This window comes from Saccharopolyspora griseoalba (assembly GCF_042665275.1).
Taxonomy (GTDB): domain Bacteria; phylum Actinomycetota; class Actinomycetes; order Mycobacteriales; family Pseudonocardiaceae; genus Saccharopolyspora; species Saccharopolyspora griseoalba.
The window spans coordinates 286,725-343,361 of sequence record NZ_JBHTCJ010000002.1 but is presented as its reverse complement, the minus strand read 5'-3'; the positions used below and the strand labels follow the sequence as shown (position 1 = coordinate 343,361).

Annotated in this window: 52 protein-coding genes and 3 tRNA genes (1 of these 55 cut by a window edge); 39 read left to right on the top strand and 16 right to left on the bottom strand. The window is 71.4% G+C overall.

Translation table 11 applies throughout. The features are described from left to right. The first annotated feature begins 223 nt into the window (after window positions 1–223). The 6 genes from ACFQRI_RS05730 (at window position 224) to ACFQRI_RS05705 (ending at window position 7,476) form a co-directional block, all read left to right on the top strand. Window positions 224–1,756: a fatty acyl-CoA synthetase gene (locus ACFQRI_RS05730; RefSeq protein WP_380665194.1), complete on the top strand. Its 1,533-nt coding sequence runs from the start codon at window positions 224–226 to the stop codon at window positions 1,754–1,756. A 152-nt stretch (window positions 1,757–1,908) separates the two neighbouring features. Continuing rightward, a complete protein-coding gene (locus ACFQRI_RS05725; protein ID WP_380665192.1) occupies window positions 1,909–2,934 on the top strand; it encodes a methionine synthase in 1,026 nt (341 codons plus the stop codon). Window positions 2,935–3,050: 116 nt separating this feature from the next. Then, entirely contained in the window at window positions 3,051–3,998 is a 948-nt protein-coding gene (locus tag ACFQRI_RS05720) for a DUF6461 domain-containing protein (protein ID WP_380665190.1), read from the top strand. A gap of 76 nt (window positions 3,999–4,074) precedes the next feature. Then, window positions 4,075–4,728 carry a hypothetical protein gene (locus tag ACFQRI_RS05715; RefSeq protein WP_380665188.1) on the top strand — a complete coding sequence of 218 codons (654 nt, stop codon included), beginning with the start codon at window positions 4,075–4,077 and terminating at the stop codon, window positions 4,726–4,728. Window positions 4,729–4,792: 64 nt separating this feature from the next. Further along, window positions 4,793–6,946: an NAD-dependent DNA ligase LigA gene (gene ligA / locus ACFQRI_RS05710; RefSeq protein WP_380665562.1), complete on the top strand. Its 2,154-nt coding sequence runs from the start codon at window positions 4,793–4,795 to the stop codon at window positions 6,944–6,946. 44 nt (window positions 6,947–6,990) lie between these two features. Then, window positions 6,991–7,476 (top strand): GNAT family N-acetyltransferase, encoded by a 486-nt coding sequence (locus ACFQRI_RS05705; protein ID WP_380665186.1) that lies wholly within the window; start codon window positions 6,991–6,993, stop codon window positions 7,474–7,476. Between the two features lie 57 nt (window positions 7,477–7,533). On the opposite strand, the gene ACFQRI_RS05700 is transcribed toward ACFQRI_RS05705, so the two are convergent. After that, entirely contained in the window at window positions 7,534–8,187 is a 654-nt protein-coding gene (locus tag ACFQRI_RS05700) for an ACT domain-containing protein (protein ID WP_380665560.1), read from the bottom strand. Between the two features lie 318 nt (window positions 8,188–8,505). Between ACFQRI_RS05700 and gatC the strand changes: the two genes are divergently transcribed. The 5 genes from gatC (at window position 8,506) to ACFQRI_RS05675 (ending at window position 12,700) form a co-directional block, all read left to right on the top strand. Then, complete coding sequence (gene gatC / locus ACFQRI_RS05695; RefSeq protein ID WP_380665184.1) at window positions 8,506–8,805, top strand: Asp-tRNA(Asn)/Glu-tRNA(Gln) amidotransferase subunit GatC; 300 nt, start codon at window positions 8,506–8,508, stop codon at window positions 8,803–8,805. Next, complete coding sequence (gene gatA / locus ACFQRI_RS05690; protein WP_380665181.1) at window positions 8,805–10,343, top strand: Asp-tRNA(Asn)/Glu-tRNA(Gln) amidotransferase subunit GatA; 1,539 nt, start codon at window positions 8,805–8,807, stop codon at window positions 10,341–10,343. The genes gatC and gatA overlap by 1 nt, the downstream gene beginning before the upstream one ends. After that, window positions 10,343–10,540 (top strand): hypothetical protein, encoded by a 198-nt coding sequence (locus ACFQRI_RS05685; protein ID WP_344130894.1) that lies wholly within the window; start codon window positions 10,343–10,345, stop codon window positions 10,538–10,540. The genes gatA and ACFQRI_RS05685 overlap by 1 nt, the downstream gene beginning before the upstream one ends. Further along, entirely contained in the window at window positions 10,537–12,042 is a 1,506-nt protein-coding gene (gene gatB, locus ACFQRI_RS05680) for an Asp-tRNA(Asn)/Glu-tRNA(Gln) amidotransferase subunit GatB (RefSeq protein ID WP_380665178.1), read from the top strand. Before ACFQRI_RS05685 ends, gatB begins: the two co-directional genes overlap by 4 nt. Window positions 12,043–12,259: 217 nt before the next feature. Continuing rightward, a complete protein-coding gene (locus ACFQRI_RS05675; RefSeq protein WP_380665176.1) occupies window positions 12,260–12,700 on the top strand; it encodes a hypothetical protein in 441 nt (146 codons plus the stop codon). A 41-nt stretch (window positions 12,701–12,741) separates the two neighbouring features. Here the strand turns inward: ACFQRI_RS05675 and ACFQRI_RS05670 are convergent, their stop codons facing one another. Then, the gene (locus ACFQRI_RS05670) at window positions 12,742–13,893 is read right to left on the bottom strand and encodes a PQQ-dependent sugar dehydrogenase (protein WP_380665558.1); all 1,152 of its coding nucleotides are present in this window, start codon (window positions 13,891–13,893) and stop codon (window positions 12,742–12,744) included. Window positions 13,894–13,955: 62 nt separating this feature from the next. Continuing rightward, complete coding sequence (locus ACFQRI_RS05665) at window positions 13,956–14,912, bottom strand: alpha/beta fold hydrolase (RefSeq protein ID WP_380665174.1); 957 nt, start codon at window positions 14,910–14,912, stop codon at window positions 13,956–13,958. A 110-nt stretch (window positions 14,913–15,022) separates the two neighbouring features. Between ACFQRI_RS05665 and ACFQRI_RS05660 the strand changes: the two genes are divergently transcribed. After that, window positions 15,023–15,778, top strand: a complete 756-nt coding sequence (locus tag ACFQRI_RS05660) for a DoxX family protein (protein ID WP_380665172.1) — start codon at window positions 15,023–15,025, stop codon at window positions 15,776–15,778. 135 nt (window positions 15,779–15,913) lie between these two features. Here ACFQRI_RS05660 and ilvD read toward each other — a convergent pair whose 3' ends face one another. Then, complete coding sequence (gene ilvD / locus ACFQRI_RS05655; protein ID WP_380665170.1) at window positions 15,914–17,758, bottom strand: dihydroxy-acid dehydratase; 1,845 nt, start codon at window positions 17,756–17,758, stop codon at window positions 15,914–15,916. Between the two features lie 279 nt (window positions 17,759–18,037). Further along, a complete protein-coding gene (locus ACFQRI_RS05650) occupies window positions 18,038–18,490 on the bottom strand; it encodes a PH domain-containing protein (protein WP_380665168.1) in 453 nt (150 codons plus the stop codon). A gap of 377 nt (window positions 18,491–18,867) precedes the next feature. Between ACFQRI_RS05650 and ACFQRI_RS05645 the strand changes: the two genes are divergently transcribed. The 8 genes from ACFQRI_RS05645 (at window position 18,868) to ACFQRI_RS05610 (ending at window position 28,755) form a co-directional block, all read left to right on the top strand. After that, on the top strand, window positions 18,868–20,700 hold the full coding sequence (locus tag ACFQRI_RS05645; RefSeq protein ID WP_380665166.1) for an acetolactate synthase large subunit: 1,833 nt from the start codon (window positions 18,868–18,870) through the stop codon (window positions 20,698–20,700). Window positions 20,701–20,708: 8 nt separating this feature from the next. Next, window positions 20,709–21,215: an acetolactate synthase small subunit gene (gene ilvN, locus ACFQRI_RS05640; RefSeq protein WP_380665164.1), complete on the top strand. Its 507-nt coding sequence runs from the start codon at window positions 20,709–20,711 to the stop codon at window positions 21,213–21,215. A gap of 130 nt (window positions 21,216–21,345) precedes the next feature. Further along, complete coding sequence (ilvC, locus tag ACFQRI_RS05635; protein WP_380665162.1) at window positions 21,346–22,341, top strand: ketol-acid reductoisomerase; 996 nt, start codon at window positions 21,346–21,348, stop codon at window positions 22,339–22,341. 159 nt (window positions 22,342–22,500) lie between these two features. After that, the gene (locus ACFQRI_RS05630; protein ID WP_380665160.1) at window positions 22,501–22,746 is read left to right on the top strand and encodes a DUF397 domain-containing protein; all 246 of its coding nucleotides are present in this window, start codon (window positions 22,501–22,503) and stop codon (window positions 22,744–22,746) included. Window positions 22,747–23,026: 280 nt separating this feature from the next. Further along, entirely contained in the window at window positions 23,027–24,619 is a 1,593-nt protein-coding gene (gene serA / locus ACFQRI_RS05625) for a phosphoglycerate dehydrogenase (RefSeq protein WP_380665158.1), read from the top strand. Between the two features lie 287 nt (window positions 24,620–24,906). Beyond that, window positions 24,907–25,950: a 3-isopropylmalate dehydrogenase gene (locus ACFQRI_RS05620; protein ID WP_380665156.1), complete on the top strand. Its 1,044-nt coding sequence runs from the start codon at window positions 24,907–24,909 to the stop codon at window positions 25,948–25,950. 303 nt (window positions 25,951–26,253) lie between these two features. After that, window positions 26,254–27,855 carry a citramalate synthase gene (gene cimA / locus ACFQRI_RS05615; RefSeq protein WP_380665154.1) on the top strand — a complete coding sequence of 534 codons (1,602 nt, stop codon included), beginning with the start codon at window positions 26,254–26,256 and terminating at the stop codon, window positions 27,853–27,855. Window positions 27,856–27,972: 117 nt separating this feature from the next. Continuing rightward, window positions 27,973–28,755 (top strand): fumarylacetoacetate hydrolase family protein, encoded by a 783-nt coding sequence (locus ACFQRI_RS05610; RefSeq protein WP_380665152.1) that lies wholly within the window; start codon window positions 27,973–27,975, stop codon window positions 28,753–28,755. A 64-nt stretch (window positions 28,756–28,819) separates the two neighbouring features. Here the strand turns inward: ACFQRI_RS05610 and ACFQRI_RS05605 are convergent, their stop codons facing one another. Next, window positions 28,820–30,049 (bottom strand): FAD-dependent oxidoreductase, encoded by a 1,230-nt coding sequence (locus ACFQRI_RS05605; protein WP_380665151.1) that lies wholly within the window; start codon window positions 30,047–30,049, stop codon window positions 28,820–28,822. Window positions 30,050–30,152: 103 nt separating this feature from the next. Here ACFQRI_RS05605 and gltX point away from each other — a divergent pair, with 103 nt between their 5' ends. From gltX to ACFQRI_RS05580, 5 genes are all read left to right on the top strand, one after another. Further along, window positions 30,153–31,658 carry a glutamate--tRNA ligase gene (gene gltX, locus ACFQRI_RS05600; RefSeq protein ID WP_380665149.1) on the top strand — a complete coding sequence of 502 codons (1,506 nt, stop codon included), beginning with the start codon at window positions 30,153–30,155 and terminating at the stop codon, window positions 31,656–31,658. A 129-nt stretch (window positions 31,659–31,787) separates the two neighbouring features. Then, the gene (locus ACFQRI_RS05595) at window positions 31,788–32,549 is read left to right on the top strand and encodes an HAD family hydrolase (RefSeq protein WP_380665147.1); all 762 of its coding nucleotides are present in this window, start codon (window positions 31,788–31,790) and stop codon (window positions 32,547–32,549) included. 150 nt (window positions 32,550–32,699) lie between these two features. Continuing rightward, window positions 32,700–32,771: transfer RNA gene (locus tag ACFQRI_RS05590), tRNA-Gln, on the top strand. A gap of 32 nt (window positions 32,772–32,803) precedes the next feature. Next, window positions 32,804–32,876, top strand: a tRNA-Glu gene (locus ACFQRI_RS05585). A gap of 598 nt (window positions 32,877–33,474) precedes the next feature. Continuing rightward, window positions 33,475–33,547: transfer RNA gene (locus tag ACFQRI_RS05580), tRNA-Glu, on the top strand. 131 nt (window positions 33,548–33,678) lie between these two features. On the opposite strand, the gene ACFQRI_RS05575 is transcribed toward ACFQRI_RS05580, so the two are convergent. Next, window positions 33,679–34,380, bottom strand: coding sequence for an IclR family transcriptional regulator (locus ACFQRI_RS05575; protein WP_380665145.1), 702 nt, complete (start codon window positions 34,378–34,380; stop codon window positions 33,679–33,681). Window positions 34,381–34,468: 88 nt separating this feature from the next. Between ACFQRI_RS05575 and leuC the strand changes: the two genes are divergently transcribed. The 3 genes from leuC to ACFQRI_RS05560 all read left to right on the top strand — a co-directional run bounded on the left by leuC (window position 34,469) and on the right by ACFQRI_RS05560 (window position 37,509). Continuing rightward, on the top strand, window positions 34,469–35,872 hold the full coding sequence (gene leuC / locus ACFQRI_RS05570; protein WP_380665143.1) for a 3-isopropylmalate dehydratase large subunit: 1,404 nt from the start codon (window positions 34,469–34,471) through the stop codon (window positions 35,870–35,872). A gap of 24 nt (window positions 35,873–35,896) precedes the next feature. After that, complete coding sequence (gene leuD, locus ACFQRI_RS05565) at window positions 35,897–36,499, top strand: 3-isopropylmalate dehydratase small subunit (protein WP_380665141.1); 603 nt, start codon at window positions 35,897–35,899, stop codon at window positions 36,497–36,499. Window positions 36,500–36,732: 233 nt separating this feature from the next. Next, on the top strand, window positions 36,733–37,509 hold the full coding sequence (locus ACFQRI_RS05560; RefSeq protein WP_380665139.1) for an HU family DNA-binding protein: 777 nt from the start codon (window positions 36,733–36,735) through the stop codon (window positions 37,507–37,509). A 256-nt stretch (window positions 37,510–37,765) separates the two neighbouring features. Here ACFQRI_RS05560 and ACFQRI_RS05555 read toward each other — a convergent pair whose 3' ends face one another. The 3 genes from ACFQRI_RS05555 to cofC all read right to left on the bottom strand — a co-directional run bounded on the left by ACFQRI_RS05555 (window position 37,766) and on the right by cofC (window position 41,999). Next, entirely contained in the window at window positions 37,766–38,686 is a 921-nt protein-coding gene (locus ACFQRI_RS05555) for an NUDIX hydrolase (RefSeq protein ID WP_380665556.1), read from the bottom strand. A gap of 101 nt (window positions 38,687–38,787) precedes the next feature. Beyond that, entirely contained in the window at window positions 38,788–41,202 is a 2,415-nt protein-coding gene (locus tag ACFQRI_RS05550; RefSeq protein ID WP_380665137.1) for an RNA degradosome polyphosphate kinase, read from the bottom strand. A 161-nt stretch (window positions 41,203–41,363) separates the two neighbouring features. Further along, window positions 41,364–41,999 (bottom strand): 2-phospho-L-lactate guanylyltransferase, encoded by a 636-nt coding sequence (cofC, locus tag ACFQRI_RS05545; protein ID WP_380665135.1) that lies wholly within the window; start codon window positions 41,997–41,999, stop codon window positions 41,364–41,366. Between the two features lie 88 nt (window positions 42,000–42,087). On the opposite strand from cofC, the gene ACFQRI_RS05540 reads away from it, so the two are divergent. The 5 genes from ACFQRI_RS05540 to ACFQRI_RS05520 all read left to right on the top strand — a co-directional run bounded on the left by ACFQRI_RS05540 (window position 42,088) and on the right by ACFQRI_RS05520 (window position 45,764). Further along, on the top strand, window positions 42,088–42,858 hold the full coding sequence (locus ACFQRI_RS05540; RefSeq protein WP_380665133.1) for a lysophospholipid acyltransferase family protein: 771 nt from the start codon (window positions 42,088–42,090) through the stop codon (window positions 42,856–42,858). Then, a complete protein-coding gene (locus ACFQRI_RS05535; protein WP_380665131.1) occupies window positions 42,845–43,852 on the top strand; it encodes an NAD(P)H-dependent glycerol-3-phosphate dehydrogenase in 1,008 nt (335 codons plus the stop codon). Before ACFQRI_RS05540 ends, ACFQRI_RS05535 begins: the two co-directional genes overlap by 14 nt. Before the next feature lie 64 nt (window positions 43,853–43,916). Next, a complete protein-coding gene (locus ACFQRI_RS05530; RefSeq protein WP_380665129.1) occupies window positions 43,917–45,026 on the top strand; it encodes a cystathionine gamma-lyase in 1,110 nt (369 codons plus the stop codon). A gap of 48 nt (window positions 45,027–45,074) precedes the next feature. Next, window positions 45,075–45,242 (top strand): putative leader peptide, encoded by a 168-nt coding sequence (locus ACFQRI_RS05525; protein ID WP_380665126.1) that lies wholly within the window; start codon window positions 45,075–45,077, stop codon window positions 45,240–45,242. Window positions 45,243–45,329: 87 nt separating this feature from the next. Continuing rightward, entirely contained in the window at window positions 45,330–45,764 is a 435-nt protein-coding gene (locus tag ACFQRI_RS05520) for a cysteine dioxygenase (RefSeq protein ID WP_380665124.1), read from the top strand. A 13-nt stretch (window positions 45,765–45,777) separates the two neighbouring features. Here the strand turns inward: ACFQRI_RS05520 and ACFQRI_RS05515 are convergent, their stop codons facing one another. Both ACFQRI_RS05515 and ACFQRI_RS05510 read right to left on the bottom strand, forming a co-directional pair. Next, a complete protein-coding gene (locus ACFQRI_RS05515) occupies window positions 45,778–46,401 on the bottom strand; it encodes an FMN-binding negative transcriptional regulator (RefSeq protein WP_380665122.1) in 624 nt (207 codons plus the stop codon). Next, window positions 46,398–47,051 (bottom strand): pyridoxamine 5'-phosphate oxidase family protein, encoded by a 654-nt coding sequence (locus ACFQRI_RS05510; RefSeq protein ID WP_380665120.1) that lies wholly within the window; start codon window positions 47,049–47,051, stop codon window positions 46,398–46,400. The genes ACFQRI_RS05515 and ACFQRI_RS05510 overlap by 4 nt, the downstream gene beginning before the upstream one ends. 59 nt (window positions 47,052–47,110) lie before the next feature. On the opposite strand from ACFQRI_RS05510, the gene pdxR reads away from it, so the two are divergent. Next, on the top strand, window positions 47,111–48,526 hold the full coding sequence (gene pdxR / locus ACFQRI_RS05505) for a MocR-like pyridoxine biosynthesis transcription factor PdxR (RefSeq protein ID WP_380665118.1): 1,416 nt from the start codon (window positions 47,111–47,113) through the stop codon (window positions 48,524–48,526). A 34-nt stretch (window positions 48,527–48,560) separates the two neighbouring features. Further along, window positions 48,561–49,652, top strand: a complete 1,092-nt coding sequence (locus ACFQRI_RS05500; protein ID WP_380665116.1) for a D-alanine--D-alanine ligase family protein — start codon at window positions 48,561–48,563, stop codon at window positions 49,650–49,652. A gap of 53 nt (window positions 49,653–49,705) precedes the next feature. On the opposite strand, the gene ACFQRI_RS05495 is transcribed toward ACFQRI_RS05500, so the two are convergent. Both ACFQRI_RS05495 and ACFQRI_RS05490 read right to left on the bottom strand, forming a co-directional pair. After that, window positions 49,706–50,281 carry a DUF3515 domain-containing protein gene (locus tag ACFQRI_RS05495; RefSeq protein ID WP_380665114.1) on the bottom strand — a complete coding sequence of 192 codons (576 nt, stop codon included), beginning with the start codon at window positions 50,279–50,281 and terminating at the stop codon, window positions 49,706–49,708. A gap of 102 nt (window positions 50,282–50,383) precedes the next feature. Then, entirely contained in the window at window positions 50,384–50,617 is a 234-nt protein-coding gene (locus ACFQRI_RS05490) for an Lrp/AsnC ligand binding domain-containing protein (RefSeq protein WP_380665554.1), read from the bottom strand. A 96-nt stretch (window positions 50,618–50,713) separates the two neighbouring features. On the opposite strand from ACFQRI_RS05490, the gene ACFQRI_RS05485 reads away from it, so the two are divergent. Beyond that, a complete protein-coding gene (locus ACFQRI_RS05485) occupies window positions 50,714–51,679 on the top strand; it encodes a thiamine-phosphate kinase (RefSeq protein ID WP_380665112.1) in 966 nt (321 codons plus the stop codon). Window positions 51,680–51,728: 49 nt separating this feature from the next. Here ACFQRI_RS05485 and ACFQRI_RS05480 read toward each other — a convergent pair whose 3' ends face one another. Next, window positions 51,729–53,063, bottom strand: a complete 1,335-nt coding sequence (locus ACFQRI_RS05480; protein WP_380665110.1) for an MFS transporter — start codon at window positions 53,061–53,063, stop codon at window positions 51,729–51,731. Between the two features lie 358 nt (window positions 53,064–53,421). On the opposite strand from ACFQRI_RS05480, the gene ACFQRI_RS05475 reads away from it, so the two are divergent. Further along, window positions 53,422–54,096, top strand: coding sequence for a uracil-DNA glycosylase (locus tag ACFQRI_RS05475; protein ID WP_380665108.1), 675 nt, complete (start codon window positions 53,422–53,424; stop codon window positions 54,094–54,096). A 120-nt stretch (window positions 54,097–54,216) separates the two neighbouring features. On the opposite strand, the gene rpmB is transcribed toward ACFQRI_RS05475, so the two are convergent. Next, window positions 54,217–54,408, bottom strand: coding sequence for a 50S ribosomal protein L28 (rpmB, locus tag ACFQRI_RS05470; RefSeq protein ID WP_344130786.1), 192 nt, complete (start codon window positions 54,406–54,408; stop codon window positions 54,217–54,219). A 312-nt stretch (window positions 54,409–54,720) separates the two neighbouring features. On the opposite strand from rpmB, the gene ACFQRI_RS05465 reads away from it, so the two are divergent. Further along, window positions 54,721–56,277 (top strand): DAK2 domain-containing protein, encoded by a 1,557-nt coding sequence (locus ACFQRI_RS05465; RefSeq protein ID WP_380665552.1) that lies wholly within the window; start codon window positions 54,721–54,723, stop codon window positions 56,275–56,277. 244 nt (window positions 56,278–56,521) lie between these two features. Then, window positions 56,522–56,637, top strand: partial view of a hypothetical protein gene (locus ACFQRI_RS05460; protein ID WP_380665106.1) — the 5' end (the start) only. Its footprint extends 331 nt past the window's final position; the window shows 116 of its 447 coding nt (coding positions 1–116); the start codon lies at window positions 56,522–56,524; its stop codon lies off the right edge, out of view.

The window sequence follows — 56,637 nt, the reverse complement described above, 5'->3', positions numbered from 1 at the left end:
CGGACGCGCCAGGTTCTCGGGCGGTTTCCGCTGGCGGGGAAACCCGTTCCGCTTCCCGACCCGCCAGCGTGAAGGTGGAGGGGGCCGATTCCTGCAGCGGCGGTGACTGAGGACGGTCGCGTGATCACTGGTCGAGCGACGGGTAGCCCTTCTCGCGCAGCGCTAGTGCCGACGTGCTCGTCGGGTTAGTGTCTGGCCCCACACGACGGAGTGGGAGGTCCCGATGGTGGAGCTTCGGGGGAGCACGGTCGCTGACGTGGTGCGGCGCAGCGCGGGGCGCGTGGGTGACCGGGAGGCGCTGCGGTTCGTCGATTCCGCGGGGCAGCAGCGGGTGTGGACCTACGCCGAGCTCGATGCGGCGGTGAGCCGGGCGGCCGGGTTCCTGCTGGCTTCCGGGGCGGTCAAGGGCGACCGGGTCGCCGCCTACGGGAAGAACTCCGACGCCTACCTGGTCGGGTTCCTCGCCTGCGCGCGGGCGGGCCTGGTGCACGTCCCGATCAACTACAACCTGACCGGAGGGGAGCTCTCCTACCTCCTGTCCCAGTCGGGCAGCGGCATCGCGCTGGTCGATCCCGGCCTGATGGGCAACGTCGACGCGGTGCGCGCGGAAACCTCCCTGCAGCAGGTCATCCCGCTGCGCGACGAGAAGGACTCCTTGCTGTCGTGCAGCATCGAGGGCGAGGTCCCCGACCTCGACGTCGCGGTCGCCGACGACGACCTGGTGCAGCTGCTCTACACCTCCGGCACCACGTCGCTGCCCAAGGGCGCGATGATGACGCACCGCGCGCTGCTGCACGAGTACGTCTCCTGCCTGCACGCGCTGGACTTCGGCGAGAACGACCTGCCGTTGCACGTGATGCCGCTGTACCACTCGGCGCAGATGCACGTGTTCCTGCTGCCGCACCTGATGATCGGCGCGCGCAACCACCTCGTGGAGGTGCCCGACCCGACCGACGTCCTGCGCCGCATCGAGAGCGAGCAGATCACCTCCTTCTTCGCCGCCCCGACGGTGTGGGTGGCGCTGGCCAACCACGACGAGTTCCCGACCCGCGACCTGAGGTCCCTGCGCAAGGCCTACTACGGCGCCTCGATCATGCCCGGTCCCGTGCTGCAGCGGCTCCGGGAGCAGCTGCCCGAACTCGGGTTCTACAACTGCTTCGGCCAGTCCGAGATCGCGCCGCTGGCGACCGTGCTGCGCCCGGAGGAGCACGACGAGCGCCCGGACTCCGCCGGCCGACCGGTGCTGTTCGTCGAGGCCGCGGTCGTCGACGACCAGGGCGAGGAGGTCGCGGCTGGCGAGCTCGGCGAGATCGTGTACCGGTCCCCGCAGCTGTGCACCGGGTACTGGGACAAGCCGGAGGAGACCGCCGAGGCGTTCCGGGACGGCTGGTTCCACTCCGGTGACCTGGTTTGCCGCGACGAAGCCGGGTACTGCTTCGTGGTCGACCGCATCAAGGACGTCATCAACACCGGCGGCGTGCTGGTGGCCTCCCGCGAGGTCGAGGACGCCCTCTACACCCACCCCGGGGTCGCCGAGGTCGCGGTGATCGCGGTGCCCGACCAGAAGTGGATCGAGCGCATCGCCGCGGTCGTGGTGGCCAAGGGCGAGGTCACCGAGCACGAGCTGCTCGCGCACGCGCGCGGCCTGCTGGCCGGGTTCAAAACGCCCAAGGAGATCCACTTCGTCGACGACCTGCCCCGCAACAGCGCCGGGAAGCTGCTCAAACGCGTCCTTCGCGACCGGCTCACCACCTGAGCTCCGCGCGACGAGGGGAGCTCTTCTCCGATAGCGGCGCCTCCGGTTGGAGGTGGAAGGTTCCCCTGCCGCTTCCACGTCCGGGTTGCGAGGGAGGTTCCCTTGCGGCCCGCCGGGGCGTCGGTGGCGGGTGGAGGTCGATAATGGGGGCGATGAGTGACACACCTTGGGGTCCGCGGATCGCGACCGCCATCGGTTCTATGCCGGGTGCCGATCCGGTCGAGGCCGCCCGCACCGTGCTCGGCGAACTGCCGGAGCTGATGCCGCTGCCGGAACTGCCCGCGCGCGGGGTCGGGGCCGACGTCCTCGGCCGCACCGCGGGGCTGCTGGTCGATCTCGCCGTGGAGGTCGTGCCGTCGGGGTACCGCGTCGCCGCGCACCCCGGGATCGACCACCGCAGGGCGGTGGACCTGATGCGGTGGGACCTCGACGCGCTGGAGCAGGCGGCCGGCGAGGCCGGTGCGCCCAGCGCCGTCAAGGTGCAGGCCGCCGGGCCGTGGACGCTGGGCGCGGGAGTCGAGCTCGCGCGCGGGCACCGGGTGCTGACCGACCGCGGGGCGCTGCGCGATTTCACCGAATCGCTCACCGAGGGGTTGATCGCGCACGTCGAGCAGGTGGCCGCGCGCTGCGGATCCCGCGTCGTGGTGCAGCTCGACGAACCGAGCCTGCCCGCGGTGCTCGACGGCTCGCTGCCGACCCCGTCCGGGTACGGTTCGGTGCCCGCCGCGCCCGCGCCCGACGTGCAGCGGCTGCTCGGCGAGGTCGTCGAGCGCCTCGCCGACGCCACCGGTTCGCCGGTCATCGCGCACTGCTGCGCGCCGCGCCCGCCGGTGGAGCTGCTGCGCAACGCGGGCTTCGGCGCGGTGGCGCTGGACGTCACCGGTCTCGGCGAAGTCACCGGCCGGTTGGCCGACGAGCTCGGGGAGGCCTGGCAGGAAGGCATGTCGCTGTTCCTGGGGCTCGTGCCGACCACCGGCCCGGAGGCGGACCTGCGGACGCTCGCGCAACCCGCGTTCGACCTGGCCTCCCGCCTGGGCTTCGGGGTCAGAACGCTGGCCCACCAAGCGGTCCCTACTCCGACGTGCGGTCTCGCCGGAACCCACCCCGATCGCGCCCGCCGGGCCATCGCGCGGACCAAGGACCTGGCCCAACTCCTCGCCGACGAAGCCGAGGTCTAACCGGTCGGGTATCGACCGCGGGTTTTTCACCGAAATGGACGTGTCCGGCTTAACGCGTTGGTAGGAAGGCTTCTGTGGGGAGTTACTGCATAAGTGAGGTCGAGCGCGCTGGATGGGTGCGTCGGAGCACCATCCGCGATGCCGCGTGCCTGACGCTCGTTCGGGGAACCGACCTCGGTGCGGTCGCCGAGGACTTCGGGGCCGTGACCGCCTACGGGCGGCCGATGGACATCGACGAGTTCTGCGAGGAGGCCTTCGCCTACCAGGAGAAGCACCCGATGATCGCGCTGCGGCCGATCGGTGAGTGGACGCTGGTGGTCGAGGACTCCGGGCATCAGGGCGTGCGGCCGGAGGTGCTGCGCCGGGTCGCGCATCCCGAGGCCGTCTCGCTGTACTGGAACGAGGACGTGCGCACCCGCTTCGCGCGCACCGCGGAGGGAGTCGTCCGGACCGCGTTCGAAGCGGTGCTGCCCGAGCGGCGGGAGGGGACCGATCCCGATGGGCTCGAGCGGCTGCGCGAGGACCTCCCCTGGTCGCAGGCCGATCCGGTGGCGCTCATGATGGCCTTGGCCGGGCGCGTCACCGGGCTGACCCCGGGGTCCGACTGGTTGGCCGGCGAGTTCGCGACCTATCCGGTGGCTCCCTGGCCCGACGATCTGGTGCCGGTCGCGCTGGACGAGGTCGAGGGGTACCCGGCGGAGCTGCTCGGCGCGGTGCACACCAGCGCCGAGGTCGACCGGAGGGCCCTGGTGGGCACCTTGACGCACTACCTGGCCACCGCGGGCGACTGCTTGGAGCTGCCGGTGGTGCAGCGCCTCATCGCCGGGGTGCGGCCCGCCTGCGGTGAGGTCGACCAGACCGTGCGCGAGCTGGTCTGGCGCGGCATCTGGAAGGCGCCCGCCAGCAGCGACCGCAACCGGGTGCGGGCGATGCAGGTGCTGCGGCACGCCATGCAAGCCGACAGCCGGTGCGCGTTGACCGGGATCCTGGCCGAGGCGCCCCGGGTGCGCGGGGTGCGAGCGCAGGAGGTCGCCGAGCTCGTCCGCCGGGCTCTGCTGGGGTAGCGGTGGTCCGATCGGGGCGCGCTGTTCTTGAGGCGAAGCGCCCCGGCCGCCGTCGCGACCGGGCACAATGGTCGGCATGTTCGAGTTCCTGCGCCGCCGCCGAGCCGCCGCCGAGCCCGTCGACGCGGCGGCCGAGGCCCGGGCCCGCGCCGAGGAGTTCTGGCGGCGCTGGGACGAGCTGCTGCCCGAGATCGCCGGCGCGCTCGGCGACAACGCGCCGGAGCGCGTCGAGAACCTGGTGGCCGACGCGCTGGCCGCGGTTCACCCGGACCTGACCTTCTCCATCGAGCACGGCGAGAACGCGGTCTACGCGCTGGTGATCAGCAGCCAGGCCGACCCGGAGCTGCGGCCCTGCACCGACGCCTGGATGGCCGCGGCGCCGCCCGCCGACACCTTGTGGGAGTACCACGACTCGGTGCCGCCGGTGCCCGACCCGACCGGGGTCACGGTGAACCTGCGCGGCGAGAAGTACCCGCTGGAGCAGGTCCGGGTCGCCGCCCAGGTGGACGAGGCCGAAGGGCTGGTCGACGTCGCGGTCTACCACCCGGGCTTCGCCGGGCTCGACGACAACGCCCGCCGGGCGCTGACCTTCCTGCCGCTGGACGCCACGCTCGGCGAACGGCTCGCCGCCGACCGGCTCGGCCGGGTGGAGACCGCCGAGACCGAGCCCGAGGGCGCCGTCGGCCTGCTGGAACTGCGCGAGCTGGTCCGCGAGCTCGACGCGCGGTGAGCCGCTGCGCGCAGCTGTCGTACCCGATCGCTAGTCTCGGGGTGTGACCAGCAAGGACGCCACCGTGGACAACACCGCCGACGCCGAGACCGAGGGCGCGCTCGCCGATCCCGCCGCGGGCAGCACCGCCGAGGGGATCGAGGACGTGCCCGCCGACGTGCGCGAGCGGTACGCGGAGCTGGCCGAGGAGGTTCGCGGCCACCAGTTCCGCTACTACGTGCTCGACTCGCCGACGATCTCCGACGGCGAGTTCGACGAGCTGTTCACCCGGCTGCAGCGGATGGAGGACGAGCACCCCGCGCTGCGCGCGCCCGACTCGCCCACCCAGGTGGTGGGCGGGACCTTCTCCACCGAGTTCGAGCCGGTGGCCCACCTCGAGCGGATGCTCAGCCTGGACAACGCCTTCGACACCGAGGAGCTGCAGGCCTGGGTCGACCGGGTGGAGAAGGAGGTCGGCGGCGCTGCCGAGTACCTCTGCGAGCTCAAGATCGACGGGTTGGCGGTCAACCTGCTCTACCGCGACGGCCAACTGGAGCGCGCGCTCACCCGCGGTGACGGCCGCACCGGCGAGGACGTCACGCTCAACGTGCGCACCATGCGCGACGTGCCCGAGCAGCTCACCGACTCCGAGCAGTACCCGGTGCCCGGTCTGGTGGAGGTGCGCGGCGAGGTGTTCTTCCGCGTCGACGAGTTCGCCGAGCTCAACGCCAGCCTGGTCGACGCGGGCAAGGCGCCGTTCGCCAACCCGCGCAACGCCGCGGCCGGTTCGCTGCGGCAGAAGGACCCGCGGATCAGCCGGACCCGCCCGCTGCGGCTGATCTGCCACGGCTTGGGCCGCCGGGAGGGCTTCGAGCCGGAGCGCCAGTCGGAGTCCTACGCCGCGCTCAAGGCCTGGGGCCTACCGGTCTCCGCGCACACCACAGTGCTGTCCACTGTGGATCAACTGGTCGGGCACATCGAGCACTGGGGGCGCAACCGCGAGTCCGCCGAGCACGAGATCGACGGCATCGTGATCAAGGTGGACCAGGTGTCGCTGCAGCGGCGCCTGGGCGCCACCTCGCGGGCGCCCCGCTGGGCGATCGCCTACAAGTACCCGCCGGAGCAGGCCACCACCCGGCTGCGGAGCATCGAGGTCAACGTGGGCCGCACCGGCCGCGTGACGCCGTTCGCGGTGATGGAGCCGGTCAAGGTCGCCGGGACCACGGTGGCCATGGCCACCCTGCACAACGCCGACGAGGTCCGGCGCAAGGGCGTGCTCATCGGCGACCGGGTGGTCATCCGCAAGGCCGGCGAGATCATCCCCGAGGTGCTCGGCCCGGTGGTCGACGTGCGCACCGGCGAGGAGCGCGAGTTCGTCATGCCCGCGGCCTGCCCCGAGTGCGGGACCGCCCTGGCCAAGCAGAAGGAGGGCGACGTCGACCTGCGCTGCCCGAACGCCCAGGGCTGCCCGGGCCAGCGGCGCGAGCGCCTCTTCTACCTGGCCAGCCGCAAGGTGCTCGACATCGACGCGCTCGGCTACGAGGGTGCGAGCGCCCTGCTGGAGGCCGGGGTGGTCGGCGACGAGGGAGACCTCTTCGACCTGGACGAGGCCAAGCTGCTGCAGACCTCGCTCTACACCACCAAGGAGGGCAACCTCTCGGCCAACGGCACCAAGCTGCTGCACAACCTCGAGGCTGCCAAGGACAAGCCGCTGTGGCGGGTGCTGGTGGGGCTCTCCATCCGTCACGTGGGGCCGACCGCGGCGCAGGCGCTGGCCCGCGAGTTCGGTTCGCTGGAGCGCATCGAGGCCGCTTCCGAGGAGGAGATCGCCGCCGCGGACGGCGTGGGCCCGACCATCGCCGGTGCTGTGCGCGAGTGGTTCGCGGTGGACTGGCACCGCGAGATCGTGCGCAAGTGGCGGGAAGCCGGTGTGCGGATGGCCGACGAGCGCGACGAGTCCATCCCGCGCACGCTCGAGGGCATGTCCATCGTCGTCACCGGTTCCCTGCAGCAGTTCTCCCGGGACGAGGCCAAGGAGTCGATCATGGCCCGCGGCGGCCGGGCCGCCGGGTCGGTGTCGAAGAAGACCGCGTTCGTGGTCGTCGGGGACGCTCCGGGCTCGAAGTACGACAAGGCCATGCAGCTCAAGGTGCCGGTCCTCGACGAGGACGGGTTCCAGGTGCTGCTCGACGAGGGGCCCGACGCGGCCGTCGAGCACGCGCTGCCCGCCGAGGAGTAGAAAACGCGTCGAGTTCGGTCGGTGCGGGCTGGCAGGATCGCCGCATGACGACGATTCGCCTGGCCCGGCCGGAGGAGCACCCGATCATCGGGGAGATCTCGGTCAGCGCCTACGAGGAGGCCGACAACATCCCGGCCGACGGCTCCTACTACTCGGTGCTGCGCAACGCCGCCGACCGCGCGGCCGAGGCCGAGCTGCTGGTGGCCCTCGACGGGGACAAGCCGGTGGGCACCGTGACCCTGGTCCGCCCCGGTGGCCGGTACTCGGAGATCGCTCGGGACGACGAGCTGGAGTTCCGGATGCTGGCGGTGGCCCCGCAGGCCGCCGGGCGCGGCGTCGGGCGCGCCTTGGTGGACGCGGTGTTCGAACGGGCCCGCGCCGAGCGGTTCGCGCGCGTGGTGCTGTGCGTGCAGGAGCGGGCCGTGGTTCCGCGCGGGCTCTACGAGCGGATGGGCTTCCAGCGGCTTCCCGAGCGGGACTGGTCGCCGACCGAGGACATCCACCTGCTCGGCTACTACCTGGACCTGTAGGGGCGAATCGCCCTCGAGCGGGGGTTCCCGACGTACCGCGGCGCGTCGGGAACCCCGTCAGCTGTCCAGGACCACTGCGACGATGCCCGCGAGGTGGGCGAGGCGGGCGAGTTCCGCGGTGCGGAACTGGGGGCCGCCGGGGCGCCCCGCCAGCAGGACCCGGTCGGGCTTGCCGATCGGGGTGGCGGCCAGCTCGGTGCCCAGCTCCTTCCAGGTGTCGGGCACCCAGGTCTCGTCGCCGTCGAGGATCGCCGCGCGCGGCAGCGGCAGCCAGGGCAGCTCCAGGTAGCCCTCCTGCGGGGCGGAGGTGCTGGCGGCCAGCTGCTCGGCGCCGCCGGAGCGGTGGCCGAACACGATCGCCCAACCCGATCGGATGATCTTGGGCACGCCTTCGGCGAAGATCTGCAGCCCGCGGCCGGGCTCGGCGGCGATCTCCTCGACCAGCTCCAGCTCGCGATGGGTGTCCAGCACGCCGGCGTAGGGGCGCACGGCGTCGACCTCGACGCCGTCGATGGATTCGGCGGCGGTGATCAGCACGTCCGGCGGGCGCCCCGAGGGCAGCTCCACGACCAGGTCGTCGATGGCCTTGCCGCCGACCCGTTCGACCACGACCACGCTGAGGATGTCGGCGCCGATCTCACCGAGCGCGCTCGCCACCGACCCGAGATTGCCGGGTCGATCCGGTATCTGCACCCGGACGAGGAAGGACACCGGACTCAACGCCTCCAGTTTCGTGCGCGACACCTTGCCGGCCACGCTTTTCACAGGCGCACGGGCCGCGCACCGGGCGGCCGCTCGTGCGAGGAACCAACCTTCGAAATTGTGTCAGACGCTTCGTAGTCACTCTGCTACAACCGTCCGCGCAGTGGAACGACCAGCCGTTTCGGCGAGTTACGCGCCGTGGTGCCGATCACGCGCGACGCGCCCGGCCGCGCTCCCGCAGGTCGGCGTGCCCCCTGGTCGCCCGGCTGCGGCCCAGCCATAGACTGAGACGTACCTGAAACCGGACATGACCAGGGAGCCTTCGCAGTGTCCAAGATCTCCCGCGACGAGGTCGCACACCTCGCCGGCCTGGCGCGGCTGGCCGTCACCGAGGCCGAGCTCGACACCTTCGCCGGCCAGCTCGACCAGATCCTCGATGCGGTGGCGAAGGTGGGGCAGGTCGCTGCGGACGACATCCCGCCCACGTCGCACGCCGTTCCGGTGACCAACGTTTTCCGCGAGGACGAGGTTCGCCAGGGCCTGACGCGCGAGCAGGCGCTCGCTGCGGCGCCTGCGGCCGAAGAGGACCGGTTCCGCGTGCCGCGGATCCTGAGCGAGGAGGCCTGATGAGCTCGACCGAGAACAGCGGTGGCCTGACCGGGCTGACCGCCTCCGAACTCGCCGCCAAGCTGGCGGCGGGCGAGGTCACGTCGGTCGAGGCGACCCAGGCCCACCTGGACCGCATCGCCGCCGTCGACCCGAAGATCAACGCCTTCCTGCACGTCGACGCCGAGGGCGCGCTGGCCGCCGCCGCCAGGGCCGACGAGGACCGGGCCGCGGGCGAGGCCGCCTCGCCGCTGGCCGGGGTGCCGCTGGCGCTCAAGGACGTGCTGGCCACCTCCGACATGCCCACCACCGTCGGCTCCAAGATGCTCGAGGGCTGGGTCCCGCCCTACGACGCGACGGTGTCCCGCCGGCTGCGCGAAGCCGGGGTGGTCGTGCTGGGCAAGACCAACATGGACGAGTTCGCGATGGGCTCGTCGACCGAGAACTCGGCCTACGGCCCGACCCGCAACCCGTGGGACACCGAGCGCATCCCGGGCGGCTCCGGCGGCGGTTCGTCGGCGGCGCTGGCCGCGTTCGAGGCCCCGCTGGCCATCGGCACCGACACCGGCGGTTCGATCCGCCAGCCGGGTGCGGTGACCGGCACGGTCGGCGTCAAGCCCACCTACGGCGGCGTCTCCCGCTACGGCCTGGTCGCGTTCTCCTCGTCGCTGGACCAGCCGGGCCCGTGCGCCCGCACCGTGCTGGACGCGGCGCTGTTGCACGAGGTCATCGCCGGGCACGACCCGATGGACTCCACCTCGATCGACCAGCCGGTGCCGCAGGTCGTCGAGGCCGCGAAGCGAGGCGCCACCGGCGACCTGAGCGGCGTGAAGGTCGGCGTGGTCCGCGAGCTCGCCGGCGAGGGCTACCAGTCGGGCGTGCAGCGGGCCTTCGACGCGGCCGTCGCGCAGCTGTCCGAGCTGGGCGCCGAGGTCGTCGAGGTCTCCTGCCCGAACTTCGACTACGCGCTGCCGGCCTACTACCTGATCGCGCCGAGCGAGGCCTCCTCGAACCTGGCCCGCTTCGACGCCATGCGCTACGGCCTGCGCGTCGGCGACGACGGCGAGCGCAGCGCCGAGGAGGTCATGTCGCTGACCCGCGAGGCCGGTTTCGGCCCGGAGGTCAAGCGCCGCATCATGCTCGGCACCTACGCGCTGTCCTCGGGCTACTACGACGCCTACTACGGGCAGGCGCAGAAGGTGCGTACGCTGATCACCCGCGACTTCGCCACCGCCTTCGAGCAGGTCGACGTGCTGGTCTCGCCGACCACGCCGAGCACCGCCTTCAAGATCGGCGAGCGCGTCGACGACCCGATGGCGATGTACCTCGCCGACCTGTGCACCATCCCGTCGAACCTGGCGGGCAACGCCGCCATGAGCGTTCCCTGCGGGCTGTCCGATGAGGACGGCCTGCCGGTCGGCCTGCAGATCATGGCCCCGGCGATGGCCGACGACCGGCTCTACCGGGTCGGTGCCGCCTACGAGTCCGCGCGCGACGCGGACCAGGGCGGCCCGCTGCTCGACCGCGTTCCCCAGCTCGCCGTCCAGGAGGTCGCGTGATGAACCCCAAGTTGAAGGCCGTGTTCCAGCTCGCCTCCGTGGTGTCGGCGGCGTTCGGGCTCAAGCAGAGCATCAAGTCGGCCCGCGAGAAGAACGACAAGCTCGAGCTGGCCGACGCGATCATCACCGCGCTCGGCCTGGTCACCGGCACCGCCCTGGCGGTGCGTGCGCTGCGCAAGGGGAGTGACGACCAGTGACCGCCGTCGCGGAGATCATGGACTTCGACGAGGTCGTCGCCGAGTACGACCCGGTGCTGGGCCTGGAGGTCCACGTCGAGCTGTCCACCAGGACCAAGATGTTCTGCGGCTGCGCCAACGCGTTCGGCGCCGAGCCCAACACCCAGGTCTGCCCGGTGTGCCTCGGGCTCCCGGGTGCGCTCCCGGTGGTCAACGGCAAGGCCGTCGAGTCGGCCATCCGGATCGGCCTAGCGCTCAACTGCGAGGTGGCCGAGTGGTGCCGGTTCGCCCGGAAGAACTACTTCTACCCGGACATGCCGAAGAACTTCCAGACCTCGCAGTACGACGAGCCGATCGTGCACGACGGCTACCTCGACGTGGTGCTCGACGACGGCGAGACCTTCCGGGTCGAGATCGAGCGCGCGCACATGGAGGAGGACACCGGCAAGTCGCTGCACCGCGGCGGCGCCACCGGTCGGATCCACGGCGCGGACCACTCGCTGCTGGACTACAACCGGGCCGGCGTGCCGCTGATCGAGATCGTGACCAAGCCGATCACCGGTGCCGGTGAGCGCGCCCCCGAGGTCGCCCGCGCCTACGTCACCGCGCTGCGCGACCTGCTGCGCGCGCTGGGCGTCTCCGACGTGCGGATGGACCAGGGCTCGCTGCGCTGCGACGCGAACGTCTCGCTGATGGCCAAGGGTTCGGCGGAGTTCGGCACCCGCACCGAGACCAAGAACGTCAACTCGCTGCGCAGCGTGGAGCGCGCGGTGCGCTTCGAGATGCAGCGGCACGCCGCGGTGCTGTCCTCCGGCGGGGAGATCCTGCAGGAGACCCGGCACTTCGACGAGTCCACCGGGTCGACCTCGTCGGGCCGCAAGAAGGAGACCTCGGAGGACTACCGGTACTTCCCGGAGCCCGACCTGGTCCCGATCGCGCCCTCGCGCGAGTGGGTCGACGAGCTGTCCAAGACCCTGCCCGAGCTGCCGTGGGAGCGCCGCAAGCGCGCCCAGGATGAGTGGGGCCTGTCCGACGAGGAGCTGCGCGACCTGGTCAACGCCGGTGCGCTGGAGCTCATCGCCGAGACCGTGGACGCGGGCGCGACCCCGGGCGAGGCCCGCTCCTGGTGGGTGGCCTACCTGGCGCAGCAGGCCAACACCCGCGGCGTGGAGCTGGCCGACCTGGCGATCACGCCGAAGCAGGTGGCCAGGGTCGTCGCGCTGGTGGGCGAGGGCAAGCTGACCAACAAGCTGGCTCGCCAGGTCGTCGACGGCGTGCTGGAGGGCGAGGGCGAGCCGGACGAGGTCGTCGCGGCCCGCGGCCTGGAGGTCGTCTCCGACGACTCCGAGCTGCAGAAGGCGGTCGACGAGGCCCTCGCCGCGCAGCCCGACGTCGCCGAGAAGATCCGCGGCGGCAAGGTGCAGGCGGCAGGCGCCGTGGTCGGCGCGGTCATGAAGGCCACCAAGGGCCAGGCCGACGCGAAGCGGGTCCGGGAACTCGTCCTGGCGGCCTGCGGCCAGTGAGCTCGTTTCGAGAACGCCCCCTCCCAGCTGGGAGGGGGCGTTCTTCTTGCGGGTAGCAGGAAGGTTCCCTTCGTCGCGCTGACAGAACGGTTCCCCCGCTCACCGCAGCGGGGCCTCGATGCGGCAGGCCCCGGGCCTTTCGCCTCTGCCGGATCGCGGCGCGGCGGCGCACGCTTGGCGCGTCGCGGCGGAGTGCCGAGGTCTGGGGGCGAGGATCATGGCGCGCACGGTCTTGCTGGTGGCCACCCTCCTCGGAGCATCCGCGGTGTCGGCGTGCGGGTGGTTCGCGACCTACCAGGTCCAGCCGACCCCGCCGGCCCCACCACCTCCGCCGAGCACGGTGACCGAGACGGTGCCGCAGCCACCCGGGATCGGCCGCGGAACGCCGGAGATCGCGCCGAGCGCTCCGTCGGGCTGCTTCGCCGGGTACCAGACCCAGCAGTCCAGCGTGCAGCTCTGCTCGGAGGCGGGCCAGGTCTACTACTACGGCAGCAGCCAGTCCGGGTCGATCGCGCTGCCCGCCCACCACGTCGGCGGCGGTGCGTACCAGACCGCCAGCAACGACGGCTACGTCTACACGATCAGCCCCGAGGAGCTGGTGATCACCCAGGACGGTGCGGTCGTGTCCGAGCAGCCGGTCCTGACCGCCGGGTACTGAGCTGGGACGGCCGCCGCGCGGTGACCGGAAGGTTCCCCTGCTCAGTCCTTGCCCGCCGAGCCGCCGGTGGGCGGTTCGATGCGCAGGACCCGGTCGTCGCTGGAGATCGGGCTGCCGCCGTCCTTGTTGCTGGTGCCCAGCCAGACCAGGCCGTCCGGGGCGAGGGTGGCCGCCGAGAAGCGGCCGAAGGAGTTCTCCATGACCTTGCTCGGCTGGCCGGTGAACGTGCCGTCGGCGGCGGGGTGCAGCGTGTAGAGCGCGGCGGCCTCGCGCAGCGAGACGACCACGGTGCCGGGGTCGGCGGCGCAACCGGAGACGCCGGGGGAGTCCGGCCAGGTCCAGGCGGGTTCGCCGAGCGGCTCGCCGGGGCGCATCCGGTAGAGCGCGTCCTGGCCGCCGTTGCGGTCTGTGACCCAGAACGTGCCGAGCCCAGGGGTGCCGCACATCCCGCTGGGGTCGGCCAGCCCGGAGCTGACCACCGCCGACCCGGTGGTCGGGTTGCCCTCCGCCGGTGCGCCGAAGCCGTCGATGCGCAGCACCTTGCCCGCCAGCGAGTGCGGATCGGCGGCCTTCGCGGGGTCGCCCGCGTTGCCCGTGGCCACCAGCAGCGCGCCCTTGCCGTCGTCGATCAGCGCGCCGGCGTTCCCGCTGGGGCCGTGCGGGATGCCGGACAGCACCGGTTTCGGCCGGTCGCCGGCGGCGATGCGCACGACCTGGTTCTCGCCGCCGGTGCTGGCGTAGGCGTAGAACAGCTCGTCCTCGGCGTAGGAGGGCGACAGCGCCAGGCCGGTCAGCCCGCCCCCTCCGGCGGGGTCGACCGGGATCCGGGCCACCTCGACGGGTTCGGAGCCCTGCCGCACGCGCAGCACGCGCCCGGTGGTGCGTTCGCCGACCAGCGCGCTCTGCCCGTCGGGCAGCACCGCGACCGCGCCGATCGGGTTCAGGCAGGTCGCCACCACGGACGGGCTCGGGTCCTGGCAGCCCACGACCTGCGCGGGTCCGGGCGGCTGCGGCGCCTCCGAGCCCGGTGTGGGCATCGAGCCCTCGATCTCGGGTTGCGGGCCGGCCTGCGGGGTCAGCGACGGCTGCGCGGACCACGGCCTGGTGTGCTCGTCGGGGAACTGCGCGCACCCGGCGAGCAGCGCACCGAGCGCGACCAGCGCGCCCAGCCGGAGCGATCCGGAACGACCCATACCCACGCCCCGACCTTAACGATCCCGCGGTGAACCCGGGGTGAGCCCGGGCGGCCGATGGCTCATTCGGGCGGGTGCAGCGTTCTGCGGCGCTGCTGGCGCCCGGGCGAGACCGGGATGCGGATGCGCGGGATGGCGGGCGGTGGTGGTTCCAGGCCCAGGCGGGCGCAGTCCACCGCCCGGGCGCGGCGGAGCAGCAGGTCGAGCTCGGCGCGGACCTCCTGGGGAGCTTCCAGCGGGACGAGGTGTCCGGTGTCGAGGAAGCGGATCCTCGCCTGCGGCAGCGAGCCGATCGCGCTGGCCAGGCCGCGCGGTTCGGCCAGCGGGTCGTACCGCCCGGCCAGCAGGGTCACCGGGCAGGTGAGCCCGGCCGGTCCAGGACGCGTCGCGGCGCTCCAGGCCAGCGCCATCTCCAGGTGGCCGAGCCAGTCGTGCTGGATCAGCCCGCCCAGCGCGGCAGCGGTGGCCTCGCCCTCGGGCAGCAGTCCGGTGCGCGCCAGCAGCCGGGCGGTGAGCTGGGGGACCGGCACGCGCGCGGTGGCCGACCGCAGCGCGCCACCCGCCGCGCGCAGCCAAGCGCCGCCACCGGCGGCCAGTGCGCGGCGCGCGAGCGGGGGCACCCCGCAGCACTCCAGCAGCAGCTCGGCGCCGGCGGTCGGCGGGCCGGCGAGCAGCAGCAGCCCGCGGATGCGATCCGGGTGCCTGCGGGCGAGTTCCACGGCCACCGCGGTGCCGCCGGACCACGCGGTCACCACGCAGTCGGGCAATTCCGCCGCGTCGAGGGCCGCCACCGCGTCGGCCACGTGCTCGTCGATGGTGGAATTGCGCTGCGGCGACCAATTCAGCACGCGCGCGGGGCAATCCACCGGCAGCAATTCCGCGGCCGAAACGAGTTCCGGGCACATCAGCACCGCTCGGTCGGCGCTGGCGCCGTGCTCGAACTCCGCGCCGGAGCGCGTTCCAACAGCGGAAACATCGGGTGCGGGGGAGCTCGACGCGGCGAACACGGGGCCTTCCATCCCGCCATTTTCCACGAATGCCCGAAGTCGGGTATCAAACGAATCACGCCTGGGGAAGCTTCGGGAGAAAAACTCGCACGATGGGGTGAGATGCCTTAGCCTCCACCGGCGTGAAGACTCACGACGATCGCCCTGGCGGTGCGGGCGGCTACCCCGACGATCGCGACTACGGCGCGCACGCGCAGCGACCGCGAGCGCGAGGTGCCGCGGGTCCCACGACGAGCACCCAGGGCCCCGGCGCGAAGTACAACAACTACTACGACGAGGACCACGAGTACACCGACGCGGAAGCCACCTCGCTGGTCGGCGGAGTCGACGGTGATTCCGGCTACCACGACGAGATCGTGGAGAAGCACCGGAAGATGTTCGCCTGGAACGCGGGCACCGATCTCGGTTTGCTGGCGCTGCGCTTCGCGCTCGGCGGGATCTTCCTGCTGCACGGTGCGCAGAAGCTCTTCGGCGCGTTCGGCGGTCCCGGCCCCGACGGGTTCGCCCAGAGCCTGAGCAAGATGGGCTTCGAGCAGAGCGCGATCCTGTCGCTGGTGACCGGTGGAACCGAGCTCGGCGCGGGTGCGCTGCTGGTGCTGGGTCTGTTCACCCCGGCCGCCGCGGCCGGGGTGCTCGGCGTGATGGCCAGCGCGGTGTTCGCCAAGCAGGGAGCCGGGTTCTTCAACGCCGACGGCGGTTTCGAGTTCGAGGCCGTGCTCGGCGCGATGGGACTGGCGCTGCTGTTCACCGGGCCCGGACGGGTGGCCCTGGACTACGGGCGGGTGTGGTTCCGCCGCCCGCTCGGCTTCGGCTTCTTCTTCCTGCTGGTCGCCGCGGGCGCGGTGACCGCGGTCACCCTGCTGTTCTACCGCCCCTGACCGGCCACGCGCGAAGAACGGGCCCCGCGGCGAACGCGGGGCCCGTTCTTCGACGGCGGCGGGCCGGCGGCTCGGCCGTTGCGGGTGGTCACCTCGGCGGTGACTCCCGCGCCGGCTCCACCGGGGGCCGCGCGATCACTTGCTGATGTCGCGGACCGCGCCGTAGGAGGCCGAGGTCGCGAGCTTGGCGTAGGCGCGCAGCGCGGTGCTGACCTTGCGCTCGCGGCCGACCGGCTGCCACGGGTGCTCGCTGGATTCCATCTTGTCCCGGCGCTCGGCCAGCACCTCGGGCTCGACGAGCAGCTCCAGCTTGCGCTCGTGGACGTCGATGAGGATCTGGTCGCCGTTCTCGACCAGCCCGATGGTGCCGCCACCGCCGGCCTCGGGGGAGATGTGCCCGACCGAGATGCCCGAGGAGCCGCCGGAGAAGCGGCCGTCGGTGATCAGCGCGCACTGCTTGCCGAGCCCCGCGCCCTTGAGGAACGCCGTCGGGTGCAGCATCTCCTGCATGCCGGGGCCGCCAGCCGGGCCCTCGTAGCGGATGACCAGGACCTCGCCCGGCTGGACCTCCTTGTTCAGGATCGCCGAGACGGCCTGCTCCTGGCTCTCCAGGACCCGCGCGGGACCCTGGAAGTGCCAGAGCTCCTCGTCGATGCCCGCGGCCTTGATCACCGCGCCCTCCTCGGCGAGATTGCCCTTGAGCACCGCCAGCCCGCCGTCGACGGTGTAGGCGTGCTCGACCGAGCGGATGCAGCCGTTCTCGGCATCGGTGTCCAGCGAGGACCAGCGGTTCTCGGTGGAGAAGGCCTGGGTGGTGCGCACACCGCCCGGCGCGGCGTGGAACAGCTCCAGCGCCTGCTGCGTCGGCGACTCGCCGCGGATGTCCCACTTCGACAGCCATTCGGTGAGGCTGGCGCTGTGCACCGAGGAGACGTCGCGGTGCAGCAGGCCCGCGCGGTCCAGCTCGCCCAGGATGGCGGTGATTCCGCCGGCCCGGTGCACGTCCTCCATGTGGTAGTCGGAGTTCGGCGCGACCTTGGACAGGCAGGGCACCCGCTTGCTGGTCTCGGCGATGTCGTCGAGGTCGAAGTCGATCTCGCCCTCCTGCGCGGCGGCCAGCGTGTGCAGCACCGTGTTGGTGGAACCGCCCATCGCCATGTCCAGCGCCATCGCGTTCTGGAAGGCCTTCTCGTTGGCCACCGAGCGCGGCAGCACCGACTCGTCGTCCTCGCCGTAGTAGCGCTTGGCGATGCGCACCACGGTGCGGCCGGCCTCCTCGAACAGCTGGCGGCGCGCGGCGTGGGTGGCCAGCGTCGAGCCGTTGCCCGGCAGCGCCAGTCCCAGCGCCTCGGTGAGGCAGTTCATCGAGTTGGCGGTGAACATGCCCGAGCAGGAACCGCAGGTCGGGCAGGCCGAGCGCTCCACCTCGCTGAGCCCGGCGTCGTCGACCGCGGAGTTGGCCGAGGCGGCGATGGTGGTGATCAGGTCGGTCGGGGCCTGGGCGACGCCTTCGACGACCACGGCCTTGCCGGCCTCCATCGGACCGCCGGAGACGAACACCGTCGGGACGTTGAGCCGCATCGCGGCGTTGAGCATGCCCGGGGTGATCTTGTCGCAGTTGGAGATGCACACCAGCGCGTCGGCCTGGTGCGCGTTGACCATGTACTCCACCGAGTCGGCGATGATCTCGCGCGAGGGCAGCGAGTAGAGCATGCCGCTGTGCCCCATCGCGATGCCGTCGTCGACCGCGATCGTGTGGAACTCGCGCGGCACACCGCCGGCTTCCCGCACGGTTTCGGCCACCACGTCGCCGAGGTCGCGCAGGTGCACGTGGCCGGGCACGAACTGGGTGTAGGAGTTGGCGATGGCGACGATCGGCTTGCCGAAGTCGTCGTCGGTCATCCCGGTGGCGCGCCACAGCGAACGGGCGCCTGCGGCATTCCGTCCGTGTGTGGTCGTTCGGGAACGCAGCTGCGGCATAGGGACCTTCTCAATGAGTGCTTACGGTGCGAGCTGCCGAGGTGGGCCGGCGGCTGCGCCGTTGCGGGCCGTCGGGTCCGGATGCGGTTGACGCATCGGCCTCACCCCGTCGGTTCGAAGATGAAGTTGGACTCGTCCTGCTGGCGGTGCGGCGAGGAGAACCAGGGCGACTTTCTGGCCGCGGCGGATCCGGTCGCTGCTCCGTCGGCGTGGTGGGGCAGGCACCGGCGCCGTCGGCTCCGGTGCCTTGTGGGCGCGGAGCGCGGCGGCGACCCGACATTACTCCTGCGAGGTGGGGTCGGTCAGCCTGCCGCCGCTGATCGCGGCCAGTCCTGGCAGATCGCGGACCCGCACCGCGGGCAGCCGCACCTCCTTGCCCGAGGTGAGCACGGCCTTGATCCAGCGGTTCTCGTGGAGCCGCAGCGAGGACAGCTCGTCCCAGCCGAAGCGGGTGCTGCCCAGCGCGGTTCGCGCGCGGACCTGCTCGGCGTCGACGGTGGTCCCGGTGCGGATCACCCACCACGCCAGCACCAGCGGGATCAGGTAGAGCAGCAGCCAGGGGCCTCCGGCCATGGTGGCCACCGGCGTGATGAACATGATCAGCGCGGCGACGAACACCAGGTGCACGCGGGTGACGCGGAAGGTCAGCGACCGCGGTGCGGACGCCTGCTCTGCGGCGGACTCGGTCGGCTCGGGTGCGGCCTGACCGGCCTCGGGAGATGTCTCGCTCACGAACCGATGGTCTCACCCGCCGGAAACCGCGCCGCACCCTGTCCGCGCGCTGGGACGGCGAGAGCGGTGCGCGTCACATCCGGCCCGGCGCGGCCCGGAACAGCCTTGCTGAGCTGCGCGGACGATCGAGGCCGCGATGCGCTTTCCCCCGAACGGGTGTCCAGCATGCGAGACGGCCGTCTCGGATTGTTTGACGCCGATCCTGGCGTTGATTAACGTTCGGGCCATGCTGCGACTGCACGACATTCTCGTACTTCCCCGGCGCGTCGACGCCTAGGAAGTTCGCAGCGTCGACGCGCCAACCCTCGTGGGACCTGTCTGTGGTCCGCGGGGGTTTTTTCGTGTCCAGCCCAACAACCGACCTTGAGGCAGACCCGATGACCAGCGCCAACACCAGGCAAAACCCGGTTCCGGCCCCGCCGCCGGGACGCCGACCCAAGCCTGCGCCGCCGAGCGGTGCCCCAGTGAAGATGACCGGCGCGCACGCCCTGGTCCGCTCGCTGGAGTCCGCGGGCTGCGAGGTCGTCTTCGGGATTCCGGGCGGCACCATCCTCCCGTCCTACGATCCGCTGCTCGACTCCGAGAAGGTCCGGCACGTGCTGGTTCGTCACGAGCAGGGCGCCGGCCACGCCGCCACCGGATACGCCCAGGCCACCGGCAAGGTCGGGGTCTGCATGGCGACCTCCGGACCGGGCGCGACCAACCTGGTCACCCCGCTCGCCGACGCGCACATGGACTCGGTTCCCGTCGTGGCCATCACCGGGCAGCAGGCCACCGGCCTGATCGGCACCGACGCCTTCCAGGAAGCCGACATCTGCGGCATCACGCTGCCGGTCACCAAGCACAACTTCCTGGTCACCGACCCCGAGGACATCCCGCGCACGATCGCCGAGGCGTTCTACATCGCCAACAGCGGCCGCCCCGGCCCGGTGCTGGTCGACATCCCCAAGGACGTCCAGCAGGCCACCATGTCCTTCTCCTGGCCGCCGGAGATGAAGCTGCCCGGCTACCGCCCGACCAGCAAGCCGCACGGCAAGCAGGTCCGCGAGGCCGCCAAGCTCATGGTCGAGGCCACGCAGCCGGTGCTCTACGTCGGCGGTGGCGTGATCAAGGCCGAGGCCGAGGCCGAGCTCCGCCAGCTCGCCGAGCGCACCGGGATCCCGGTGGTCACCACGCTGATGGCGCGCGGCGCGTTCCCCGACTCGCACCCGCAGCACCTGGGCATGCCGGGCATGCACGGCACCGTCGCGGCGGTGGCCGCGATGCAGCGCTCGGACCTGCTGATCGCGCTGGGCACCCGGTTCGACGACCGGGTCACCGGCCAGCTGTCCTCCTTCGCGCCGGACGCCAAGGTCGTGCACGCCGACATCGACCCGGCCGAGATCTCCAAGAACCGGCACGCCGACGTGCCGATCGTCGGGGACTGCAAGGACGTCATCGGCGAGCTCATCGACGCCTACGAGACCGCGGCCGCCGAGCACGGCGCGCTGGAGCTCGAGCAGTGGTGGTCCTACCTCGACGACGTCCGCGGCCGCTTCCCGCTGGGCTACGCCGAGCCCGCTGACGGGACCCTGTCGCCGGAGTACGTCATCGAGCGCCTCGGTGCGATCGCCGGACCGGAGGCCGTCTACGCCGCCGGCGTGGGCCAGCACCAGATGTGGGCCGCCCAGTTCATCGGCTACGAGCAGCCGCGGACCTGGCTCAACTCCGGCGGCCTCGGGACCATGGGCTACGCGGTTCCCGCCGCGATGGGCGCCAAGGCCGGGGTCCCCGACCGCACCGTGTGGGCCATCGACGGCGACGGCTGCTTCCAGATGACCAACCAGGAGCTCGCCACCTGCGCCATCGAGAACATCCCCATCAAGGTCGCCGTCATCAACAACGGCAACCTGGGTATGGTCCGGCAGTGGCAGAACCTGTTTTACGCCGAGCGCTACTCACACAGTGACCTCGGCACCCACAAGCACCGCATCCCGGACTTCAAGCTGCTGGCCGACGCCTACGGGTGCGCGGGCCTGCGGTGCGAGTCCAAAGAGGACGTCGACAGCGTCATCCAGCGGGCTATGGAGATCAACGACCGACCGGTCGTGATCGACTTCGTGGTGGGCAAGGACGCCCAGGTGTGGCCGATGGTGGCCGCCGGCACCAGCAACGACGAGATCATGGCGGCGCGCGGTATCCGCCCGCTTTTCGACGAGGACGAGGGGTGAGCGCGCCGATGACCCGACACACGCTGAGCGTGTTGGTGGAGAACGTCCCGGGTGTGCTGGCTCGGGTTTCCGGGCTCTTCTCCCGCCGCAGCTTCAACATCGAATCGCTCGCGGTCGGCCCGACCGAGCACCCGGAGATCTCCCGGATGACGATCGTGGTCGCCGTCGGCGACCAGCCGCTGGAGCAGGTCACCAAGCAGCTCAACAAGCTGGTCAACGTGATCAAGATCGTGGAGCTGGAGAACGAGGCCTCCGTGCAGCGGGAGCTGCTGCTGGTCAAGGTCCGGGCCGATTCCTCGGTGCGCAGCCAGGTCCTGGAGACCGTGCAGCTGTTCCGCGCCAAGGTGGTCGACGTCTCCCCGGAGGCGCTGACCATCGAGGCCACCGGGGACGTCGATAAGCTCGACGCGCTGCTTCGAATGCTGGAACCCTACGGCGTTCGCGAGATGGTGCAGTCGGGAACGATCGCGATCGGCCGTGGCCCGCGTTCCATCACGGCCACCGCCGTGCGGTGACCGAACTGCCCGAGGTGCGGCTCCGCCACGTCATCGCGATGGCCCAACACCCGCCACAGGGCCGACACATCCGGTTCGCGGCCGCCGGCCGCTGACCGAGCAAGTCCCGAAAGGAAAAGCTGAGAACACCATGGCAGTTGAGATCTTCTACGACGCGGACGCCGACCTCGGCATCGTGCAGGGCCGCAAGGTCGCCATCATCGGCTACGGCAGCCAGGGCCACGCCCACGCGCTGAGCCTGCGCGATTCGGGCGTCGACGTGCGCATCGGCCTGCCCGAGGGCTCGAAGTCCCGGGCCAAGGCCGAGGAGGAGGGCCTGAAGGTCCTCACCCCGTCCGAGGCGGCCGCCGAGGCCGACCTGATCATGATCCTGGCGCCCGACACCAAGCAGCGCGAGATCTACGCCAACGACATCGCGCCGAACCTCGAGCAGGGCGACGCGCTGTTCTTCGGCCACGGTTTCAACATCCGCTACGGCCTGATCCAGCCGCCGGCCGACGTCGACGTCGCGATGGTCGCGCCGAAGGGCCCGGGCCACCTGGTCCGCCGCCAGTTCGTCGACGGCAAGGGCGTGCCGTGCCTGATCGCCGTGGAGCAGGACGCCTCCGGCAGCGGCCAGGCCCTGGCGCTGTCCTACGCCGCGGCGATCGGCGGTGCGCGCGCCGGCGTCATCAAGACCACCTTCACCGAGGAGACCGAGACCGACCTGTTCGGCGAGCAGGCCGTGCTCTGCGGCGGTGCCTCCGCGCTGGTGCAGAACGGCTTCGAGGTGCTGGTCGAGGCCGGGTACCAGCCGGAGATCGCCTACTTCGAGGTGCTGCACGAGCTCAAGCTGATCGTGGACCTGATGTGGGAGGGCGGCATCGCCGGGCAGCGGTACTCCTGCTCGGACACCGCCGAGTACGGCGACCTCACCCGGGGTCCGCGCGTGATCGACTCGCACGTCAAGGACTCGATGCGCAAGATCCTGGGCGAGATCCAGGACGGCACCTTCGCCAAGGAGTGGGTGTCCGAGGACGAGAGCGGTCGTCCGAACTTCAGCAAGCTGCAGGCCGAGGGCAACGCCCACCAGATCGAAGAGGTCGGCAAGAAGCTGCGCGCGCTGATGTCCTGGACCGACAAGTGAGTTCCTCGCGGTAGTAGCGATGCGCCCGAGGCCCGGTGAACGGTTTCGCCAGAGACCGATCACCGGGCCTCGCGTCATGTCCGGGGGGTGGGTAGGTTTCCGCCCGGGCGGGTCTCCCACAACGGGAAATCGCTATGAGTGAGGGATACGGTACGCACTGTGAGTTCAGAGAACGAGATCGTCGACGACAAGGCTCATATCCGGGATGCGCTGGACTTCTCCGCTGCTGAGTGGATCACCAGCACCGACGATCCCGATGAGCCGGGCGTGGAGATCGCCTTCGTCGACGGCTATGTGGGGATGCGAAACGGGGCCGATCCGAGCGGTCCCGTTCTGGTCTTCACTCCTGAGGAGTGGGACGCATTCGTCGCCGGGGCCAAGGACGGCGAGTTCGACGAGCCGTAGGGGACCGGCGCAGCCGGCACCGCGCCGGACCGGAGCCGGTGGCACGGAGCCGACCCCGGCCCGGTGCGGTGTGGCGAGAAATCGCCCCGCCCGCGCGCATCGGAGGTCCGTTCGGGGTCCTGATCTGGGAAGATGGGCCCAGCTGCTCGTCGCCCGGATGGCACCCGAATGGTGGTGATCCGGACAACACCCTTGTGAACACGTTCTCAATCTCCCGTTAAACTTCCGACGTCCGGGCACAACGTCGTGCCGATCGTGATCTTCCGCTTGGAGTTCGCCCGTGACCAATGCAAGCCGTCCTGTCGTCCTTCTCGCCGAGAAGCTGGCCCCGTCCGTGATCGAAGCCCTGGGGGAGGCGGAGATCCGCAACGTGGACGGCACCGACCGGCCGGCGCTGCTCGATGCTGTCGCCGACGCCGATGCGCTGCTGGTCCGTTCCGCAACCAAGGTCGACGCCGAGGTCCTCTCGGCCGCCAAGAAGCTCAAGGTCGTCGCTCGCGCGGGCGTCGGGCTCGACAACGTCGAGGTACCGGCCGCCACCGAACGCGGCGTCATGGTGGTCAACGCCCCCACCTCCAACATCGTCTCCGCCGCCGAGCACGCCATGGCGCTGCTGCTCGCGGTGTGCCGCAACGTCGCGCAGGCCGACGCCAGCCTCAAGGGCGGCGCCTGGAAGCGCAGCTCCTACACCGGTACCGAGCTCAACGGCAAGACCGTCGGCGTGGTCGGCCTGGGCAAGATCGGTCAGCTGTTCGCCTCCCGCGTGGCCGCGTTCGGCACCGAGCTGATCGCCTACGACCCCTACGTCTCCAAGGCGCGCGCCGCGCAGCTGGGCATCGAGCTGGTCTCGCTGGACGAGCTGCTCTCCCGCGCCGACGCGCTGTCGATCCACCTGCCCAAGACCGCCGAGACCCTGGGCCTCATCGGGGCCGAGGAGCTCAAGAAGGCCAAGCCGGGTCTGATCATCGTCAACGCCGCGCGCGGCGGCCTGATCGACGAGGACGCGCTGACCGACGCGCTGCGCAACGGCACCATCGGCGGCGCCGGCATCGACGTGTTCAAGTCCGAGCCGATCACCGACAGCCCGCTGTTCGAACTGGACAACGTCGTGGTCACCCCGCACCTGGGCGCCTCCACCGTCGAGGCGCAGGACCGCGCGGGCACCGACGTGGCCAAGTCGGTGCGGCTGGCGCTGGCCGGCGAGTTCGTCCCGGACGCGGTCAACGTCCAGGGCGGTGCGGTCGGCGAGGAGGTCCGCCCGTACCTGTCGCTGACCCAGAAGCTGGGCCAGACCCTGGCCGCGCTGCTGGGACAGACGCCGAGCTCGGTGACCGTGGAGGCCCGCGGCGAGCTGGCCGACGAGGACGTCGCGGTGCTGCAGCTGGCGGCGCTGCGCGGCGTGTTCGCCGGTGCGGTGGAGAGCCAGGTGACCTTCGTCAACGCCCCGCAGCTGGCCGAGGAGCTGGGCGTGCAGGTCGAGGTCAAGACCGCTTCGGAGAGCCCGAACCACCGCAGCGTGGTCTCGCTCAAGGCGCACATGGCCGACGGCTCGACCGCCGTGGTCTCGGGTGCGCTGTCCGGCCCGAACCAGGTGGAGAAGCTGGTCGAGGTCAACGGCAGGCACTTCGACCTGCGGGCCGAGGGCAACGTGCTGCTGCTGGAGTACCCGGACCGCCCGGGCGTGATGGGCAAGGTCGGCACGCTGCTGGGCGAGGTCGGCGTGAACATCGACGCCGCCACGGTCAGCCAGACCACCGAGCGCTCCAACGCGATCATGCTGCTGCGCGTCGACCGGCCGGTCGACCAGGGCGTGCTCGAGCCGATCGGCGCCGCGGTCGGCGCCTCCATCGTGCGCACCGTCAGCTTCGAGTGACCGGCGGTCGTGCGCGGGTGTCGGCGGTGTCGCAGAGTAGGTGCCGAGTCCGACGCCGCACCTCGACTAACTCGATCGAGTGAGCAAGGGGTCGTCCCGTTCTCCGGGACGGCCCCTTGCTCGCGCCCGGACCCGATGGGCCTCTCACTCGAATGGGGGTCCCACAGTTCGGGAGATATCATCCACTTGGTGGGCCCGGCGTGCCGAAGCTCGTGCGCGTGCCGGTAGCCTTCGGCGCAACAGTTCGAGCCCCGCGAGGATCGGGGTGGTTCCCGGGAGGTGTGTAGATGCGGCTCGCAGTGATCCCCGGAGACGGGATCGGGCCGGAGGTGACATCCGAGGCGCTCAAGGTGCTCGGAGAGGTGGTTCCGGACACCGAGATCACTCGTTACGACCTGGGGGCCGCGCGCTGGCACTCGACCGGGGAGCTGCTTCCCGAGTCCGTGCTCGGCGAACTCCGCCAGCACGACGCGATCCTGCTCGGCGCCGTCGGCGATCCCTCGGTGCCCAGCGGCATCCTGGAGCGCGGCCTGCTGCTGCGGCTGCGCTTCGAGCTCGACCACCACGTCAACCTGCGCCCCGCGCGGCTGTACCCGGGCGTGAAGAGCCCGGTGGCCGACCCCGGCGAGGTCGACATGGTCGTGGTGCGCGAGGGCACCGAGGGCCCGTACGCCGGCAACGGCGGCCTGCTGCGCAAGGACACCCAGCACGAGATCGCCACCGAGGTCAGCCTCAACACCGCCTTCGGCGTGGAGCGGGTCGTGCGCGACGCCTTCGCCCGCGCCGCCGCGCGGCCGCGCAAGCACCTCACGCTGGTGCACAAGACCAACGTGCTCACCCACGCGGGGTCGTTGTGGTCGCGCGTGGTCGAAGAGGTCTCGCTGGAGTACCCGGACGTCACGGTGGCCTACCAGCACGTGGACGCCACCACGATCCACATGATCACCGACCCCAGCCGGTTCGACGTGGTGGTCACCGACAACCTGTTCGGCGACATCATCACCGACCTCTGCGGAGCGGTCACCGGCGGCATCGGCCTGGCGGCCAGCGGCAACATCGACGCCACCCGCCGCAACCCGAGCATGTTCGAGCCGGTGCACGGCAGCGCTCCGGACATCGCCGGGCAGGGCGTGGCCGACCCGACCGCCGCGGTGCTGTCGATCGCCATGCTGCTCGACCACGTGGGTCTGGCCGAGGCGTCCAAGCGGGTCGAGGCCTCGGTGGCCTTCGACCTGGCCACCCGGGACCACTCGGCTCCGGGCGCGACCTTCGCCATCGGCGACCGGCTCGCGGCCCTGGTCTCCTCCCGCGAGGTCGCGCCGCAGATCTGACGCGCGCCGAGCGCTCCCGGAATCGGGCGCCTCCCCGGGCCGCGAACCCGCGCCGGGGGAGGCGCCCGATTCGCGCTCCCGCCTCTTCCGGATCGTGGGAACTGCGTCGCGACGAGTGGACATCGCGGTGCGGTTGCGGGCAGCATGGGCACGTGGCCTCTCGCAGGGTGATCATTATTGGCGAGCGCGTCGGGTGAAGAGCTCCGCACCCCGACGCGCTGACCTCTCGCATCCGCGGGGGGTCTTTTTTGTGCCCGAGCAGCGCCACGTCCGCACGCAGCCGAACCCGACGGGAGAAACCAAGTGACCCGCACCAAGCCGGCAGGCACGCCTCTGGGTGACGACTTCCACGTCTACGACACGACCCTGCGGGACGGCGCGCAGCGCGAGGGCATCGCCTACTCGGTCACCGACAAGCTCGCGGTGGCCCGCCTGCTGGACCACCTGGGGGTCGGGTTCATCGAGGGCGGCTGGCCGGGCGCGCTGCCCAAGGACACCGAGTTCTTCCGGCGCGCGGCCGAGGGCGAGCTCGCCCTCGAACACGCCGCCCTGGTCGCCTTCGGCTCGACGCGGCGCTCCGGGATCGCGGTGGACGAAGATCCCCAGGTCGCCGCGCTGCTGGAATCCCGCGCGCCGGTGGTGACCTTGGTGGCCAAATCGGACCGCAGGCACATCGAGAGCGCGCTGCGCACCGACGTGGACGACAACTGCGCGATGATCGCCGACACCGTTCGCCACCTGGTCGACAACGGGCGCCGGGTGTTCGTCGACGCCGAGCACTTCTTCGACGGTTACGCCCACGACCCCGACACCTCGTTGCGCGTGCTGGAGGCCGCCGCCGGGGCGGGAGCCGACGTGGTGGTGCTCTGCGACACCAACGGCGGTCAGCTGCCGCTGCAGCTCGCCGAGACGGTCTCCGAGGTCATCTCGCGCACCGGGCTGCGGGTGGGCATCCACTGCCAGGACGACACCGACTGCGCGGTGGCCAACAGCGTGGCCGCGGTGCAGGCGGGCGCCACGCACGTGCAGTGCACGGCCAACGGCTACGGCGAGCGCGCGGGCAACGCCGACCTGTTCGCGGTGCTGGGCAACCTCGGCGTCAAGCTCGGCATGCCGGTGCTGCCGGAGGGCAAACTCCCCGAGCTGACCCGGGTTTCGCACGCGCTGGCCGAGATCGCCAACCTGGCCCCGGACACCCACCAGGCCTACGTGGGTCACTCCGCCTTCGCGCACAAGGCCGGCCTGCACGCGAGCGCGATCAAAGTGGACCCCGAGCTCTACAACCACATGGACCCGGCCGCGGTCGGCAACGACATGCGGGTGCTGGTGACCGAGATGGCCGGGCGCGCCAGCCTGGAGCTCAAGGGCGCCGAGCTGGGCCTGGACCTCTCGCAGCGCCCGGACGCGGTCGGCGGCGCGGTGCAGCGGGTCAAGGAGCTGGAGGCGCGCGGCTGGTCCTTCGAGGCCGCCGACGCCTCGCTGGAACTGCTGCTGCGGCGGGAGCTGTCCGGCGACGAGCTCGAGACGCCCTTCGAGCTCGACTCCTACCGGGTCGTGCTCGACCACGCCGACGACGGGGGAGTGCTGGCCGAGGCCACCGTGCGGGTGACCGTGGGCGGGTCGCGCGAGATCGCCACCGCCGAGGGCAACGGCCCGGTCAACGCGCTGGACGCGGCGCTGCGCAAGGCGCTGGTGCCGCACCTGCCGTGGCTGGAGGCGGTGGAGCTGGCCGACTACAAGGTCCGCATCCTGGTCGACGAGCCGGGCACCGACGCGGTCACCCGCGTGCTGGTCGAGTCCCGCGACGGCGAGCAGGAGTGGACCACGGTGGGCGTGCACGCCAACATCGTCGAGGCCAGCTGGCTGGCGCTCTGCGACGCCCTGATCTACAAGGCCCTGCACTGAGGCGGACGGGGTGAGCTGACGGGTTCCGTACCCGAACGCGCTGCTGGGCGGTGGTGCGAAGTATGTTCTAGGTGGACGGCCGCCGCCTGTCCCACGTCGAATTCCGGAGGTTTTGCCTTGCGTTTGGCTCGTGTCGCCCACTCCGACGGGGTGTCGTTCGTCGCGCTGGAGCCGGATCCGGCCGCGCCGCGGGAGAAGATCGTCGCGGTCGAGATCGATCAGCACCCCTTCGGCGAGCCCACCTACACCGGGCGCAAGTGGCCGATGGCCGACGTCCGGCTGCTCGCCCCGATCCTGCCGACCAAGGTCATCTGCGTCGGCAAGAACTACGCCGACCACGCGCGCGAGATGGGTTCGGAGCCGCCGGAGAACCCGGTGATCTTCATGAAGCCCTCCACCTCGGTCACCGGTCCGAACTCGCCGATCAAGTTGCCGTCGAACTCCGAGCGGGTGGACTTCGAGGGCGAGCTCGCCGCGGTCGTCGGGCAGCCGTGCAAGGACGTCCCGGAGGCCCGCGGCACCGAGGTGCTGCTGGGCTACACCATCGCCAACGACGTCACCGCCCGCGACCAGCAGCAGGCCGACGGCCAGTGGACCAGGGCCAAGGGCTACGACACCTTCTGCCCGCTGGGGCCGTGGATCGACACCGAGTTCGACCCGGCCGACGCGTCGATCCGCACCGACCTCGACGGCGAGGTCAAGCAGGACGCCCGGACCTCGCAGCTGCTGCACGGCGTCGGCGGCCTGGTCTCCTGGATCTCGCGGGTGATGACCCTGCTGCCGGGCGACGTGATCCTCACCGGCACACCGGCGGGCGTGGGGCCGATGACCGACGGTCAGAAGGTCACCGTGGCCATCGACGGTCTCGGCGCCCTGACCAACCCGGCCCAGCAGGCCTGAGGGCGCTCCCGAGATCGGCACCCGGCCGAGGGCGACCGGGTGCCGATCTCGCGCGAGCGCGGGGTCATCGGAGAGCGGACTTCGGCGGGCGCTCCTTGATCGCGCCGTAGGCGAGCACGTACGGCGGGATCTTGCGCAGGAACGGCAGCCGGGAGATGGCCCGGACGGGCAGCGGTGGACGGGCCGGCCGCCCGAAGTCGATCTCGCCGCGCAGGGCAGGTGCGACCACGTTGTCGTGGATGAGCCGTTGGAAGCGCTGCAGCAGCGCCGTCGTCGGCCAGCGGCGCCACTGGATCGCCGCGACGTGCCTGCGCCGCAGCCGACCGCTGCGCAGCGGCTCGGCGAGGTGGCGCGCGGCGGCGACCGCGTCCTGCACCGCGAGGTTGATGCCGATGCCGCCGACCGGGGACATCGCGTGCGCGGCGTCGCCGATGCACAGCAGGCCCGGCACGTGCCACTTGCGCAGCCGGTCCAGCGTCACGTGCAGCACCTTCACGTCGTCCCAGCTCCGCACCGGTTCGCGGTCGGCCAGCCACGGCACCTGGCGCACCAGCGCGGAGTTGAACTCCTCGATCGGCCTGCTGCGCTCGGCCGAGTCCGTGCCCTTCTCGATGATCGAGGCCATCTGGAAGTACTCGCCCCGGTCGATCTGCACCAGGAACTTGCTCTCGCGGATCGACCCGATCGCCCCCGCCGGATCCTCGGGCTTGCGCTGCACCTGGAACCACTGCACGTCCATCGGCGTGGGGAAGTCGCGCAGCCCCAGCTCCGGCAGTTCCCGCGCGAAGGACTTCCGCCCGTCGCAGGCGACGGTGATGGTCGCGCGCAGCTCGCCGCTCTCGCCGTCGGCGGTGCGGTACCGGACGCCGTTGACCCGGCCGTTCTCCCGGATCAGCTCGGTCGCCTCGGTGTTCATCCGCAGCGCGAAGCGCGGTTCGCCCTTGCCCTCCTCGGCGAGCATGTCCAGGAAGTCCCACTGCGGGACCATCGCGATGTAGTTGTGCTTGATCGACAGCTTGCCGAAGTCGCCCACGGTGAACAGCTCGCCGCCGGGTCCCAGCGGCAGCTGCACCTTGTCCAGGCGCCGCTGCGGCAGCTCGGCGAACCGCTCGGCCAGGCCGAGGTCGTCGAGCAGCTGCAGCGTTGTGGGGTGCACCGTGTCGCCGCGGAAATCGCGCAGGAAGTCCCCGTGCTTCTCCAGCACCGTCACGTCGACGCCGGACCTGGCCAGCAGCAACCCCAGCACCATGCCGGCGGGCCCGCCGCCGACGACGAGGCACGTGGTCCGCTCCATCGCGATCCCCTCCAGATTTCAACGCCTGTTGAATAACTTCAGCATGCACCTGGCGGGTGCGGCCGTCAAGCCTCCGGTGCGACTGGCTAGGCTTGAATCCGTTATGAGCACGCCAGCCAGCGAAGACGCAGCCAAGGAAGCGGCGAACCGGCCCGTTCGTGCCCGGTTCTGCCCATCGCCGACCGGAACGCCGCACGTCGGCCTCATCCGCACCGCCCTCTACAACTGGGCGTTCGCCCGGCACAACAAGGGCAAACTCGTGTTCCGCATCGAGGACACCGACGCCGCCCGCGACAGCGAGGAGTCCTACGAGGCGCTGCTCGACGCGCTGCGCTGGCTGGGGCTCGACTGGGACGAGGGCCCCGAGGTCGGCGGCGACCACGGCCCCTACCGGCAGAGCGAGCGGCGCGACATCTACGACGACGTCGCCCGGCGCCTGCTCGAAGCCGGTGAGCTCTACGAGGCCTTCTCCAGCCCCGCCGAGGTCGAGGAGCGGCACAGGGCCGCGGGCCGCGACCCCAAGCTCGGCTACGACAACTTCGACCGCGGCCTCACCGATGAGCAGAAGCGGGCCTTCCGCGCCGAAGGCCGCACCCCGGTGCTGCGGCTGCGGATGCCCGACCGCGACATCAGCTTCACCGACCTGGTGCGCGGCGAGATCAGCTTCCCGGCGGGCAGCATCCCCGACCCGGTGCTGGTGCGCGGCAACGGCGACCCGCTCTACACCCTGACCAACCCGGTCGACGACGCGCTGATGCGGATCAGCCACGTGCTGCGCGGCGAGGACCTGCTGTCGTCCACCCCGCGGCAGATCGCGCTCTACGAGGCGCTGCAGCGCATCGGCGTCACCGACTTCACGCCCGAGTTCGGCCACCTGCCGTTCGTCATGGGCGAGGGCAACAAGAAGCTGTCCAAGCGGGACCCGCAGTCCAACCTGTTCCACCACCGCGACCGCGGCTTCCTGCCCGAAGGCCTGCTCAACTACCTGGCGCTGCTGGGCTGGTCGATCTCCGAGGACCGCGACGTGTTCGGCATCGACGAGATGGTCGAGAACTTCGAGATCGGCAGGGTGAGCTCCAACCCGGCCCGCTTCGACCAGAAGAAGGCCGACGCGATCAACTCGGCGCACCTGCGCGCGCTCGCGCCGGACGACTTCGTCGAGCGGATCGTGCCCTACCTGATCGACGGCGGCGTGCTTCCCGCGCAGCCGACCGACGAGCAGCTGGCCACCGTGCGCGCCGCCGCACCGCTGGTGCAGGAGCGGCTGATCGTGCTCTCCGACGCGGTGGGCATGATGGGCTTCCTGTTCGCCGGCGAGGACTTCGAACCGGAGCAGGCCGCGGCCGACAAGGCCCTCGGCGAGGACGCCATGCCGGTGCTCGACGCGGCCGTCTCCGCGCTGGAGGTGCTGCCCGAGTGGACCACCGAGGCCATCGAGGGGGTCCTCAAGGCCGCCGTGGTGGACGGCCTGGGCATCAAGCCGCGCAAGGCCTTCGCGCCGGTCCGCGTGGCCGTGACCGGCCGCACCGTGTCGCCGCCGCTGTACGAGTCCATGGAGCTGCTCGGCCGCGACGTCTCGCTGGCCCGGCTGCGCAAGGCGCGCGGCTGATCGAGACTTCGAGCCAACTGCCAAGACGGAAGGAAAGCGGGATCCGGTTGCACCGGGTTCCGCTTTTCCTCGCAACTATCACCGTGATGGACGAGTCGGACGCGATGCGTCAGCACCTAACCTCGCGGAGTGACGTTCGCGCCTGACGCTTCCCGCAATCCCGCGCCTGCCGGCATCAAGGCCGTGTGCCTCGACCTCGACGAGACCCTCCTCGACGGCGAGCGCGCATCGCGCACCGCCCTGCGGGAGCTGCTCGGCACCGACCGCGCCTGGCCGGTCTGGCAGCGCGTCACCGACCAGCACTACGCGCGCTACCTCACCGGCGAGGTCGGATTCGACACCATGTGCGTCGAGCGCACCCAGGCCTTCTTCGCCGCGTTCGGCGAAACCCTCGGCGGCGCCGAAGCCGCGCGCCGCGAAGCCCGCCGGATGGCCGCCATGCAGCGCGCCTGGCGCCTGTTCGACGACGTGCGGCCCTGCCTCGACTGGTTGGCCGCCAGCGGCCTCAAGCTCGCCGTTGTCACCAACGCCCCCGGCGACTACCAGCGCGCGAAGCTCGGCGCCCTCGGACTGGCCGCCGACTTCGACGCCGTCGTCGTCTCCGGCGACATCGGAATCGCCAAACCCGACCCGCGGATCTTCCGCGCCGCGTGCGAGCGCCTCGACCTGCCGCCCGGCGAGGTGGTCCACGTCGGCGACCGGCTCGGCGCCGACGCGCAGGGCGCCGCCCGCGCCGGCCTGCACGGCGTCTGGCTCAACCGGAACGGCGAGCCGGGCGAGAACGCCGACGTGCCTACCATCACCGGGCTCGACGAGCTCCCCGAACTCCTCGTCGCCGACCTGGTGCTCGGCACCGCCTGCGGCCCCGATCATCTCCTGGCCGCGCGATAAGCGGCGTCACCTGCGAAAATTCAGAAATCGACCCCCCGTGCAGAGGGCCTTCCGGCGGTGGTCTAATATATTCACCAACGGCGCGGACAGCGATCCGGAAACCGAACTCCACGGAGATCGGCGGAAGGGAAAGCTGGCCGGTCGACATAATGGGGTATGGTGTAATCGGCAGCACGACTGATTCTGGTTCAGTTAGTCTAGGTTCGAGTCCTGGTACCCCAGCGAGAGAGTCGCTCAGGTGATCTCTCAGGCGTGGTCCCGTCGTCTAGCGGCCTAGGACGCCGCCCTCTCAAGGCGGTAGCGCGGGTTCAAATCCCGTCGGGACTACAAGGATGGAGGACCCCTGTCTGCGGAATGCGCAGACGGGGGTCCTTTTCGTGTTCGTATTGGGGGAGCGACTCCCCCAAGCCCCCTACGGTGCGGTGGTTGCTCTGGGGGCTGCTCCTCGCTTGGCGGGGCGTTCCCGGCCTGGGTTGTTGACCAGCGTCGCGGCTGGGGCCTTGGTCGGCTCTTGCTGGGCTGGGGGCTTTGCTGGGGCTTCGTTCGTGGCTTGGGGCTCGCGCTTCGCGCGTCGGGTCGGGCTTCGTGTCGGTTCTCGCGCTTCGCGCGTCGGTTGGGGCTCGCGCTTCGCGCATCGCGGGGGTCTCGCGCTTCGCGCATCGGGGTTTGGGGTTGGGGTCTTGGCTTCGTGGGTTGGGGTTGTGGGTTTTTGCTTTTGTTGGGGTGGGTTTTGGTTTCTTCATCGGAATGGCGTTCTTCTTGGTTTGATTTGTTGCAGTCATCACAATGGTGGGGTTCGGTCGGGTTGTGGGGTGGTGAGTCGGGGTTGATTTTGGGTCTTCGCTGGTCAGTGAGGTCGGTGCGGGGGATGGCGGGGTGGTTTTCTCCCGGGGTGGGCCCGTGTGTATAGTTGTCCCCGTTGCGCGGTCCCGTCGTCTAGCGGCCTAGGACGCCGCCCTCTCAAGGCGGTAGCGCGGGTTCGAATCCCGTCGGGACTACGTCGAAGGGCCCGACCTGCTCCGGCAGGTCGGGCCCTTTCTCGTGCTGCCCCGTCCAGCCCCGGACGGGGCGCGAGTTCGGCCGGGAACCGCGTGACACCCGGTGCGCGGTTCCCGACCCGCGCGCCGGACTAGAGCCTGTTCTGCAGCCCCTCCGCCGCCGCCAGCAGATCGGCCGCCCAGCGGGCACCCGGCCTGCGGCCCATCCGGTCGATCGGACCGGAAACCGAGATCGCCGCGACGACCTGCCCCTGCGCGTCCCGCACCGGAGCCGAGACGCTCGCCACGCCCGCCTCCCGCTCGGCCACCGACTGGGCCCAGCCGCGACGGCGCACCTCCATGAGCGTGCGCTCGCCGAAGACCGCCTCGGCCAGGACCGCGCGCTGCGTCGCCGGGTCGGACCAGGCCGCGAGGACCTTCGCCCCCGAACCCGCCGTCATGGACAGGGGAGTGCCCACCGGAACCGTGTCGCGCAGACCGCTCGGCGGCTCCGCCGTTGCGATGCACAGCCGCTGCATGCCGTCCCTGCGGTAGAGCTGGACGCTCTCGCCGGTGACGTCCCGCAGCTTGGGCAGGACCGAGGACGCCGCCTCCAGCAGCGGATCCACCGCACCACCGGCCAGCTCAGCCAGCGCCGCGCCCGGACGCCAGCGCCCGTCCGACCCGCGCCGCAACATGCGGTGCGCCTCCAGGCCCACCGCCAGCCGGTGGGCCGTTGCCCTGGGCAGTTCGGTGCGCGCGCACAGCTCCGCCAGCCCGCAGGGTTCGGTCGCCACCGCCTGCAGTACGGCCACTGCCTTGTCCAGTACTCCGATGCCGCTATGCTGTCCCACGTACCGATACTAACTTCCCGATATCTGGGAAGTCCACTCTGTGGGAAAGACCCGTTGCCGGGTCTTGCGCGCTCGACTGGGAGCAGTGATGGGAAAAACGCTCGCGGAGAAGGTTTGGGACGCGCACATCGTGCGCCACGGTGAGGGGCACGAGCCCGACCTGCTCTACATCGATCTCCACCTCGTGCACGAGGTGACCAGTCCGCAGGCCTTCGAGGGGCTGCGCCTGGCCGGGCGCCCGGTGCGCCGGCCGGATCTCACGATCGCGACCGAGGACCACAACGTGCCCACCACGGGCATCGACCTGCCGATCGCCGATCCGGTGTCCCGGACGCAGGTCGACACGCTGCGCAAGAACTGCGCGGAGTTCGGCGTCCGGCTGCACCCGATGGGCGATGCCGAACAGGGCATCGTGCACGTCGTCGGTCCGCAGCTCGGGCTCACCCAGCCCGGCACCACCGTGGTGTGCGGCGACAGCCACACCTCCACCCACGGCGCCTTCGGCGCGCTGGCCTTCGGCATCGGCACCTCCGAGGTGGAGCACGTGCTGGCCACCCAGACGCTGCCGCTGCGCCCGTTCAAGACGATGGCCGTCAACATCGAGGGCTCCCTGCGCCCGGGCGTGACGAGCAAGGACGTCATCCTCGCGGTCATCGCCAAGATCGGTACCGGCGGCGGCCAGGGCTACGTGCTCGAGTACCGCGGCGAGGCCGTGCGCCAGCTGTCCATGGAAGCGCGCATGACCATCTGCAACATGTCCATCGAGGCGGGCGCCCGCGCGGGCATGATCGCCCCGGACGAAACGACTTTCGAGTACCTCGAGGGGCGCCCGCACGCTCCGCGCGACGCCGACTGGGACGCCGCGGTGGAGTACTGGAGGACCCTGCGCACGGACGACGACGCCGAGTTCGACGCCGAGGTCACCATCAACGCCGACGAGCTCACCCCGTTCGTCACCTGGGGCACCAACCCGGGGCAGGGCCTGCCGCTGGGCGAGAACGTGCCGGACCCGGAGCGCATCGCCGACGAGGGCGAGCGGCTGGCGACCGAGAAGGCCTTGGCCTACATGGGCTTGCAGGCGGGGACCCCGCTGCGCGAGGTCTCCGTCGACACGGTCTTCCTGGGCTCGTGCACCAACGGGCGGCTGGAGGACCTGCGCGCGGCCGCCGACGTGCTCGAGGGCCGCAAGGTCGCCCCGGACACCCGGATGCTCGTCGTGCCCGGTTCGATGAAGGTCCGCCTGCAGGCGGAGAGCGAGGGCCTGGACCAGATTTTCACCGCCGCGGGCGCCGAATGGCGTTCGGCCGGTTGTTCGATGTGCCTGGGCATGAACCCGGATCAGCTCAGCTCCGGCGAGCGCAGCGCCTCGACCTCCAACCGCAACTTCGAGGGCAGGCAGGGCAAGGGCGGCCGCACCCACCTGGTTTCGCCGCTGGTGGCCGCCGCCACCGCGGTGCGCGGCACCCTGTCCTCGCCCGAAGACCTCGACTGACGAGCCCACCACCAGGAGCAGACGATGGAACCGTTCAAGACGCACACCGGGGTCGGCGTCCCGCTGCGCCGGTCCAACGTGGACACCGACCAGATCATCCCCGCGGTCTACCTCAAGCGGGTCGCGCGCACCGGCTTCGAGGACGCCCTGTTCGCGGCCTGGCGCGGGGACGAGGACTTCATCCTCAATCAGGAACCCTTCTCCAACGGCAGCGTGCTGGTCGCCGGGCCGGACTTCGGGACCGGCTCCTCGCGCGAGCACGCCGTGTGGGCCCTCAACGACTACGGCTTCCGCGTGGTCATCTCCAGCCGCTTCGCCGACATCTTCCGCGGCAACGCGGGCAAGCAGGGGCTGCTGGCGGCCGAGGTCGCGCAGTCCGATGTGGAGCTGCTGTGGAAGCTGCTGGAGAACGAGCCGGGGACCTCGGTGACGGTCGATCTGGAGCAACGCACCGTGCACGCCAAGGACCTCACCGTGCCGTTCAACATCGACGACTACACCGCCTGGCGGCTGCTGGAAGGCCTCGACGACATCGGCCTGACCCTCCGGCACGCCGAGACGATCGACACTTTTGAAGCCGGGCGGCCAACTTTCAAGCCCGCCACCCTGCCCGCCCCGCAGGGCTGAGGCGAACTCGATCGGTGAGCGGGTTTTTCCTTGGCGCGCAAGGGAAAACCCGCTCCCGGGCCAACAACCGAACAGTCGCCGCGAGCACCGCGCGGACCCCGTTGCCGGGCCCCGAATGCCTACGCGCCAACGAAAAATGGAGGCGTGGCGAATGGCATTTGTTTCTTCGGGGCTTTACCGTTGACTTTGAGTCGGCCCAACGGGGCCGTTGTTGTGTCCTGGGAGGGACTGAAGTGAACAAGGCCCAACTTATCGAGGCTCTGGCAGACCGCATCGGCGACAAGAAGACCGCCAGCCAGGCCGTGGAAAGCATGGTTGACATCATCGTCCGCAACGTGAACAAGGGCGAGAAGGTCAACATCACCGGCTTCGGCGTTTTCGAGAAGCGCGCTCGCGCGGCTCGGGTCGCGCGCAATCCGCGCACCGGTGAGAGCGTGAAGGTCAAGAAGACCAACGTTCCCGCCTTCCGCGCCGGCACCCAGTTCAAGGAAGTCGTGGGCGGGCAGCGCAAGCTCCCCCGCGTTTCCACCACCAAGGCGGCCACCACGCGCGGTCTGACCACGCGCACCGCGTCGGCGTCGAAGACCACGACGACGAAGAAGGCCACCACCGGCAAGGCGTCGACCGCCAGCAAGGCCGGCACTACCAAGGCCTCGACCGCCAAGGCCTCCACGGCGAAGGCGAGCACCGCCAAGGCCCCGGCCACCAAGAAGGCTTCGACCGCCAAGGCCTCCACCAGCAAGGCCTCGACGACCAAGGCCGCCGCGACCAAGGCGTCGACCGCCAAGGCCAGCACCGCCAAGGCCGCTCCGAAGAAGGCCTCCACCAGCAAGACGTCCACCGCCAGCACCGGCAGCAAGGCCAGCACGGCCAAGGCTTCGACGGCCAAGGCGACGACCAAGCGGGCCAGCACCGCCAAGGCTTCGACCAGCAAGGCGTCGACGGCCAAGACGACCACCCGCCCGGCCGCCAAGAAGGCGACGACGACGCGCAAGTCCACCAAGAAGTGATCTCTCGCGCTCACCGCGAGAACCAGTGGGCCGAGCGGGCGGCGTCCTGACCACGTGCTGGGGTAGACGCCGCCCGCTCACAGCGCGAAGCCCGTTCCGGTGGTCGAGGAGCTTGGCCGCGGGACGGGGTTTGCGAGGACGCGGCGGAGAACGGGCCTCAGCGGCCCGCAGAGCGCCGAGACCGGCTCACCCCGCCCCTTCCCCGGGGTGCGAGCCCGCGCGCCGCTCAGCGGCGCGATCAGCGCCCGAAGCGGGCTCAGGGCAACGGGTCGTCGAGGTATTCGGCCGCTGCGAGCCGCGGGGTCGGTCCGCTGCCGTTGCCCCCGGAGCGCGTGTCCTGCCGGAAGCTCAGGAACCACACGCTGCCCTTGCGGCTGTGCACCTCGCCCAGGTCCAGGCCGGCCGACTCGGCCAACCGGCCCACCAGGTCCGGGATCACGCCGCCCTGGCTGGACACGACCGCGGTGCCGCCCCGCGCGGCGATGCTCAGCAGCGCCCGCACCCCGGCATCCGGTTCGGCGGAATAGCCCTCTTCGGAGAACAATGCCTCGGTCGCGATCTTGATTCCGAGGTCTTCGGCGACCGGGGCGACGGTTTGTTCGCAGCGCACTCGCGGCGCGGAATGGACGCTGGACGGGGCGAACAACGGCAACAGTGAATGCAACGCATCTCGTTGCCGTTCGCCCGATTCGGTAAGCGGACGAAGCACGTCATCTCCGGCCCATTCGGAACGTTTACCCGCTTTCGCGTGCCGAACGAGCAAAACCGTCGCGATCTCGGAGCGGGACTCGGCGAATGCGTCGAGCACCCGCGCGTCCTGCGGATAGCTCAGCGCCGCACGGGCCCGGTCGAGCGTGAGCCAGCGCAGTTCGTCCACTTCGTCGTTCGGCGCGAACGCGCCGTCGCGCACCGCTGCGCTGAAGTAGTCGACCACCTTCGGCCGCGCCCCGTCCGCGCGCCCGGCGACCTGGTAGCTCGCCCGGAGCAGGGGCCTGCCGAGCGCGCAGGCGTAGCCGGTCTCCTCCTCGACCTCGCGGGCCGCCGCGTGCGCGGCCAGCTCCCCGGGATCGAGCTTTCCCTTGGGCAGCGACCAGTCGTCGTACCGGGGGCGGTGCACCAGCGCCACCTCGGGCCCCTCGGCGCCCTCGCGCCACAGCACGGCGCCCGCGGCCCGGATCGGGGCCGCGGCGGGATCGGCGGTTTCGACGTCGGACGCCGGCAGGTTCTCGGACAAGCTGAATCTTTCCCTGTGCTGCGGGGTGGTTCTGGCGTTGCGGGTCAGGAGACCTTCGCGCCGTGCAGGCGCAGCATCTCCGTCTGGTGGTCGCGGACCTGCTCGCCGTCGCCCTCCTGAGGCGAGGCGTCCCAGTCGCCCTTGGCGTTGAGCACCCAGCTGCGGGTCGACGGGTGCAGCGCGGAGTCCAGCATCGCGTCCAGCTGGGCGGTGATGCGCGGATCGGTGACCTGGACCTGGGTTTCGATCCGGCGGTCGAGGTTGCGGTGCATCATGTCGGCGCTGCCCAGCCAGTGCTCGTCGATGCCGACGAAGTGGAACACCCGGGAGTGCTCCAGGAAGCGCCCCAGGATCGAGCGCACCTCGATGTTGTCGCTGAGCCCCTCCACGCCGGCCTTGAGCGCGCAGATGCCGCGCACCACCACCTTGACCGGCACGCCGGCCAGCGAGGCCCGGTAGAGCGCGTCGATGATCTGCTCGTCGACCAGCGAGTTCACCTTCATCCGCACGCCGCAGGGCAGGCCCTGCCGGGCCCGCTCGATCTCGGCCTCCACGCGCTCGACGATGCCGGTGCGGATGCCCTGCGGGGACACCAGGATCCGCCGGTAGTCGCCGTGCCGGGCGTAACCGGTGAGCACGTTGAACAGGTCGGTGAGGTCCGCGCCCACCTCCGGGGAGGCGGTGAGGATGCCCAGGTCCTCGTAGATGCGCGCGGTCTTCGGGTTGTAGTTGCCGGTGCCCAGGTGGCAGTAGCGGCGGATGGTGGATCCCTCCTGCCGCACCACCAGCGCGGTCTTGCAGTGCGTCTTGAGGCCCACCAGGCCGTAGACCACGTGCACCCCGGAGCGCTCCAGGGTGCGCGCCCACTGGATGTTGGCCTGCTCGTCGAAGCGCGCCTTGAGCTCGACCAGCGCGACCACCTGCTTGCCCGCCTCGGCGGCGTTGATGAGCGCGTTGACGATCGGCGAATCGCCCGAGGTGCGGTACAGCGTCTGCTTGATGGCCAGCACGTGCGGATCGGCCGCGGCCTGCTCGATGAACCGCTGGACCGAGGTGGAGAACGAGTCGTAGGGGTGGTGCACCAGCACGTCGCCCTCGCGCAGCGTGGCGAAGATGCTCTTGGAGGTCTGCCCCTCGGCGAAGGCGGGGTGCGTGGCCGGCACGACCGGGGCGTCCTTGAGATCGGGTCGCTGCAGCTTGTCGAGCTGGAACAGGCAGGACAGGTCGAGCAGCCCGCGCACCTCGACCACGTCGTGCGAGTCCACCTCCAGCTCGCGCAGCAGGAGTTCGAGCATGTTCTCGCTCATCGTCTCGGTGACCTCCAGCCGCACCGGTGGCCCGAACCGGCGCCGGGCCAGCTCGCGCTCCATGGCCTGAAGGAGGTCCTCGTCGCGGTCCTCCTCGACCTCCAGGTCGGCGTTGCGGGTGACCCGGAAGATGTGGTGCTCGGCCACGCGCATGCCCGGGAACAGCTTGTCCAGGTGCGCGGCGATGAGCTCTTCCAGCGGCAGGAAGGTGGCCCGCTCGTCCTCGCGGTCGGCCTCGACCCGGATCAGCCGGGGAACGTTGTCGGGCACCTTCACCCGCGCGAAGCGGCGGATGCCCGCGTCCGGGTCGGCGACGGTGACCGCCAGGTTCAGCGACAGCCCCGAGATGTAGGGGAACGGGTGCGCCGGGTCCACCGCCAGCGGGGTGAGCACCGGGAAGATGTGGTCCTCGAAGTAGCGGGTCAGCTTGGCCTGGTCGGCGTTGGCCAGCTCCGCCCACTTGAGGATGTGGATGCCGTTGGCCTCCAGCTCCGTCAGCAGCTCGTCGGTGAACGCACGGCTGAGCTTCTCCATCAGGTCCTGGTTGCGCGCGGCGATGCGCACCAGCTGCTCGTGCGGGGTGAGCCCGTCTGCGCTGCGCACCGACAGCCCGGTCTCCTCGCGGCGCTTCAGCCCCGCCACGCGCACCATGTAGAACTCGTCCAGGTTGGACGCGAAGATCGCCAGGAACTTCGCCCGCTCCAGCACCGGCTGCGAGCGGTCCTCGCCCATCGCCAGCACGCGCGCGTTGAAGTCCAGCCACGACAGCTCGCGGTTGAGGTAGCGGTCGTCGGGCAGGTCGGTGGTCGCGGCGGCGCGCGTGACCGCGGGCGGCGCCTGCGGAACCCGCGCGCCGTCGGCGGTGGCGTCCTTGGCCGCGGCGTGCTCCTCGACCTTGCCGTTCGCCGAGGCGGTGCGGCGTGCCGACCGCGGCGAACGGCGACCGGACGAGGAACCGCCGCCCGATGCGCCGTTGGTGCTCGAGCGCTTGGCGGCGGCCGGCTGGGAGCCGGTCTCGCTCGACGACTTGGCCGACGTCGACCTCGCCTGCGAGGCCGACTTGGTCGACTTGGCGGGCGAAGTGCGCTTGCTGGTCCGCTTCGGGGCCGACCCGTCGCTGCTCTCGGTGCTCACGCGGCCATTGTCGCTCATCAAACCGTTTCAGATCGAGCGCTGGCGACATTCACTTCGCGTTCGGCTACCCGTCGTCATCGCTGGTGAACAGCCGGAAGGGAACCTTTCCACCATTCCGGGCGCGCGGAAGGTTCCCCTGCTCGCCGCGGTGGAGCGAGGAGGGGAGCTCTCCTGGCACCTCACGCCAGCCGCGCGGCGCTGCGCCGGCCGAGGCCGAGCTCGGCCGCGGCGGTGAGATCCGCGGCGGTGTCGACGTCGCGGCGCACCGACTCCCACGGCCCGAGCAGCGCTTTCGCCCCGGTCGCGGTGTGGGCGGCCGCCGAGTCCGGGCCGAAGCGCGGATCGAGGGGAATCTTCGGCTCGCCCAGCAGGAGAGTGGTTCCCCCGCCGGTCAGGTCGGGGCAGAACGAGCGATCGGTTCCCGCCGCGGCCAGCACGGCGCCGAGCTCGGCCGGGCGCAGGGCCGGGAGGTCGGCCTGCAGCGCGCCTACCCGGGCCGCCCCGCGGGCGCGCAGCAGCTCGTCGCCGTGGCGCAGCGCGGCGTTGAGCCCGGCCCCGGGGAGGTCCGGCAGCACTTCCACGCCGATGGCGGAGAACTCGTCGGCGAGCACCGGGTCGGAGGAGACCACCACGACTTCGGCCACGCCCGGCGCGCGGGCGGCCGCGGTGACCGTGTCCAGGGCCATCGCGGCGACCAGCTCGGCGTGCCCGTCCGGTGCCCGGTCGGCCAGCAGGCGGGACTTGGCCAGGTGCAGCGGTTTGAGCGGCACCAGCAGGTGCACGCCGGTGTCCTCGGGTGCGTCGTCGGCGGTCACCAGCCCATCTTGCGGCAAACCTGGGTGTCACCGCGGCCGCGGGAGGCGGGTAACTTGACGTGCGCTCGCGACCGAAGAGGGAGTTGCCGTGGCTGAACCGAGAAGCCTCCGGGGCCAGCGGAGGAACGAGAAGGTGGCCGGGATGGGCAAGTTCTGGCTGGGTCTGGCTCGCTGGGTCTTCTACCCGCTGACCATGCTGCTGTCGACCGTGCGCGTGCGCGGGCACGAGCGCATTCCGGAGGACGGTCCGGCGCTGATCGTGCTCAACCACGTCTCGCACCTGGACCCGATCTTCGACGCGGTCACCGTGCACCGCTCCGGGCGGGTGCCGCGGTTCATGGCCAAGAACACCCTGTGGAACCTGCCGCTGGTCAAGAACGTGCTCACCGGCACCGGGCAGATCCCGGTCTACCGGGGCACCGCCGACGCGCAGAAGGCGCTGCGGGCCGGTCACGAAGGGCTCAAGACGGGCAAGGCCATCGTGATCTACCCGGACGGGACCATCACCAAGGACCCCGATGGCTGGCCGATGATCCCCAAGCCGGGCGTCGCGCGGCTGGCGCTCACCCACGACATCCCGGTCATCCCCGCGGCCCGCTGGGGCACCCGGGACATCTACGACCACTACGACAAGAAGTTCCGGCCGTTCCCGCGCAAGACGGTGCACTACGTCTTCGGCGAGCCGCTGGACCTGACCGCCTACCGCTCGGACAACCCGGACGCCGAGGCGCTGCGCGAGGTCTCGCACCTGGCGATGGCCAGGGTCCGCGAACTGCTCGCCGAGATCCGCGACGAGCAGCCGCCCAGGGAGTTCTACGCGCCGGCTCGCAAGCCCAAGGGCGGCCATGGCAAGGCCTGAGCGGATCGCCGTGCTCGGCGGCGGTTCGTGGGGCACCACGTTCGCCAAGGTGCTCGCCGACGCGGGCAACGACGTGGCGCTGTGGGTGCGGCGGCCGGAGGTCGCCGCCGAGATCAACGACACCCGGTTCAACAGCGGCTACCTGCCGGGCATCGAGCTGCCGGAACGGTTGCGCGCCACCGGCGACGCCGCCGAGGCGGTGCACGCCGCCGAGATCGTGGTGCTCGCGGTGCCCAGCCAGTCGTTGCGGGAGAACCTGGCGGGCTGGCAGCCGCTGCTGCCCGACGAGGCAACCCTGGTGAGCCTGTCCAAGGGCGTCGAGCTGTCCACGCTCAAGCGGATGAGCCAGGTCATCGCCGAGGTCGCCGATGCGCCGATGGAGCACGTCGCGGTGGTCTCCGGGCCGAACCTGGCCAAGGAGATCGCCGCCGGGCAGCCCACCGCGACGGTGGTCGCCTGCCCGGACGAGGAGCGCGCGGTGGCGCTGCAGCGAGCCTGCTCCACCTCGTACTTCCGCCCGTACACCAACACCGACATGGTCGGCATCGAGATCGCCGGTGCCTGCAAGAACGTCATCGCGCTGGCCTGCGGCATGGCGGTGGGCCTGGGATTCGGGCACAACACGATGTCCTCGCTGATCACCCGCGGGCTGGCCGAGACGACGCGGCTGGGGGTGGCGCTGGGCGCCGACCCGATGAGCTTCGCGGGTCTGGCCGGGCTGGGCGACCTGGTGGCCACCTGCATGTCCCCGCTGTCGCGCAACCGCACCTTCGGGGAGCGCCTCGGGCGGGGGGAGACCCTCGCGCAGGCGCAGGAGGCCGCGCACGGGCAGGTCTCCGAGGGCGTGAAGTCGTGCTCGTCGATCCGGGAGCTCGCGGCCCGGAGCGGCGTGGAGATGCCCATCACCGACGTGGTGCACCGGGTGTGCCACGAGGACCTGCAGCCCGGGCCCGCCGCGGCGGAGCTGCTGGGACGCGAGCGCAAGTCGGAGTGATCGGTCCGGCGACCGCGGCGTGCGCCGCGGCCGGACCGCGAGATCGAGTGGGGAAGTGGCCAGAGTGGATCAGGGACGCGAATTCGGCGACGGCACCCGCGTGGTGCACGGCGGACATCCGGCTCCCGAGGGCGGCACTCCGCTGCTGCCCGGACCGGTGTTCGCCGCGCCGTACCACCTGGGCGAGACCGGGCCCAGCGGCGACTTCTACGGCCGCGCCGGCAATCCGACCTGGCGCGCGCTGGAATCGGCGATCGGCGACCTCGACGGCGGCCACTGCGTGCTGCTGCCCTCGGGGATGGCCGCGATCAGCACCGTGCTGCGCGCGCTGCTGGGCGTCGGCGACAAGCTGGTGCTGCCCTCGGACGGCTACTACGCCACGCGCCAGTTCGTGACCGACGAGATGGCCGAGCTGTCCCTCCGGGTGCGCGAGATCGCCACGCCGGGGCCGTGGACCGTCGAGGTCTTCGCCGGCGCCCGCCTGGTGCTGCTGGAAACCCCGTCGAACCCGGGCGGCGACGTGTGCGACATCGCCGAGCTCGCCGCGCGGGCGCACGCGGCGGGAGCGCTGCTGGCGGTGGACAACACCACGGCCACCCCGCTGGGGCAGCGCCCGCTGGAGCTGGGCGCCGACATCGTCATCGCCAGCGACACCAAGGCGCTGTCGGGGCACAGCGACCTGCTGCTCGGGCACGTTTCGGTGCGCGACGAGGAGCTGGCGCAGCGGCTCTTGCGGGCGCGCACGCTCTCCGGCGCGATCCCCGCGCCGTTCGAGACCTGGTTGGCGCACCGCAGCATGGGAACTCTCGACCTGCGGCTGGCCCGCCAGGCGGAGAACGCCGCGGCGCTGGTCGACGCGCTCGACGGGCACCCGAAGGTCACCGGGCTGCGCTGGCCGGGCTGGTCGAAGGACCCGTCGCACGAGCTGGCCGCGCGCCAGATGCGCCGCTTCGGCGGGGTGCTGCGCTTCGAGCTGCCGGACCGCGCGGCGGTGGAGGAGTTCCTGCGCCGCAGCGAGCTCGTCGTGCCGGCGACCAGCTTCGGCGGCGTGCACAGCACCGCCGATCGCAGGGCCCAGTTCGGCGACCCGGTCCCGGAGGGCTTCGTCCGCTTCTCGGCCGGCTGCGAGGACCCGGCCGACCTGGTCGCGGACGTGCTGCGCGCGCTCGCGTGAGCGGAGCGGCGGGGAACCGCGCTCCGGGGCTCCCCGCCACCCGACCGGGTGCGACCTTCATCACCGGTCCCGCCGGGCCCGCCCGCAGCGGAGTTGACGCCGCGGCGCGGGCCTGGTTCAGTTCCTGGCGTGTCTGAGAGCGCCACTGCCGTTCGACGGGGTCACATCGACCTTCGCCGCGTCGCCAGCGCGCTCTGTCCGTGTCCTTCGTGTTGATCGATCCGCTCAGCGTTCCTCTCCCGGGTTGATGCCGCGCGTCCGCGCGCGTCCCCGGGCATCCGCACGATCTTCGAAGGACTCCTCGTGTTCGCCGTTCCGCCCAACACCGTGGCCGCACCCGCCGATCTGACCATCGCGCACCCGGTGCGCGTCGCCCGCGAGTACGCCGCCGACCGCGCTTCCTGGGCCGCGCTGCTGCGCTACGACCCCGACCAGCGCTGGGCCGGGCTGCTCGCCCGCACCGACGCCTACGAGGCGTGGCTGCTGAGCTGGCTGCCCGGCCAGCACACCGATCTGCACGATCACGGCGGCTCCACCGGGGCGTTCACCGTGCTGTCCGGCAACCTCACCGAGCGCGTCGTGCGGCGCGACGGCACCGAGCTGCTGAACTCCCTGGTGGCCGGCCAGTCCCGGGTCTTCGGCCCGAACTACGCGCACCAAGTCAGCAACCTCGGCGAGGACCCGGCGGTGACCATCCACGTCTACCGCCCGCAGCGCGCCAACCGCCCAGTCGGCTGATTCCGCGCCGCGCTCACCCGCGGTTGCGGACCTGCTCGGCCGCCGCGGCGTCGCGGCCGCCGCGCTCGGCGAGCCGCGACGCCACCGACTCCCGCAGCTCGGCGGACTTGTGCGCGTCGTACTTGAACTTCGCGGTGACCGACTCCACGTGCAGGACCACGCCGCGGATCCCGGGCAGCATGCGGTGGAACGGGCCTTCCTCGGGGCGCACCGGGTCCGTGCCGCCGTCGGGCTGGAAGTGGGCCATCTGCTCGCGCAGCAGCGCGGCCTTCCGCTCGGGGTCGTCGATCAGCTCGGCGGTGCCGGACAGCTGCACCGCCGCGTAGTGGCTGGTGGGCACCCCCGCGCTCGGGGAGGTGGCGCCCTCCGCGCGCCACGGGCCGGGCACGTAGGCGTAGTCGTCCACGACCGAGAGCACGCAGCGCGGGTCGTGCTCCAGCGCGGCCCAGATCGGGTTCGGGCGCGCGAGGTGCAGCAGCACCCGGTCGCCGTCGAGCGCGAAGTGGGTGGGCTGCACGATCGGCCGCCGGTCCGGATCCACCGCGACGAGCTGCCCGAAGTCGTGCCCGGCGGCCAGCCAGTCCTGCCACTCCTGGTCGTCGCGGGCGCGGTCCCACGGGTGCACCAGCATTCTCATGCCTCCTTCCGGTCGGTGACGTGCGCGGGGACCTCGAATCCGGCGGGGAGGTCGTCGGAGGGGACCGGAGTTCCCCACGCGGAGCGCAGGGGGAGCACGCCGGCCCACGCCTCGTTCGCCGCGATGTCCTCCGCGTCGTCGGCGGGCCCCGCGGCGCGGGTCTTGACCGACGCCTCGGCCAGGTCGAGCGCGATGACGGCGGTGGCGGCCAGCTCCTTCTTGTCCGGCTGCCGCGCGTGCTCCCAGGAGCCGGGGGCGAGGTGCTCGCTGATCACCCGCAGCGCCTCCCACTTCTCCTCGGGCGAGTCGACGGCGCGGGCGTTTCCGTGGACGACCGCCGAGCGGTAGTTGATCGAGTGGTGCATCAGCGAGCGGGCGTAGACGATCCCGTCGAGGTGGGTGATCGCGGCGCACACCGCGACGCCCTCGGCGCCTTCCCGGAGGCTGCGGGCGCCGGTGGAGCCGTGCAGGTACAGGGTGTCGCCGCTGCGGCCGTAACCGGTCGGCAGCACCCGCGGTGCGCCGTCGACGGTCATCGCGAGGTGGCAGACGAGACCGGAGTCCAGGATCGCGTGCAGCTGCGCGCGATCGGTGCCCGCGCGCTTGGCGTTGCGGCGGATGGTGGTGCGTTCGGTGGGGGAAAGAGTCACGCGACCAGCGTCGGAGTTCGAGTGGCATCATAGAAGTGCCAATCAGAAGGAATTTCGAGATGCCACATGACGTGCCGGCCGCGAGCTCCCCGCTGCTGGAGCTGGCCATCGACCTGGACCGCCACGCGCCGCTCCCGCTGGCCGTGCAGCTCGCCGACGCGCTCCGGCACGCCGCGACCGCCGGGCAGCTGCGCGGCGGCGACCGGCTGCCCTCCACCCGCGCGCTCGCGCGCCACCTCGCGGTCAGCCGCACCGTGACCGCCGCCGCCTACGAGCAGCTGCACGCCGAGGGCTGGATCGTCGGCCGACGCGGATCGGGCACCTACGTCACCACCAGCCCGCCGGGCGCCCGCGACGCGCCGCCGTCCGGTCCGGTGCGGGCGGCGGCGCCCGGCGCGAACCCGGAGGTGGTGCTGACGCCGGGAGTGCCGTGGGCGGGCGGGATCGACCGGGCCGCGTGGCGGCGCGCCTGGCGCGCCGCGGCCGACGCCGAGCCCGACCTCAAACCGCAGCGCGCCGGGCTGACCAGCTACCGCGAGGCGGTCATCGAGCACCTGCTGCGCCACCGCGGCCTGCTGGTCGGCGGTTGGACCTCCGGAAACGTGCTCACCACCGGCGGAACCAGCGCGGCCGTGGGCGAGCTCGCCGCCGCCGTGCTGCCGCGCGGCGCGAAGGTGGCCGTGGAAGAACCCGGCTACCAGCGCGCGGTCGGCGCGCTGCGGGCAGCGGGCGCCAGGGTCGTCCCGGTGCCGGTCGACCACTCGGGCCTGGTCGTCGAGGAGGTCCCGCGCGACGTGGCCGCGGTCTACTGCTCGCCGGCCCACCAGTTCCCGATCGGCGGCAGGTTGCCCGCGGAGCGCCGGATCGCGCTGATCGAGCGGGCCCGAGCCGAGGGTTGGCTGATCGTGGAGGACGACTACGACGGCGAGCTGCGCTACGACGTCGCCCCGCTGCCGGTGCTGGCCTCGATGGCCCCGGACGTGGTGGTGCACCTGGGCACCACGAGCAAGATCCTCACCCCGACGCTGGGCGTGGGCTGGATGCTGGCCGCCGAACCGGTCACCTCCGCCGTGGTCGAGCACCGCGAGCGCACCGGTACCGGTCCGGCCCTGGCCGGGCAGCGGGTGCTCGTCGAACTCGGCAGGCACGGCGATCTCGGCAGGCACCTGCGCCGGCTGCGCCGCGAGCTGTCCCAGCGCCGCGCGCTGGTGGTCGACGGGCTGGCGGCAGAGGGCATCGAGGTCTTCGGCGACCGCGCGGGCGCGCACGTGGTGCTGCCGCTGCCGGGCGCCGACGCCGAGGGGCGGATCGTGGCCGAAGCCGCCGAGCGCGGCGTCGTGCTGGACGGTCTCGGCAGGCACCACGACGGCGCGCCGAGCTGGCACGGACTGGCCCTGGGCTACTCGGCCTGCACGCGCGACGACCTCACCTCTGCGCTGCCGATGCTGGCCCGGTCGGTGCGCCGGGCAAGGTGAGTCGCCCGCGCCGCAGACGGGTATGGTCCCGGCCATGACTCAAGGCAAGACCCGGGTGGCGGTCGTCTTCGGCGGTCGCAGCACCGAGCACGGAATCTCCTGCGTGTCCGCCGGTAGCGTGCTCTCGCACCTGGACCAGGACCGCTTCGAGATCGTGCCGGTCGGCATCACCCGAGAGGGTGCCTGGGTGCTGGGCACGGACGATCCGAAGGAACTGGCGATCAAGGACCGCCAGGCCCCCGAGGTCACCTCCGGCCAAGCGCTGGCCCTGCCCGGCGACGCGACCCGCAAGGAGCTGGTCATGCTCGAACCGGGCCGCGGCGGCGAGGTGATGTCGCAGGTCGACGTCGTCTTCCCGGTGCTGCACGGCGCGTTCGGCGAGGACGGCACCGTCCAGGGGCTGCTGGAGATGGCCGACGTGCCCTACGTCGGCCCGGGGGTGCTGGCCAGCGCGGTGTCGATGGACAAGGAGTACACCAAGAAGCTGCTGGCCGCCGAGGGCATCGAGGTCGGCACCTACGAGGTGCTCCGCCGCGATCAGTCCACCCTGGATCAGCAGCAGCGGGACCGCCTGGGGCTGCCGGTGTTCGTCAAGCCGACCCGCGCGGGTTCCTCGCTGGGCATCACCAAGGTCACCGACTGGGCCGACCTGGACGCGGCCATCGCCGAGGCGCGGCGCACCGATCCGAAGGTGATCATCGAGTCCGCTGTGGTGGGCCGCGAGATCGAGTGCGGCGTGCTGGAGTTCCCGGACGGCCGGGTCGAGGCCTCCCAGCCGGCCGAGCTGCGCGTGACCGGCGAGACCGACTGGTACGACTTCGAGTCCAAGTACCTCGACGACGTCACCGAGTTCGACCTGCCCGCCAAGATCGGCGACCAGGCCACCGAGGAGCTGCGCGAGGCCGCCGTGCGCGCCTTCCGCGCGCTGGACTGCCAGGGCCTGGCCCGGGTGGACTTCTTCCTGGCCGAGGACGGGCGGTTGATCGTCAACGAGGTCAACACGATGCCCGGCTTCACCGAGATCTCGCTGTTCCCGCGGATGTGGGCGCACAGCGGCGTGGAGTACCCGAAGCTGCTGGCCACGCTGATCGAAACGGCGGTGGCCCGAGGCACCGGCCTCCGCTGAGCACCCGATGCCCGGTCCGGGACCGCGCCTGGCGCGCGGTCCCGGGCGTCCGGCTACGGGAAGACCGGGCGCTTCGGCAGGGTGCGGCGCAGGACGTCGGAGATCTCCTGCAGCGGGCCGGTGCCGATGTCGGCGGGCGCGTTGAGCGCGACCCGCACGCCGCGGTCCACCGCCAGCCACGAGACGTTGCCCGCCTCGTTGATCTCGAACCAGCTCACCCCGTTGACCACCATCAGCTGCGAGCTCCGCGTCAGCTCCGCGGGCGAGCCGATGCCGCAGCGCAGCGTCACCGGGTCGTGCTCGGCGTCGCCCCAGGCCACCGCGGCCGCCGGGGCGGGCTGGGCGATCTCGCGACGCGGCACCGAGGCGTCCCGCACGGTCAGCTCGCGGGGCAGGGCATCGATGACCTTCGCGCAGTCGGGGCTGCCGGCCTGCGGTGCCGGGACCGGTGGCATCGCCAGCGGTCCGGAGCGCCGCGCCTGCTCGGCGGCTTGGACCTCTCGTTGCTGCGCGCGCTCGTGCCACCAGCCGTACACGCCGACCCCGGCGACCCCCGCGGCCAGCAGCACCGCGAGCGCGACCGCCACGATCAGCACCGGCCGGGGCAATCCCGTCTCGTCTTGCTCCACGCCTCCCACTACAGCACCCGCCCGTTCGGGGGCCGTTCCCGGGCTCGGCGCGCGGCGGCGCTGGTCGCCGGTCGCTCCGCGGTCGCGTTGCGGGACCGCCCCCTACAGGTGCACGACCGGGCAAGTGAGGGTTCGGGTGATGCCCTCGACGTTCTGGATCTTGGCCACGACCATCTTGCCGAGGACGTCGACGTTCTCGGCTTCGGCGCGGACGATGACGTCGTACGGACCGGTGACGTCCTCGGCGCTGATGACGCCCTGCGCACCGGCGATCTCGCCGGCCACGGCAGCCGCCTTGCCCACTTCGGTCTGGATGAGGATGTATGCCTGTACCACGGCGTGCCCCTTCGTCTCGCCCATGTGCTCGGGTAGGAAACTGGCAGAAAGCTACCCCATCGGACCGAGCGGATGCTCAAGGAAGGAAGGTCCCAGTTGGGTCCTGATTCGTCGCAGGACGCACAGACCATTTCCCAGGTGGGTGAGTTCGGTCTCATCGATCGAGTCACGTCCGGTCGCGCGCAGTCCCCGGGCACCGCGCTCGGCCCCGGGGACGACGCCGCGGTGCTGAGCGCGCCGGACGGCCGGGTGGTGGCCTCCACCGACGTGCTCGTCGAGGGCGTGCACTTCCGTTTCGACTGGTCGACCCCGCACCAGGTGGGCCGCAAGGCGGTGGCGGTGAACCTGTCCGACATCAACGCGATGGGGGCGGTTCCCACCGGCCTGCTGGTGGGGCTCGCCTGCCCGCCGGACACCCCGGTCGCCCTGGTCGACGAGCTCGCCGACGGCCTGTGGGAAGAAGCACAGCAGCTCGGGATCGGGCTCATCGGCGGCGACATGGTGTCGTCGTCGTCACTGACGATCTCGATCACAGCTCTCGGCGACCTGCAGGGCCGGGCTCCGGTGACCCGTTCCGGCGCGCGCCCGGGCGATGTGGTGGCGGTGGCCGGACGGCTCGGCTGGGCGGCGGCCGGGTTAGCGGTGCTCGGCCGCGGGTTCCGCTCCCCGGTGGCGGTGGTCGGCGCGCACCGCGTGCCCGAGCCGCCCTACGGTGCCGGACCGGCCGCGGCCACGGGCGGCGCGACGTCCATGGTGGACACCTCGGACGGGCTGCTCGCCGACCTCGGTCACATCGCCGAGGCCTCCGGCGTGGCGGTCGACGTCGACTCCGCGCGGCTGGGCGTGCCGCAGCGGCTCACCGAGGTCGCCTCGGCGCTCGGTTCCGACGCCCGCCACTGGGTGCTCACCGGCGGCGAGGACCAGGCCCTGATCGCGACCTTCCCGGCGGGCAGCCCGCTGCCCGCCGAGTTCCGCGAGATCGGAGCGGTCCTGGAGGGAACCGGGGTCACCGTCGACGGCAGCCCCTACCAGGGGCCGGCCGGTTGGGAGCACTGGCGCTGACGCGAGAGGGCCCCGGACCGAGCGGTCCGGGGCCCTCGTGCGCGGTGCGTCAGCTCGCCGTGGCCGCCTTGGCGGGGGCGTCCTGCATCAGCGGCTGCTTCGCGGTCTCCTTCATCAGCATGATCGGCACCAGCGCGATCAGCGCCGCGCCCATCAGGTAGAAGGCCGGGAAGTAGGTGTTGCCGGTGCTGCTCACGACCGAGTCGTTGATCAGCGGCGCGGTGCCGCCGAAGATCGCCGTGGACAGGTTGTAGCCGATGCAGAAGGCCGCGTAGCGGACCTTGGTCGGGAACATCGCGGGCAGCGTCGCGGCCAGCGGCCCGATCAGCTGCACGTGACCGATGGCCAGCAGGCCCAGGCCGAGCACGATGGTCAGCATGCTGCCCTGGCCGATCAGCCAGAACGCGGGCAGCGGCAGCACCAGGAAGCAGATCGCCGCCGACAGGAAGACCGGCTTGCGGCCCACCCTGTCCGAGAGCCTGCCCACCGGGGTGATCAGGATCAGCATGAAGGCCACCGTCAGCAGCAGCGGGACCAGCAGCTGGTACTCCTGCCCCTCCGGCACCTGCAGCGTGTTGCCCAGGTAGGTCTCCATGTAGGTCAGGATCGTGTAGTTCGCGACGTTGATCAGGATGACGATGCCCATCAGGATCAGCAGCTCGCGCCACCAGTCGCGGACCATGTCCCGGAGCGGCGACTTGGCCACCTTGTGCTCGTGCTCCAGCGCCTTGAACGCAGGGGTGTCCTCCAGCTTGGACCGCAGGTAGAGGCCCACGATGCCCAGCGGGCCGGCGACCAGGAACGGGATCCGCCAGCCCCAGGTCTCCATCTGCTCGGTGCTCAGGCCCAGGATGAGCAGCGTCGGGACGAGCGCGCCGAGGCCGAAGCCGACCAGCGTGCCGAACTCCAGCCAGCTGCCCCAGAAGCCGCGCTTGCGGTTCGGGGCGAACTCGGCGATGTAGGTCGCCGCGCCGCCGTACTCGCCGCCGGTGGAGAAGCCCTGCAGCATGCGCAGCAGCAGCAACAGCATCGGGGCGAAGATGCCGATGGTCGAGTAGGTCGGCAGCAGGCCGATGAGGAACGTCGAGCCGGACATCAGCAGAATCGTGACCGCCAGGACCTTCTGCCTGCCGATGCGGTCGCCCAGCGGACCGAAGAACAGGCTGCCCAGCGGGCGCAGCAGGAATGACAGCGCGAAGGCGCCGAAGGCGGAAATGGTCTCCAGCGGCCCGGGGAAGAACTGGTGGCCGACGTAGGAGGCGATGTAGGCGTAGACGCCGAAGTCGTACCACTCGGTGCAGTTGCCGATTGCCGCAGCGCCGACCGCGCGGCGCAGCAGCGACTTCTGTTCGGCCGAAGGCTCGGCGGTTTCAGGCGAAGTCATGAGTTTGCGGCCCACCTCCGGGTGTGTCTTCCACGGCCGTGGTCGATTTGGAACTCCGCAGAACCTAGCCGAGCGGCCAGGTCAAGGCCACCAAAAGGCCGGGATCGGGTAATGCGATGTTATTTGATTTATGCACTAGATCACGATCTTTTGTTATGCCCAGTTGTGTCGGACCGTCACCGATTTGACAAGTCAATTCGGTGGGTGACGGGCGAAAATGACTCTTTCGCGGTAGTGCCGATCACGCATGTGCGACAGGTCTCGCAATCGTTACATCGAACGTGTGTGACCTGCGACACTTCCTGCCTCGTTGGGGTTGATCGCAGCGTGGTCGGCGCCGCTCGATAGCCTGCCCGGCATGGCCGCACGTCCGCTGCACGAAGTCGTCGAGGCCGGCTGGGCGAAAGCCCTGGAGCCGGTGGCCGAGCAGATCACCGCGATGGGGGAGTTCCTCCGCGCCGAGGTCGCCGAGGGGCGCACCTACCTGCCTGCGCCGGAGAACGTGCTGCGCGCGTTCCAGCAGCCGTTCCACGACGTCCGGGTGCTCATCGTCGGCCAGGACCCGTACCCCACGCCCGGCCATCCGGTGGGGTTGAGCTTCTCGGTCGCCCCGGGGGTGAAGCCGCCGCGCAGCCTGGTCAACATCTTCCGGGAGTACGCCGACGACCTCGGCTACCCGACGCCGACCAGCGGTGACCTGACGCCGTGGACCGAGCGCGGGGTGCTGCTGCTCAACCGCGCGCTGACGGTCAGCCCGGGCAAGCCCGGCTCGCACCGCGGCAAGGGCTGGGAGAAGGTCACCGCCCAGGCCATCAGCGCCCTGGCCGCCCGCGAGGAGCCGCTGGTCGCGATCCTGTGGGGGCGCGACGCCCGCGATCTGCGCTCGCTGATGCCCGGCGTCGAGTGCGTCGAGTCGCCGCACCCCAGTCCGATGTCGGCGGACCGGGGCTTCTTCGGCTCCCGTCCGTTCAGCCGGACCAACGAGATCCTGCGGTCGAAGGGCTGGGAGCCCATCGACTGGAAGTTGCCCTGAGGGCGATTCGGCTGCTTCGCCGGAATTCGCGCGATCGGGCCCGCGGATTCCGGCGGAACCGCGCAGCAAAAAACCCCGAGGTGATCGATCACCTCGGGGTTGTTCGCTCCTGAAGTCGCGTCAGCCGCGAACGACCTTGCCGGCCTTCATGCAGGACGTGCACACGTTCACGCGCTTGCGCTGGGACAGACCGATCTTGGCGTGAACGGTCTGGATGTTCGGGTTCCACCGGCGCCTGGTCTTCCGGTGGGAGTGCGAGACCGAGTTGCCGAAGCCTGGTCCCTTACCGCAGACGTCGCAGACGGCAGCCACGTCAGACACCCCTTACTTTGCTTGACGGTTACAGCGATGATCGCCACGCAAGCGCGCCACACCTCGTACGAGGGCACTTGCGTGAGCGCTTGCTGCTCACCGCCGGTGCGGCGGCCTGAGCCCGGAAGACTCCGGTCGCCCCGGGGTCATCGCCACCCGGGACCGGATCAGGATAGCCCACCACCGGTGGTTCCGTCCCAAGCGGGGGTCGTTGCCGCCAGGTCGCGCCCGCCCGGGCCTCGTCCCGGAGCGCGACGACTAGTCTCGGGCAAACCGGATCGTGGCACGGGGCGTGGGAGGTTTCGCGGGGTGTTGCGGACGCTGAACGCGGCGGCGGCCCGCCGATGGGCCGATCTCGCCATGAGCGCGCTGGCCGCCGAGCGCGAGGCGATCGACCGGATCAACGTCTACCCGGTCGCCGACGGCGACACCGGCACCAACCTGCTGCAAACCATGCGCGCGGCGGTGCGGTCCCTGGACGAGGCCGAGCCGGACACCCTGGGCGGCGTGTGCGACGCGCTGTCCAAGGGCGCGCTCGGCGGTGCGTGCGGCAACTCCGGGATGCTGCTCTCGCAGGCCATCCGGGGTGTGGCCGAGAGCCTGCGGGAGGTCGTCGTCGCCGACGGCCCGGGGCTGTCCGCGGCGCTGGTGCGGGCCGAGGAGCTCGCCAGGCTCGCCGTCGCCGAGCCGGCGGAGGGAACCTTGCTGTCGGTGCTGTCCGCGGCCGCGCGCGGGTCGCGGACGGGCGAGGAGCTGGGCGCGGTGGTGCGCGGTGCGGTGCGCGCGGCGATCGACGCGCTGGCGGCCACCCCGGCGCAGCTGCCCGCCCTGGCCGAGGCAGGGGTGGTCGACGCCGGCGGGCGCGGGCTGGTGGTGCTGCTGGACGCCCTGCACGCCGTGGTCTGCGACGGCGAGTGGCTCGCGCCGCACGGCGGTGCGCCGAACCCCGAGCCGGGCGAGGTGCTCGAACACGATTCGGGCTACGACTACGAGGTCATGTACCTGCTGGCCGGCGCCGACCCGGAGCGGGTGGAAGCGCTGCGAGCGCGCTTGGCCGAGCTCGGCGACTGCGTGTCGGTCGTCGGCGACGGCGTCGACTCCTGGGCGGTGCACGTGCACTGCGACGACATCGGCGGGGCGATCGAGGCGGGCATCGAGACCGGCCGCGTGCACAAGATCAAGGTGACCCGCTTCGCCGATCAGCAGCAGGAGCACGCCCGCGCGGTCGCGGTGCTGGCCTGCGTGCCCGGCGCGGAGCTCGGCGAGGTCTTCGCCGCCGAGGGCGCCGACGTGCTGGTGGTCGACGAGATCGAGGTCGACCGGTTGCGGGAGGCGCTGGAGACGACGTCGGCCGCGCACGTGCTGGTGCTGCCCAACGACCCCGAGACCGCGGCGGTGGTCGAGCGCGCCGTCGCGGGCTCGACCGAGGGCCGGGACGTCGTCGTGGTGCCCACGGCCTCGCCCGTGCAGGGGCTGGCCGCGCTGGCGGTGCACGACCCGAGCCGTCGCCGCGCCGACGACCAGGTGGCGATGACCGAAGCTGCCGCCGCCACCCGGCGGGGCGAGCTGCGCGTCGCCGACGCCGAGGCCCTGACCTGGGTGGGCCGCTGCCGTCCCGGCGACGTGCTGGGGCTCATCGACGGCGAGGTGGTGCTCATCGGCCAGGACCTCACCGCCGCGGCCAGGGACCTGCTCACCCGGATGCTCACCATCGGCGGTGAGCTGCTGACCACGCTGATCGGCCAGGACGCCCCGGCCGAACTCCCGGCGGCGATCGACGACCACCTGCGCCGAGTGCACCCCGAGGTCGAGGTGGCCTCCTACCCGGCGGGGCCGATGCCCGCGGTCCTGCTCGTCGGCGTGGAGTGAGCTCACCGGCCCGAGCCGGAGCGCATCAGCGCCGCCGGGTAGGAGGCCACCTCGACCCGCCGAGCGAGCAGGGGAACCTTTCTGCCACCGAGTGATGAGGGGAACTTCCCCTGCGCTCGGGCGAGCACGGGAACGTTCCTGTCACCCGGCGCGGCGGGAACCTCCCCGTCATCCGCGGGTACCTGCCCGGGCGTCGGGTGCGTGGCGCTAATGTCGAGGTGAGTCGTTCGACACGGGAGACGCTGTGGGCATCCGTCGCCGCTACCTGGGGTGGGTCGCTGGGTGGACGCTGCTCGTCGGGGTGCTGATGGTGGCCGTGCCGCTGCTGGTGCGGGCGCGGTTGCCGGAGCCGATCGCCGT

What these genes read in the sequence shown, in the direction of transcription:
- ACFQRI_RS05730 (WP_380665194.1), top strand. Translation starts at nt 224, where the DNA reads ATGGTGGAGCTTCGGGGGAGCACGGTCGCTGACGTGGTGCGGCGCAGC.
- ACFQRI_RS05725 (WP_380665192.1), top strand. Translation starts at nt 1,909, where the DNA reads ATGAGTGACACACCTTGGGGTCCGCGGATCGCGACCGCCATCGGTTCT.
- ACFQRI_RS05715 (WP_380665188.1), top strand. Translation starts at nt 4,075, where the DNA reads ATGTTCGAGTTCCTGCGCCGCCGCCGAGCCGCCGCCGAGCCCGTCGAC.
- ACFQRI_RS05705 (WP_380665186.1), top strand. Translation starts at nt 6,991, where the DNA reads ATGACGACGATTCGCCTGGCCCGGCCGGAGGAGCACCCGATCATCGGG.
- gatA (WP_380665181.1), top strand. Translation starts at nt 8,805, where the DNA reads ATGAGCTCGACCGAGAACAGCGGTGGCCTGACCGGGCTGACCGCCTCC.
- ACFQRI_RS05685 (WP_344130894.1), top strand. Translation starts at nt 10,343, where the DNA reads ATGAACCCCAAGTTGAAGGCCGTGTTCCAGCTCGCCTCCGTGGTGTCG.
- ACFQRI_RS05675 (WP_380665176.1), top strand. Translation starts at nt 12,260, where the DNA reads ATGGCGCGCACGGTCTTGCTGGTGGCCACCCTCCTCGGAGCATCCGCG.
- ACFQRI_RS05670 (WP_380665558.1), bottom strand. Translation starts at nt 13,893, where the DNA reads ATGGGTCGTTCCGGATCGCTCCGGCTGGGCGCGCTGGTCGCGCTCGGT.
- ACFQRI_RS05665 (WP_380665174.1), bottom strand. Translation starts at nt 14,912, where the DNA reads ATGGAAGGCCCCGTGTTCGCCGCGTCGAGCTCCCCCGCACCCGATGTT.
- ilvD (WP_380665170.1), bottom strand. Translation starts at nt 17,758, where the DNA reads ATGCCGCAGCTGCGTTCCCGAACGACCACACACGGACGGAATGCCGCA.
- ACFQRI_RS05645 (WP_380665166.1), top strand. Translation starts at nt 18,868, where the DNA reads ATGACCAGCGCCAACACCAGGCAAAACCCGGTTCCGGCCCCGCCGCCG.
- ilvN (WP_380665164.1), top strand. Translation starts at nt 20,709, where the DNA reads ATGACCCGACACACGCTGAGCGTGTTGGTGGAGAACGTCCCGGGTGTG.
- ilvC (WP_380665162.1), top strand. Translation starts at nt 21,346, where the DNA reads ATGGCAGTTGAGATCTTCTACGACGCGGACGCCGACCTCGGCATCGTG.
- ACFQRI_RS05620 (WP_380665156.1), top strand. Translation starts at nt 24,907, where the DNA reads ATGCGGCTCGCAGTGATCCCCGGAGACGGGATCGGGCCGGAGGTGACA.
- ACFQRI_RS05605 (WP_380665151.1), bottom strand. Translation starts at nt 30,049, where the DNA reads ATGGAGCGGACCACGTGCCTCGTCGTCGGCGGCGGGCCCGCCGGCATG.
- gltX (WP_380665149.1), top strand. Translation starts at nt 30,153, where the DNA reads ATGAGCACGCCAGCCAGCGAAGACGCAGCCAAGGAAGCGGCGAACCGG.
- leuC (WP_380665143.1), top strand. Translation starts at nt 34,469, where the DNA reads ATGGGAAAAACGCTCGCGGAGAAGGTTTGGGACGCGCACATCGTGCGC.
- leuD (WP_380665141.1), top strand. Translation starts at nt 35,897, where the DNA reads ATGGAACCGTTCAAGACGCACACCGGGGTCGGCGTCCCGCTGCGCCGG.
- ACFQRI_RS05550 (WP_380665137.1), bottom strand. Translation starts at nt 41,202, where the DNA reads ATGAGCGACAATGGCCGCGTGAGCACCGAGAGCAGCGACGGGTCGGCC.
- ACFQRI_RS05535 (WP_380665131.1), top strand. Translation starts at nt 42,845, where the DNA reads ATGGCAAGGCCTGAGCGGATCGCCGTGCTCGGCGGCGGTTCGTGGGGC.
- ACFQRI_RS05515 (WP_380665122.1), bottom strand. Translation starts at nt 46,401, where the DNA reads ATGAGAATGCTGGTGCACCCGTGGGACCGCGCCCGCGACGACCAGGAG.
- pdxR (WP_380665118.1), top strand. Translation starts at nt 47,111, where the DNA reads ATGCCACATGACGTGCCGGCCGCGAGCTCCCCGCTGCTGGAGCTGGCC.
- ACFQRI_RS05500 (WP_380665116.1), top strand. Translation starts at nt 48,561, where the DNA reads ATGACTCAAGGCAAGACCCGGGTGGCGGTCGTCTTCGGCGGTCGCAGC.
- ACFQRI_RS05480 (WP_380665110.1), bottom strand. Translation starts at nt 53,063, where the DNA reads ATGACTTCGCCTGAAACCGCCGAGCCTTCGGCCGAACAGAAGTCGCTG.
- ACFQRI_RS05475 (WP_380665108.1), top strand. Translation starts at nt 53,422, where the DNA reads ATGGCCGCACGTCCGCTGCACGAAGTCGTCGAGGCCGGCTGGGCGAAA.